This is a genomic window from Rossellomorea sp. GCM10028870 (assembly GCF_042666755.1).
Taxonomy (GTDB): domain Bacteria; phylum Bacillota; class Bacilli; order Bacillales; family Bacillaceae_B; genus Rossellomorea.
Map to the genome: position 1 here is coordinate 1 of NZ_JBHTGN010000009.1, position 56,935 is coordinate 56,935.

56 protein-coding genes, 2 tRNA genes and 2 rRNA genes are annotated in these 56,935 nt (G+C 41.3%); 57 read left to right on the top strand and 3 right to left on the bottom strand.

Annotated features, from left to right (window positions below; genetic code table 11):
* The 11 genes from rrf to rsmI form a co-directional block, all read left to right on the top strand.
* A 5S ribosomal RNA gene (gene rrf, locus ACFQWC_RS22565) occupies positions 1 to 115 on the top strand; the annotation flags it as partial.
* A 717-nt stretch (positions 116 to 832) separates the two neighbouring features.
* A complete protein-coding gene (locus ACFQWC_RS22570; RefSeq protein WP_262481870.1) occupies positions 833 to 1,033 on the top strand; it encodes a sigma factor G inhibitor Gin in 201 nt (66 codons plus the stop codon).
* A 152-nt stretch (positions 1,034 to 1,185) separates the two neighbouring features.
* Entirely contained in the window at positions 1,186 to 2,604 is a 1,419-nt protein-coding gene (locus ACFQWC_RS22575) for an aminotransferase class I/II-fold pyridoxal phosphate-dependent enzyme (RefSeq protein ID WP_377109128.1), read from the top strand.
* An 18-nt stretch (positions 2,605 to 2,622) separates the two neighbouring features.
* Positions 2,623 to 3,255, top strand: coding sequence for a dTMP kinase (gene tmk / locus ACFQWC_RS22580; RefSeq protein ID WP_377109130.1), 633 nt, complete (start codon positions 2,623 to 2,625; stop codon positions 3,253 to 3,255).
* Between the two features lie 144 nt (positions 3,256 to 3,399).
* Complete coding sequence (locus tag ACFQWC_RS22585; protein WP_044340646.1) at positions 3,400 to 3,729, top strand: cyclic-di-AMP receptor; 330 nt, start codon at positions 3,400 to 3,402, stop codon at positions 3,727 to 3,729.
* Positions 3,730 to 3,744: 15 nt separating this feature from the next.
* Positions 3,745 to 4,185, top strand: coding sequence for a YaaR family protein (locus ACFQWC_RS22590; RefSeq protein WP_299746427.1), 441 nt, complete (start codon positions 3,745 to 3,747; stop codon positions 4,183 to 4,185).
* Between the two features lie 17 nt (positions 4,186 to 4,202).
* Positions 4,203 to 5,186, top strand: coding sequence for a DNA polymerase III subunit delta' (holB, locus tag ACFQWC_RS22595; protein ID WP_044340644.1), 984 nt, complete (start codon positions 4,203 to 4,205; stop codon positions 5,184 to 5,186).
* Positions 5,187 to 5,193: 7 nt separating this feature from the next.
* Entirely contained in the window at positions 5,194 to 6,021 is an 828-nt protein-coding gene (locus ACFQWC_RS22600) for a PSP1 domain-containing protein (RefSeq protein ID WP_299746423.1), read from the top strand.
* Between the two features lie 14 nt (positions 6,022 to 6,035).
* Positions 6,036 to 6,410 carry a DNA replication initiation control protein YabA gene (yabA, locus tag ACFQWC_RS22605; protein WP_299746420.1) on the top strand — a complete coding sequence of 125 codons (375 nt, stop codon included), beginning with the start codon at positions 6,036 to 6,038 and terminating at the stop codon, positions 6,408 to 6,410.
* A gap of 164 nt (positions 6,411 to 6,574) precedes the next feature.
* Positions 6,575 to 7,330 (top strand): tRNA1(Val) (adenine(37)-N6)-methyltransferase, encoded by a 756-nt coding sequence (locus ACFQWC_RS22610; protein ID WP_299746417.1) that lies wholly within the window; start codon positions 6,575 to 6,577, stop codon positions 7,328 to 7,330.
* Between the two features lie 24 nt (positions 7,331 to 7,354).
* A complete protein-coding gene (gene rsmI / locus ACFQWC_RS22615) occupies positions 7,355 to 8,227 on the top strand; it encodes a 16S rRNA (cytidine(1402)-2'-O)-methyltransferase (protein ID WP_299746414.1) in 873 nt (290 codons plus the stop codon).
* Positions 8,228 to 8,844: 617 nt separating this feature from the next.
* Here rsmI and ACFQWC_RS22620 read toward each other — a convergent pair.
* Entirely contained in the window at positions 8,845 to 9,126 is a 282-nt protein-coding gene (locus tag ACFQWC_RS22620; protein ID WP_044340639.1) for a transition state genes transcriptional regulator AbrB, read from the bottom strand.
* 489 nt (positions 9,127 to 9,615) lie between these two features.
* On the opposite strand from ACFQWC_RS22620, the gene metG reads away from it, so the two are divergent.
* From metG to ACFQWC_RS22755, 27 genes are all read left to right on the top strand, one after another.
* A complete protein-coding gene (metG, locus tag ACFQWC_RS22625) occupies positions 9,616 to 11,574 on the top strand; it encodes a methionine--tRNA ligase (RefSeq protein WP_377109134.1) in 1,959 nt (652 codons plus the stop codon).
* 327 nt (positions 11,575 to 11,901) lie between these two features.
* Positions 11,902 to 12,669, top strand: coding sequence for a TatD family hydrolase (locus tag ACFQWC_RS22630; protein WP_377109136.1), 768 nt, complete (start codon positions 11,902 to 11,904; stop codon positions 12,667 to 12,669).
* Between the two features lie 250 nt (positions 12,670 to 12,919).
* Entirely contained in the window at positions 12,920 to 14,152 is a 1,233-nt protein-coding gene (locus ACFQWC_RS22635) for a G5 and 3D domain-containing protein (RefSeq protein WP_299746400.1), read from the top strand.
* Between the two features lie 119 nt (positions 14,153 to 14,271).
* Entirely contained in the window at positions 14,272 to 14,832 is a 561-nt protein-coding gene (rnmV, locus tag ACFQWC_RS22640; protein WP_299746395.1) for a ribonuclease M5, read from the top strand.
* On the top strand, positions 14,825 to 15,703 hold the full coding sequence (gene rsmA, locus ACFQWC_RS22645; RefSeq protein WP_299746391.1) for a 16S rRNA (adenine(1518)-N(6)/adenine(1519)-N(6))-dimethyltransferase RsmA: 879 nt from the start codon (positions 14,825 to 14,827) through the stop codon (positions 15,701 to 15,703). The genes rnmV and rsmA overlap by 8 nt, the downstream gene beginning before the upstream one ends.
* A gap of 230 nt (positions 15,704 to 15,933) precedes the next feature.
* Positions 15,934 to 16,827: a sporulation peptidase YabG gene (gene yabG / locus ACFQWC_RS22650; protein WP_377109139.1), complete on the top strand. Its 894-nt coding sequence runs from the start codon at positions 15,934 to 15,936 to the stop codon at positions 16,825 to 16,827.
* A gap of 315 nt (positions 16,828 to 17,142) precedes the next feature.
* Positions 17,143 to 17,412 carry a biofilm formation stimulator Veg gene (gene veg, locus ACFQWC_RS22655; protein ID WP_032085220.1) on the top strand — a complete coding sequence of 90 codons (270 nt, stop codon included), beginning with the start codon at positions 17,143 to 17,145 and terminating at the stop codon, positions 17,410 to 17,412.
* A gap of 129 nt (positions 17,413 to 17,541) precedes the next feature.
* A complete protein-coding gene (locus tag ACFQWC_RS22660; RefSeq protein WP_299746376.1) occupies positions 17,542 to 17,724 on the top strand; it encodes a small, acid-soluble spore protein, alpha/beta type in 183 nt (60 codons plus the stop codon).
* A gap of 233 nt (positions 17,725 to 17,957) precedes the next feature.
* Positions 17,958 to 18,812, top strand: coding sequence for a 4-(cytidine 5'-diphospho)-2-C-methyl-D-erythritol kinase (ispE, locus tag ACFQWC_RS22665; protein ID WP_299746370.1), 855 nt, complete (start codon positions 17,958 to 17,960; stop codon positions 18,810 to 18,812).
* A gap of 71 nt (positions 18,813 to 18,883) precedes the next feature.
* Entirely contained in the window at positions 18,884 to 19,720 is an 837-nt protein-coding gene (purR, locus tag ACFQWC_RS22670) for a pur operon repressor (protein ID WP_299746364.1), read from the top strand.
* A gap of 15 nt (positions 19,721 to 19,735) precedes the next feature.
* Positions 19,736 to 20,110, top strand: coding sequence for a RidA family protein (locus ACFQWC_RS22675; protein ID WP_341357224.1), 375 nt, complete (start codon positions 19,736 to 19,738; stop codon positions 20,108 to 20,110).
* A 171-nt stretch (positions 20,111 to 20,281) separates the two neighbouring features.
* Positions 20,282 to 20,575, top strand: a complete 294-nt coding sequence (gene spoVG / locus ACFQWC_RS22680) for a septation regulator SpoVG (protein WP_032085215.1) — start codon at positions 20,282 to 20,284, stop codon at positions 20,573 to 20,575.
* 718 nt (positions 20,576 to 21,293) lie between these two features.
* Positions 21,294 to 22,667 (top strand): bifunctional UDP-N-acetylglucosamine diphosphorylase/glucosamine-1-phosphate N-acetyltransferase GlmU, encoded by a 1,374-nt coding sequence (glmU, locus tag ACFQWC_RS22685; RefSeq protein ID WP_299746353.1) that lies wholly within the window; start codon positions 21,294 to 21,296, stop codon positions 22,665 to 22,667.
* Positions 22,668 to 22,680: 13 nt separating this feature from the next.
* Positions 22,681 to 23,640: a ribose-phosphate diphosphokinase gene (locus tag ACFQWC_RS22690; RefSeq protein WP_044340628.1), complete on the top strand. Its 960-nt coding sequence runs from the start codon at positions 22,681 to 22,683 to the stop codon at positions 23,638 to 23,640.
* Positions 23,641 to 23,863: 223 nt separating this feature from the next.
* Positions 23,864 to 24,517 carry a 50S ribosomal protein L25/general stress protein Ctc gene (locus ACFQWC_RS22695; RefSeq protein WP_299746348.1) on the top strand — a complete coding sequence of 218 codons (654 nt, stop codon included), beginning with the start codon at positions 23,864 to 23,866 and terminating at the stop codon, positions 24,515 to 24,517.
* Between the two features lie 84 nt (positions 24,518 to 24,601).
* Positions 24,602 to 25,159 carry an aminoacyl-tRNA hydrolase gene (gene pth / locus ACFQWC_RS22700; RefSeq protein WP_299746345.1) on the top strand — a complete coding sequence of 186 codons (558 nt, stop codon included), beginning with the start codon at positions 24,602 to 24,604 and terminating at the stop codon, positions 25,157 to 25,159.
* 133 nt (positions 25,160 to 25,292) lie between these two features.
* Complete coding sequence (gene fin / locus ACFQWC_RS22705) at positions 25,293 to 25,523, top strand: anti-sigma-F factor Fin (protein WP_299746342.1); 231 nt, start codon at positions 25,293 to 25,295, stop codon at positions 25,521 to 25,523.
* Between the two features lie 82 nt (positions 25,524 to 25,605).
* Complete coding sequence (mfd, locus tag ACFQWC_RS22710; protein ID WP_299746339.1) at positions 25,606 to 29,136, top strand: transcription-repair coupling factor; 3,531 nt, start codon at positions 25,606 to 25,608, stop codon at positions 29,134 to 29,136.
* Between the two features lie 306 nt (positions 29,137 to 29,442).
* On the top strand, positions 29,443 to 29,979 hold the full coding sequence (gene spoVT, locus ACFQWC_RS22715) for a stage V sporulation protein T (protein ID WP_149158188.1): 537 nt from the start codon (positions 29,443 to 29,445) through the stop codon (positions 29,977 to 29,979).
* A 176-nt stretch (positions 29,980 to 30,155) separates the two neighbouring features.
* On the top strand, positions 30,156 to 31,775 hold the full coding sequence (locus ACFQWC_RS22720; protein WP_377109143.1) for a putative polysaccharide biosynthesis protein: 1,620 nt from the start codon (positions 30,156 to 30,158) through the stop codon (positions 31,773 to 31,775).
* A gap of 13 nt (positions 31,776 to 31,788) precedes the next feature.
* Positions 31,789 to 33,249 (top strand): bifunctional methyltransferase/pyrophosphohydrolase YabN, encoded by a 1,461-nt coding sequence (gene yabN / locus ACFQWC_RS22725; protein WP_377109144.1) that lies wholly within the window; start codon positions 31,789 to 31,791, stop codon positions 33,247 to 33,249.
* Positions 33,250 to 33,271: 22 nt separating this feature from the next.
* Positions 33,272 to 33,541, top strand: coding sequence for an RNA-binding S4 domain-containing protein (locus tag ACFQWC_RS22730; protein ID WP_044340650.1), 270 nt, complete (start codon positions 33,272 to 33,274; stop codon positions 33,539 to 33,541).
* An 86-nt stretch (positions 33,542 to 33,627) separates the two neighbouring features.
* Complete coding sequence (gene yabP / locus ACFQWC_RS22735; protein ID WP_044340620.1) at positions 33,628 to 33,930, top strand: sporulation protein YabP; 303 nt, start codon at positions 33,628 to 33,630, stop codon at positions 33,928 to 33,930.
* Complete coding sequence (gene yabQ, locus ACFQWC_RS22740; protein ID WP_299746325.1) at positions 33,927 to 34,580, top strand: spore cortex biosynthesis protein YabQ; 654 nt, start codon at positions 33,927 to 33,929, stop codon at positions 34,578 to 34,580. The genes yabP and yabQ overlap by 4 nt, the downstream gene beginning before the upstream one ends.
* Positions 34,581 to 34,621: 41 nt before the next feature.
* Positions 34,622 to 35,011, top strand: a complete 390-nt coding sequence (locus tag ACFQWC_RS22745) for an FtsB family cell division protein (RefSeq protein ID WP_299746322.1) — start codon at positions 34,622 to 34,624, stop codon at positions 35,009 to 35,011.
* A 74-nt stretch (positions 35,012 to 35,085) separates the two neighbouring features.
* A complete protein-coding gene (locus tag ACFQWC_RS22750; RefSeq protein ID WP_044340617.1) occupies positions 35,086 to 35,514 on the top strand; it encodes a S1 domain-containing RNA-binding protein in 429 nt (142 codons plus the stop codon).
* Between the two features lie 156 nt (positions 35,515 to 35,670).
* The gene (locus tag ACFQWC_RS22755) at positions 35,671 to 36,141 is read left to right on the top strand and encodes a DinB family protein (RefSeq protein ID WP_299746316.1); all 471 of its coding nucleotides are present in this window, start codon (positions 35,671 to 35,673) and stop codon (positions 36,139 to 36,141) included.
* Positions 36,142 to 36,212: 71 nt separating this feature from the next.
* Here ACFQWC_RS22755 and ACFQWC_RS22760 read toward each other — a convergent pair.
* A tRNA-Glu gene (locus ACFQWC_RS22760) sits at positions 36,213 to 36,284 on the bottom strand.
* Between the two features lie 8 nt (positions 36,285 to 36,292).
* Positions 36,293 to 36,369: transfer RNA gene (locus ACFQWC_RS22765), tRNA-Met, on the bottom strand.
* A 288-nt stretch (positions 36,370 to 36,657) separates the two neighbouring features.
* Here ACFQWC_RS22765 and spoIIE point away from each other — a divergent pair.
* The 19 genes from spoIIE to ACFQWC_RS22860 all read left to right on the top strand — a co-directional run.
* Entirely contained in the window at positions 36,658 to 39,150 is a 2,493-nt protein-coding gene (gene spoIIE, locus ACFQWC_RS22770; protein WP_299746313.1) for a stage II sporulation protein E, read from the top strand.
* 95 nt (positions 39,151 to 39,245) lie between these two features.
* Positions 39,246 to 39,986, top strand: a complete 741-nt coding sequence (locus tag ACFQWC_RS22775) for a VWA domain-containing protein (RefSeq protein WP_044340612.1) — start codon at positions 39,246 to 39,248, stop codon at positions 39,984 to 39,986.
* Positions 39,955 to 40,962 carry a protein kinase domain-containing protein gene (locus ACFQWC_RS22780; protein ID WP_377109156.1) on the top strand — a complete coding sequence of 336 codons (1,008 nt, stop codon included), beginning with the start codon at positions 39,955 to 39,957 and terminating at the stop codon, positions 40,960 to 40,962. Before ACFQWC_RS22775 ends, ACFQWC_RS22780 begins: the two co-directional genes overlap by 32 nt.
* Positions 40,963 to 41,030: 68 nt before the next feature.
* Complete coding sequence (gene tilS, locus ACFQWC_RS22785) at positions 41,031 to 42,437, top strand: tRNA lysidine(34) synthetase TilS (RefSeq protein WP_377109148.1); 1,407 nt, start codon at positions 41,031 to 41,033, stop codon at positions 42,435 to 42,437.
* Positions 42,438 to 42,440: 3 nt separating this feature from the next.
* A complete protein-coding gene (hpt, locus tag ACFQWC_RS22790; RefSeq protein WP_224945544.1) occupies positions 42,441 to 42,989 on the top strand; it encodes a hypoxanthine phosphoribosyltransferase in 549 nt (182 codons plus the stop codon).
* Positions 42,990 to 43,092: 103 nt separating this feature from the next.
* Complete coding sequence (ftsH, locus tag ACFQWC_RS22795) at positions 43,093 to 45,054, top strand: ATP-dependent zinc metalloprotease FtsH (protein WP_299746301.1); 1,962 nt, start codon at positions 43,093 to 43,095, stop codon at positions 45,052 to 45,054.
* An 851-nt stretch (positions 45,055 to 45,905) separates the two neighbouring features.
* Positions 45,906 to 46,673, top strand: a complete 768-nt coding sequence (locus tag ACFQWC_RS22800; RefSeq protein ID WP_172655809.1) for a type III pantothenate kinase — start codon at positions 45,906 to 45,908, stop codon at positions 46,671 to 46,673.
* A 20-nt stretch (positions 46,674 to 46,693) separates the two neighbouring features.
* Positions 46,694 to 47,575 carry an Hsp33 family molecular chaperone HslO gene (gene hslO, locus ACFQWC_RS22805; RefSeq protein ID WP_299746296.1) on the top strand — a complete coding sequence of 294 codons (882 nt, stop codon included), beginning with the start codon at positions 46,694 to 46,696 and terminating at the stop codon, positions 47,573 to 47,575.
* A 25-nt stretch (positions 47,576 to 47,600) separates the two neighbouring features.
* A complete protein-coding gene (locus ACFQWC_RS22810; RefSeq protein ID WP_377109151.1) occupies positions 47,601 to 48,482 on the top strand; it encodes a peptidyl-prolyl cis-trans isomerase in 882 nt (293 codons plus the stop codon).
* 323 nt (positions 48,483 to 48,805) lie between these two features.
* Positions 48,806 to 49,735 carry a cysteine synthase A gene (gene cysK, locus ACFQWC_RS22815; RefSeq protein ID WP_299746290.1) on the top strand — a complete coding sequence of 310 codons (930 nt, stop codon included), beginning with the start codon at positions 48,806 to 48,808 and terminating at the stop codon, positions 49,733 to 49,735.
* 186 nt (positions 49,736 to 49,921) lie between these two features.
* The gene (gene pabB, locus ACFQWC_RS22820) at positions 49,922 to 51,325 is read left to right on the top strand and encodes an aminodeoxychorismate synthase, component I (protein ID WP_299746287.1); all 1,404 of its coding nucleotides are present in this window, start codon (positions 49,922 to 49,924) and stop codon (positions 51,323 to 51,325) included.
* Positions 51,322 to 51,909 carry an aminodeoxychorismate/anthranilate synthase component II gene (pabA, locus tag ACFQWC_RS22825; protein ID WP_299746284.1) on the top strand — a complete coding sequence of 196 codons (588 nt, stop codon included), beginning with the start codon at positions 51,322 to 51,324 and terminating at the stop codon, positions 51,907 to 51,909. The genes pabB and pabA overlap by 4 nt, the downstream gene beginning before the upstream one ends.
* On the top strand, positions 51,910 to 52,767 hold the full coding sequence (gene pabC / locus ACFQWC_RS22830) for an aminodeoxychorismate lyase (protein WP_299746281.1): 858 nt from the start codon (positions 51,910 to 51,912) through the stop codon (positions 52,765 to 52,767).
* A 16-nt stretch (positions 52,768 to 52,783) separates the two neighbouring features.
* Positions 52,784 to 53,605, top strand: coding sequence for a dihydropteroate synthase (gene folP / locus ACFQWC_RS22835; RefSeq protein WP_377109154.1), 822 nt, complete (start codon positions 52,784 to 52,786; stop codon positions 53,603 to 53,605).
* Positions 53,598 to 53,957, top strand: a complete 360-nt coding sequence (folB, locus tag ACFQWC_RS22840; protein WP_299746275.1) for a dihydroneopterin aldolase — start codon at positions 53,598 to 53,600, stop codon at positions 53,955 to 53,957. The genes folP and folB overlap by 8 nt, the downstream gene beginning before the upstream one ends.
* Before the next feature lies 1 nt (position 53,958).
* Positions 53,959 to 54,483 carry a 2-amino-4-hydroxy-6-hydroxymethyldihydropteridine diphosphokinase gene (gene folK / locus ACFQWC_RS22845; RefSeq protein ID WP_341357228.1) on the top strand — a complete coding sequence of 175 codons (525 nt, stop codon included), beginning with the start codon at positions 53,959 to 53,961 and terminating at the stop codon, positions 54,481 to 54,483.
* Positions 54,435 to 54,659: a helix-turn-helix domain-containing protein gene (locus ACFQWC_RS22850; RefSeq protein WP_299746269.1), complete on the top strand. Its 225-nt coding sequence runs from the start codon at positions 54,435 to 54,437 to the stop codon at positions 54,657 to 54,659. Before folK ends, ACFQWC_RS22850 begins: the two co-directional genes overlap by 49 nt.
* A 238-nt stretch (positions 54,660 to 54,897) precedes the next feature.
* A complete protein-coding gene (lysS, locus tag ACFQWC_RS22855) occupies positions 54,898 to 56,394 on the top strand; it encodes a lysine--tRNA ligase (protein WP_299746442.1) in 1,497 nt (498 codons plus the stop codon).
* A gap of 433 nt (positions 56,395 to 56,827) precedes the next feature.
* A 16S ribosomal RNA gene (locus ACFQWC_RS22860) occupies positions 56,828 to 56,935 on the top strand; the annotation flags it as partial.

Consider the following 56,935-nt stretch of genomic DNA (forward strand, 5'->3'; position numbering starts at 1 on the left):
TGGTGACAATGGCGAAGAGGTCACACCCGTTCCCATGCCGAACACGGAAGTTAAGCTCTTCAGCGCCGATGGTAGTTGGGGGATCTCCCCCTGTGAGAGTAGGACGTCGCCAGGCAAATATGAAAAAAGGGTAGCTCTTAGGAGTTACTCTTTTTTTGTCGTTTGAATTTTTGAGATTGTGGATTGAACATCCATTCTCTATACAGCTGAGCGGATAATCTAATTCAGCGGGTAATTACTCCGAGGATTTAGGTAACAATTGGTAAAAGATGCATAAAACGAAAAAGTGACGCAATAATGTCCGAAAACGACGCATAAAATAAAATAATGACGCAAAAAAGTATGATAATGACGCAATAATGGTTAAAACGACGCAATTACCACAAATCAAGACACAGCCATACCTAAACAAACCGTACTAGTACCGATAAAAAGAGGCAATCTTCCAAGTTTGGTTACGTTTTCACACGAAAACAACTTATTTTATACCATTTTACAAGTTTTACAGCTTTCTATCCGCACATTCCCGGCACATCCACATGAATGATTCACTTTCCAAATCCCAAAATGAATAATCAATATCCCACCATTATCTACTCTTCTTTTAAACTAACTTTGCCCCACAGCACCCCCTTTCTCCATAAAAGATCTATACCAACCTAAACCTTCCCAGTATTTTTTCCACAATCTTTTTTATAGAGACATACACAGACAGGGCGATTGTAACATAAGATAAATTACACTTGATTATTCTGTCAGTTTAAAAGTTTGAAATAATGTATACAATTTGAGGTTTTGAGGCAGAATAGGTTGTATGGAGGTGGAGAGCCCTATGTTAAATCCGGAGCGTAAGGCGGCTTTAGAAGAGTGTATCGTTTGTCACGTTGAAAAGAAGGTTGGAATCCATCTATACACATCGTTTATCTGCACAGAATGTGAGAAAGAAATGGTTCAGACAGAAACCAACGATCCTTTGTATAAAACGTTTGTTCAAAGATTAAAAAAAGTGAATACTCCTCAAATCTATTCATAACCAGGAAGTATCCTTGGTTATGATTTTTTTTGATATTAATAGCTTACGTGCAAAGCGTTGTACTTTAAAAAGTTTTCCTTGTTCCTTGACGCAACGAACAGCATGGTTGTGATACGATATGAGTGGATATTTGTTTTGAGGAGATTTAGAGAATGAAACGAGATCATACGAGAACCCCGCTTATTGAGGCGATAGAGAAGCACCGGTCTGCAAAGCCTATCTCTTTTCATGTGCCGGGTCATAAAAATGGTTTATTGTTGAATGATGATCCATTTTATCAATCTGATGTTACTGAATTAAGCGGATTGGATGATTTACATGATCCACATGAGGCAATACGTGAAGCTGAGGACTTGTTGTCGGATGTATATGGAACGTTGAAGAGTTATTTTTTAGTGAATGGGAGTACAGTAGGGAATATCGCTGCAATTCTTGCTTCATGTTCACCTGGAGATCCCATTTTTGTTCAAAGGAATTGTCATAAGTCAGTACTAAACGGAATCAAGCTTGCGAAGGCGGTTCCTATATTAATAGAAACAGAGTGGAACGACGAGGGGATTGCTCTTGGTATTAATCTAGACGCTTTGAAGGAAGCATTGAAGGCATTTCCTCATGTGAAGGCGTGTGTCCTTACCTATCCGACTTATTATGGGTTCACCTATAATATCGATCAGATAATTGAGGAATTACATAAACATGATGTGACGTGTATCATTGATGAGGCACATGGAGCTCATTTTTCATTGGGCACACCCTTTCCAAAGTCTGCAATTGAACTTGGAGCAGATATTGTCGTCCATTCGGCCCATAAAATGCTCCCTGCCATGACGATGGGTTCTTATTTACATATTGCAAGTGACAGAGTGATTGAACGTAAGGTAAGAGAGTATTTAACTATGCTACAATCAAGTAGTCCATCTTATCCGATTATGGCATCCCTGGATTATGCCAGATCCTATGTCGGAACCTTTACTAAAGAGGATATGGATCAAAATATTAAAAGGGTCAATGAGTTTGTACAAGCGTTAGATGGGATTCACCCTCAGCTCATTGTAAACCGGGCTCATGACCCACTAAAGCTTGTCATTCAGCTAGAGGGAAGGTCGGGGTATTCTCTTCAACAGTTATTAGAGTCAGAAGGGATTTACTCGGAGCTTGCAGACCCTGCTTATGTACTATTGGTTCTTCCGTTACTGAAGAAAGATCGTTCTTTTCCTTATAAAGAAGCAATCAGTCGAATGAGTAAGGCATTAGGGAATGCACCGATAATAGAAAAGATAACGAATCATGGAATAAATCGTTCAAATAGCGATGAGAATTATTTTACTACCTTGGCATTAAGCTTTGAAGAGATGGAGGATAAAGCTGAAATTCTCGTTGCCCTTGAGGAGGCAGAAGGAGAAATTTCTGCAGGAATGGTCACTCCTTATCCACCAGGAATTCCTATGTTGATCCAAGGGGAACGAATTACCTCTCATGCCATTGCGCGTTTAACAGAGTATGTAAAGAATAAGGCGAATATACAAGGTCATCACCGCTTAGATGAAAACCGTGTGTTTGTGTACCGCTAAGCAAGTGGAGGGAAAGACATGTCAAAAGGATTGTTTATTACAGTTGAAGGTCCTGAGGGAGCCGGGAAATCAACTATATTAACTGAGTTATATAATCAATTAGTACAAGAAGGATTCGATGTCATTCAGACGAGGGAGCCTGGAGGCATTTCGATTGCTGAACAGATTAGAGAAGTGATATTAAATACAAAGAACACGGAAATGGATAAACGGACGGAAGCTCTTTTGTATGCTGCAGCGAGACGACAGCATTTGGTGGAAAAAGTGATTCCCGCACTCGATGAAGGGAAGATTGTGATTTGTGATCGTTTTATTGATAGTTCTCTTGCGTATCAAGGGAATGCGCGTGGAATCGGTATGGAAGAGGTCATGAACATCAATCAATTTGCGATTGAGGATAAGATGCCTGATCTTACCTTGTATTTTGATATCGAGCCCGAAGAAGGGTTAAAGAGAATTGCGAAACACAATGGAAGAGAAGTGAACCGGTTAGATCTGGAATCGGTCGATTTCCATACCCGCGTCCGGGAAGGGTATCAGAAGTTAATAAAACAATATCCTGATCGTATACAAGTCATCGATGCCAGCCAAAGCAAAGAAGCTGTATTTGGTGATGCATATGGTATCGTGACCGATTACTTAAACAAGTAAGTTTAGTGAAAAGGGAAAGGCGGAATTCTAAGCAAAAATTGGTGCTAAGAAGTCCGTCTCTTTTTTAGATGAAACATGTATGTAGATCTTGTTCAATGATATAATAGAAGGAAGTAAATGGCTTTATAACGGAGGAATTGATTTATGAAGGTAATTATGGCAGTTGTTCAAGATAAAGATAGCAATCGTTTGTCTAATGCCCTGATGGAACATAATTTTCGTTCGACGAAATTAGCAAGTACAGGCGGGTTTTTGAAGTCTGGAAATACCACGTTCATTATTGGTACTGAAGATATTCGTGTAGATAAAGCGTTACAGGTTATTAAAGAAAACTGTCAGTCACGTGATCAGATGGTGGCTCCTGTATCCCCTATGGGTGGAAATGCAGATTCTTACGTGCCTTACCCTGTTGAAGTAGCCGTTGGTGGAGCGACCGTGTTCGTTCTTCCTGTAGAGCAATTCCATCAGTTTTAAAGTGGGGTTTAACCTATGAAAATTACCCAAGACCATCGAGTGTCCTTAGATAAAGTAGCAAAAGACCAGAAGTCTAACAGCACAGGTCATGTTAAATTCGGGCAGCTTATTCACAAGCACGATCAGAAAATGCAGATGGATCAGCTCAATAAGCTGCTTGTCACAATAGAAAATGCCGGCAGTCGTTTAGCCAAATCAAGATCCTTTAAAGATCTTGCTAAATATAAAACATTGGTCAAGAAATTTGTGCGTGAGGCCGTAGATTTCGGAATGGATCTGAAGCAATCTCATACATGGAATCAGTATGGCGAGGGCAGAAAGCTCAATATAGTAGAAACCATCGATCAACAACTTGTTGAACTGACGGAAGATGTATTAGATAAAGAAAAGAAGTCCATTGATATATTAGGGAAAATAGGTGAAATAAAAGGATTGCTTATTAATCTTTATATGTAAGAGAGTGATGTTAAGACATGTTGTTTGAAGAGATACAACCATTTCAGCCCGTCGTTCTTCAGATGCTTCAAAACAGTATTGTGAAGGATCGTGTCGCTCATGCTTATTTATTTGAGGGTGAAAAAGGGACACGGAAGAAAGAAATGAGCATCCTGTTTGCAAAAGCATTGCTATGCGTAAACCGCGTGGATGGAAAGGCTTGTGAAAGCTGCTCTAACTGTAAAAGGATTAATCATGGGAACCACCCGGATCTGCATGTCGTTGAGCCGGACGGTCTTTCAATCAAGAAGGATCAGATTAAAAGTTTACAAGAAGAATTTTCGAAAACCGGTGTAGAATCCAAGAAGAAAATCTACATTATCGTTCATGGAGATAAGATGACGGCCAATGCAGCTAATAGCCTGCTTAAGTTTCTTGAAGAGCCATTAGCAGATACAACGGCGATTCTTATCACAGAAAATATTCATCGGATTTTGCCTACTATTCTTTCCAGGTGCCAGACGATTTCCTTTAAACCGTTGCCGAAAGAACAGCTGACAAAACAATTATTGGAAGAGGGGGTTCAGCCTCATTTAGCAACCCTTGCATCCAACTTGACGAACCATTATGAGGAAGCTGTAGAAATATGTCAAAATGAGTGGTTTGCACAAGCAAGAATAATAGTGTTAAAATTATATGAAGTCCTCCAGAAAAGTCCCTTCCAAGCAATGGTCAAAATACAAGAGGATTTTGTACAGCACTTCAAAGAAAAAGATCAAGTCGATCGAGCATTAGATCTTTTACTTCTAATATATAAAGACTTACTTCATATCCAGTTAGGAAAAGAAGAACAGCTCGTGTACCCGGACCAAAAGGAAAACTGGAAATCAAACGCACTTCAAGTATCTACCAATCGTCTTTCTACTAATATGACGGCGATACTTGAAGCAAAACGCAAGTTAAACGCCAATATGAATTCGCAGCTGCTAGTAGAACAGCTTATGCTAAAACTGCAGGGGTGATGGTCCTTTGTACGATGTTGTAGGAGTACGCTTTAAAAAAGCGGGTAAAATCTATTATTTCGATCCGGGTGAATTGGATATTCAGAAAGATTGCTATGTGATAGTTGAAACGGTTCGCGGGGTCGAATTTGGAAAAGTAGTCGTAGAGAGAAAGCAAGTAGGAGAAAATGATGTAGTGCTTCCATTGAAAAAAGTGATTCGTATCGCTGATCAAAAAGATCGTTTAATCGTAGATGAGAATAAATCATCTGCAACGGAAGCCTACAATGTATGTTGTGATAAAATTAATCAGCATCAATTAGATATGAAATTGGTAGATGTAGAATATACATTTGATCGAAATAAAGTCATATTCTATTTTACGGCTGATGGACGAGTTGATTTCCGAGAGCTAGTAAAAGATCTAGCTTCCATTTTCCGTACCCGCATAGAACTTCGTCAGATTGGCGTTCGAGACGAGGCGAAAATGCTGGGTGGTATTGGTCCTTGTGGCCGCATGCTATGTTGTTCAACCTTTTTAGGAGATTTTGAACCGGTATCCATTAAGATGGCGAAGGATCAGAATCTATCCCTTAATCCAACGAAGATTTCAGGTTTATGCGGACGTTTAATGTGCTGTCTGAAATACGAGAACGATGAGTATGAAGCAGCAAAAGAAGAATTACCTGATATCGGAGAAGTGATTAAGACACCTCATGGAAAAGGAAAAGTGGTAGGTCTTAATATTCTGGAACGTATTCTTCAAGTGGAAATTAAAGAAGAAGAGCGGGTTCTGGAATTCACATTAGATGAAATTATGAACGCGGGTGCCGTATCATTCCAAGCCACAGAGTAACGGGGTGTAGTGTCGTGGATAAAAAAGAGTTCTTTGATTCAGTCAGTAACATGGAACAACAAATTGGTCATTTATATCATCAATTAGGTGAGCTCAAACAATGCCTAGCTGAAATGTTAGAAGAGAATAACTCTCTGAAGCTTGAAAATGAGCATTTGCGCCGTAGACTGGAACAAACAGAGAACTCACCAAAAAAGGTACAAACAAACAGCGATGCGGGTACAACGAGTGAGTCAGACTTAGAAGATAAAACACTGGATATTGGAGAAGGGTATGACAACCTTGCTCGATTATACCAGGAAGGATTTCATATTTGTAATATACACTTCGGAAGTCCACGGAAGGATGAAGACTGCTTGTTCTGCCTTTCTTTCTTAAATAAGAAATAAAGGTGCACTTCATTCTTTTGAACTGAATACAGAGTAAAAAGGGCTGATCCATGTGTAGTGGGATTGGTCCTTTTTATTGGAATAGTTTAGAGGGACTAGCTGCCGGAGCCGGACAAATCGTAAAGCGAAACAACATATAATAGAAGAAAAGAAGGAGGTAAGGCATGGTTGAGTTAAAAGAAGATGAACGTTTAGATTATTTATTGGCCGAAAACATGAGGATCATTCAAAGTCCATCTGTTTTTTCCTTTTCAACAGATGCGGTCCTATTGGCCCATTTCAGCTATTTACCGATTCACAAAGGGAAAGTGGTTGATCTATGTTCGGGTAACGGCATCATCCCCTTATTACTAAGTGCAAGAACCAACGTTGAAATTACGGGGGTGGAGATTCAGGAAAGACTATTTGATATGGCACAAAGAAGTATCGAGTATAATGGCCGTCAAAATCAAATATCCATGAAGCTGGGGGATGTGAAGGAAATTGATCAGCTTCTTCATCATTCCCATTATGATGTCGTAACCTGTAATCCTCCATACTTTAATACTCCACCCGGGGATAAAAGAAACGTAAACGAGCACTATGCGATTGCCCGTCATGAAATCTTATGTTCTCTTGAGGATACCATCAAAGCTTCAAGCTATCTCCTGAAGCAAGGGGGAAAGGCTTCCTTCGTCCATCGTCCGGGTCGATTGATGGACATCCTATCGTTGATGAGGAAGCATCGTCTCGAGCCGAAACGATTGCGCTTTGTATATCCGAAGCCGGGAAGAGAAGCCAACACCATCTTAATAGAAGGAATAAAAGATGGGAAACCGGACCTGAAAATTCTTCCTCCCCTTTATGTGTATGACGAACAAAACAAATACTCAAGGGAAGTATATGATATGCTGTTTGGAAAGAATGAAGATAAGGACTAAGGAAATGAGAAGGTGAGCGATTCAATGAACCAGCAAAAAAGCTTTCAAGATAGTGACAAAGGAAGCTTGTATCTTGTCCCTACACCAATCGGGAATTTAGAGGATATGACGTTTCGAGCAATCCGCATGATGAAGGAAGCGGCAGTGATTGCTGCTGAAGATACAAGAAATACGAAAAAACTATGTAATTACTTTGAAATTGACACGCCTATCATTAGTTATCATGAGCATAATAAAGAAACGAGCGGACCGAAGCTGATTGAACGAATGAAAAGAGGCGAGCTCATTGCCCTTGTAAGTGATGCAGGTATGCCATCCATCTCAGATCCGGGATACGAACTGGTGAAAGAAGCAATCCATCACGAAATTGCTGTTATTCCACTACCGGGAGCTAATGCAGCTCTTACGGCTTTGATCGCTTCAGGATTGGCTCCGCAGCCATTTTATTTCTATGGGTTTTTACATAGAGGGAAGAAAGACAAAAGAGCGGAACTGGCTACACTTAAAACGCTGGAAGATACATTTATCCTTTATGAATCACCACACAGATTAAAAGAAACATTAAAAGAGCTATATGGAGCTTTGGGAAATAGACAAATCGTTGTTTGTCGTGAGCTCACGAAGAAATTCGAGGAATTCATCCGTGGATCCCTGGAAGAAGTAATGGAATGGGCAAACGATGGAGAAGTACGAGGCGAATTCTGCTTATTGATTGAGGGAGCAGGTCCGTTGGAGAAAGAAGAGGAAGACGTCTGGTGGAGCAGCTACTCCCTCCAGGAACATGTTCAACACTATGTAAATGAAAAAAGCATGTCCTCCAAAGAAGCCATCAAACAAGTCTCTAAAGAACGATCCCTTCCAAAACGGGAAGTATATCAAGCTTATCATGTTGAATAGAAAAGTGCAGAGAGGCAGAATCAATAAATAAAAAAGGCTCTTTTCGCAAAGATTGTTGTTTTCTAGCATAGAATCTGCCAGGGCTCTATCAACCAGGTTTATGCTGGATGGTGAGGGAAACTGCTCTGCTTGCAGCTAGCGTTCGGCCGAACCTCCTCAGCTTAGCCGAACGGGGTCTCGGCACGTCCAAAATCCGCCGGAGTCTGCGCAGTTCCCCTCACCATCTTAAACAGTATTTTCATGACAGAGCTTCAAGGTGTGCAAGAAAACAATGTTACGAGAAAAAATAATCCTTCTTCCTTAAAATGAAATTCAATCTCTTTTACCTTAAATGAGATTGCTTGCTAAAATTCTTGTTATGATTGATTTCTATTAAGGATTCATGCTTAGAAAGTTGATTGGAGCGGAAGGATGCTCGACTCCTGCGGGAATAGCTGGACAGGTGAGTCCCCGGAGGCTTGCCGAGGAGGCTCACCGCCAGCCCCGCGGAAAGCGAGCATCCCGGAGCGGAAATCAACAATTACTTTCTCCTCTACAATAGCAACAAACTTTACGAATAGATCCATAAAAAAAGGCCTGAGTCTAGTCACTCAGGCCTTTGGTATATTAACAACAAATTATTTTGTTTGTAGTGAATCCTGGATTTCTTTAAGTAATTGATCTGCACCTTCACGGCTAAGAACCAATTTACCGTTAGCAAGCTTGATGTTGTCATCAGAAACTTCACCAGTGATTTGGCAAGTCATGCTTGGCTTATATTTCTTTAAAATGATTCTTTCGTCATCTACATAGATTTCCAAAGCATCTTTCTCAGCAATACCTAATGTACGACGTAATTCGATTGGAATAACGACACGACCTAATTCATCAACTTTTCTTACAATACCTGTAGACTTCATTTAAAAATCTCCTCCAAATATAAGATATTTATATCTCTCTCTAGTTCGTCAATATTCGACAAATTTCTTTTGTTGCTTCTATCATACCAACGTTTAGGAATATCGTCAATAATTATATCTGTAAATTTTTAAGAAAAAATGGATAAAAAAAAGCTGTTATAATAAGCTTTACGCTTTGTTGTAAAAAATTGTATTACCAATTGAATATTATTGTAACGAAAGTAATGCAAGTGAGAAATGTCGAATTATCTTTATGGTATGTATACATTCGACAAATTTAGACAAAAACCCGCATGTGTTTCGACAAAATCAATATTCAACATTGTTTAGTTGCAGAAACCCTATATTTTAGGTATATTTTGATGAGATAAGAGGTTAAGATGATAGGTGAGACGCAGATAATGGATGTACGTAACAATTATGCCACTATAAACCATACGGATGCCCATATGGCTTTATGGGGGTAGATAAAAAAGGGAGGAACAGAAAGTGGAAGAAAAGTTGAACACCTTCTATATAACAACACCGATTTATTATCCAAGTGGAAATTTACATATTGGACATGCTTACACCACGGTAGCTGGTGATGCGATGGCCCGTTATAAGAGAATGCGTGGATTCGATGTCATGTACCTGACAGGAACGGACGAGCATGGACAGAAAATTCAACGTAAAGCCCAGGATGAGGGGATTACTCCACAAGAATATGTAGACGGGATCGTTCGTGGAATTAAAGATCTATGGGGGAAATTGGATATTTCATATGATGACTTTATCCGTACGACTGAGAAGCGTCATAAGGATATTGTGGAAAAGATCTTCCATCAGCTTGTCGAACAAGGTGATATTTACTTGGACCAGTATGAAGGCTGGTATTGTACACCATGTGAATCCTTCTTTACTGAGCGTCAATTGGAAAACGGAAACTGTCCTGATTGCGGTAGACCTGTTGAAAAAGTGAAGGAAGAATCGTACTTTTTCAAAATGAGCAAGTACGCTGACCGCCTCCTTGCTTACTATGAAGAAAACCCTGAGTTCATTCAGCCTGAGTCCCGTAAGAATGAGATGGTGAATAACTTCATCAAACCTGGTTTAGAAGACTTGGCTGTTTCAAGAACAACCTTCGACTGGGGAGTGAAAGTACCGGGAGATCCCAAGCATGTCATTTACGTGTGGATCGATGCCCTTTCCAACTATATTACAGCCCTTGGCTACGGCAGTGAAAAAGATAAAAATTACTTAAAGTACTGGCCAGCGGATGTTCACTTGGTCGGGAAGGAAATTGTTCGTTTCCATACGATTTATTGGCCGATCATGTTAATGGCATTAAATCTTCCGCTTCCTAAGAAGGTTTTCGCTCATGGGTGGCTTCTGATGAAAGACGGGAAAATGTCTAAATCTAAAGGGAATGTAGTTGATCCTGTTACCCTTATTGATCGCTACGGCCTTGATTCTCTTCGTTACTACCTATTAAGAGAAGTGCCATTCGGTTCTGATGGAGTCTTTACGCCAGAAGGATTTGTTGAACGCATCAACTTCGACTTAGCAAATGACTTAGGAAACCTGTTAAATCGTACAGTGGCCATGATCAATAAATATTTTGATGGAGTCATTCCAGCCTATGTTGATTCTAACGGTGAATTCGATCAAGCCCTCCTGGATATGAACAAAGAAACAGTGAATAAATATGAAGAAGCAATGGAAAACATGGAGTTTTCTGTAGCTTTGTCCAGTCTATGGCAGTTAATCAGCCGTACGAATAAATATATTGATGAAACTCAGCCTTGGGCACTTGCTAAAGACGAAAGCAGAAAAGAAGAGCTCGGCAGTGTGATGAGTCATTTAGCTGAATCATTACGAAGAGTCGCTGTTCTTTTACAACCATTCTTAACGAGAACTCCTAAAAAGATTTTTGAACAATTGAACCTTCATGATGAAAAAATGCACACATGGGAAAGCTTGGAGAGTTTTGGAGCTATTCCAGTAGGAACTGAAGTAGTGAAAAAAGGGGAACCGATCTTCCCGCGACTTGAACTTCAGGAAGAGGTAAACTTCATCAAAGAGAAAATGCAAGGATCTGCTCCAGCTGTTGAAGAAAAGAAGGAGCCTGCTAAAGAAGAGTCAGAGGAAATCGGAATCGATGATTTCATGAAAGTTGATCTTCGCGTAGCGGAGGTCATAGGAGCTGAGCCGGTTAAAAAAGCGGATAAACTGCTTAAGCTGCAATTGGATCTTGGCTTTGAAAAACGACAAGTTGTGTCAGGAATTGCTAAATTCTATCAACCGGACGAACTGGTTGGGAAAAAAGTGATCTGTGTGACAAACTTGAAGCCAGTAAAACTGCGTGGAGAACTTTCACAAGGAATGATTCTTGCCGGTGAAGAAAATGGAACACTGTCTCTTGCTTCCATCGACCAGTCTTTACCAAATGGAACAAAAGTAAAATAAGTAAGGTTTTTATGCTTTTGTCGATAAAGGGATGTTCCACGTGGAACATCCCTTTATTATATTAAAATAATGAATATATGGAATGAAATTTGTCATATTAGGTATTTATTAAACTCATTACTATATTTAGAAAACAATAATATAGAAAGAAACAGATTGTTTTGGTTCTGTGACGAAAGTAGATAGAATGAAGAGTACCTGCGAATGAAACAGAAGTCATAAAAAATATCCATAGAAACCATAATATGTAATATGAATGTTACATGAATGTGATGCTTGTCATGCTTTTTTATATTAAACTTATCTTTATTACAAGGAGTGTCTTACATGCTATTTGATACACATGTTCATTTGAATGCTGAACAATTTGACGAAGATCTGGAGGAGGTAATTTCAAGAGCAAGAGAAGCTGGAGTTGAAAAGATGGTGGTCGTCGGCTTTGATCGGCCAACGATTAACCGGGCGATGGAGCTCATTGAGCAATATGAATTTTTATATGCCAGCATCGGTTGGCACCCAGTGGATGCAATTGATATGAAGGATGAAGATTTAGCTTGGATAGAAGAGCTCTCCAACCACCCTAAAGTAGTTGCCATAGGGGAAATGGGACTCGATTATCACTGGGATAAATCACCGAAAGATGTTCAAAAAGAAGTGTTTCGAAAACAGATCCATTTAGCTAAAAAGGTAAAACTCCCAATAATTATACACAACCGTGATGCTACACAAGATATAGTGGATATCCTCAGGGAAGAAGGAGCAGAGGAAGTTGGAGGGATCATGCATTGCTTCAGCGGAAGTCCTGAAATTGCTCAAGAATGTGTGGATATGAATTTCTACATTTCTCTGGGAGGTCCCGTAACCTTTAAAAATGCGAAAAAGCCAAAAGAAGTAGCAAAAGAAATTCCATTGGAAAAGCTTCTGATCGAAACAGACTGTCCTTATTTAGCACCTCACCCGAACAGAGGGAAGCGAAATGAACCTGCATACGTAAAGATGGTAGCAGAACAGATCGCGGAGCTTAAGGAAGTATCATTAGAAGAAGTAGAGAACAAAACAACCGAAAATGCAAAAAAGTTATTCAACATAATCTGACATCAGATATTGTCGAGAATTGAGAGAGCTTGTCCAAATAGTTAATAAAAACAAAAAGTTCTACATAGGATTCTTGTTTCATAGGATAATCATGTCGATAACTCTCTCTTTTCTTTTTCTCTTCTTTTATGCATAATATGTTTTATGTTCCCTGGGTTTCAATATTTTGCTAGATTAAGTTAAAAGAAGTAAGGGTTGACAGTCACTGGATTACTCTATATAATCACTCCGAGAAAAGGAGGCGTTTTTCATGAAGTTTAAAACCATGAAAAGCCTGTTTTCCAAGTCTTTGAGTCGAAGGAAATGGATTGTTACAATCGGAACATTGGTAACATCTGCAGCTGTATTCGGAATTCTTTTTTATGAAGGATCTAAAAACACTGTGGCATTGACCCTAGACGGCGAGCAAAAAGAGATTAGGACGCATGCAAATACTATTCAAGATATATTAAAAGAATTAGAGATTTCAACCCGCTCAGAAGACTATTTGTACCCCTCGGGGAATACGAAGGTCTCAAATAACATGAACATTGTTTGGGAACCGGCAAAACAGGTAGAAGTAGTAGTAGGGGATCAGACGAAAAAGGTCTGGACGACTGCTGATACAGTAAAAGAGTTACTCTCTGAAAATGAAATTAAAGTAGGAGAGCATGATAAGGTCCAACCCGGCTTATCAGAAAAAGTAACAGGGAATATGAATGTCAAGATTGATACCGCATTTTCACTTAAGCTAGTGAACGGTGGAAAAGAACAAAAGGTATGGTCTACTTCGACTACGGTCGCTGACTTTTTAAAGCAACAAGGAATTACACTAAAGAAATCAGACCGTGTTGAACCAAGTTTAGACAAAGTTGTTAAAGCAAATGATGTCGTAAATGTCGTTCGAGTTGAAAAAGTCACCGATGTAGTGGAAGAGACAAAGGATTTCACCGTTATTTCCAAAAAGGATTCCGATCTTTCAAAAGGAAAAGAGAAGGTCGTTCAAGAAGGTAAAAACGGCTTGATTGAAAAGAAATTTGAAGTTGTGAAAGAGAACGGCAAAGAGGTTTCCAGGAAGTTAGTTAGTGAAAAGGTAGTGAAAGAAAGCCAGGATAAAATCGTTAATGTCGGAACGAAGGTTTTAGTGGCTCAAGTTTCCCGTGGAAGTTCATCTTCTAATTCATCTGCCTCAGCCTCAGCTGCTCCAAGTGGAGGAAGAGAGTTTTATGTGAGCTCTACAGCTTACACTGCATCATGTAACGGATGCTCAGGCTATACAGCTACAGGAATCAATCTGAAATCAAATCCGAATGTTAAGGTGATTGCAGTAGACCCTTCTGTTATTCCTTTAGGAACAAAGGTATATGTAGAAGGCTATGGCTATGCCGTAGCTGCAGATACGGGTGGAGCAATCAAAGGGAACAAAATTGATGTATTCTTCCCGTCTAAATCAGATGCCTATCGTTGGGGAAGAAAAACAATTAAAGTAAAAATATTAAACTAAGAGCAGGGGTGTTCTCCTGCTTTTTTTTATTTATCGGTGAAAACCGTTATAATAGCTTTAGGTCTTCAATGATTAGACGAAAATGAAAGCAGAAAAGTTTCAATTCTTTTGGAGGAATTATGAAAATTAAAGAAATCATCGTAGTGGAAGGAAAGGACGATACGGTAGCCATTCAACGTGCTGTCAATGCAGATACGATTGAAACGAATGGTTCTGCTGTGTCTCCGGCTACTATAGAGAAAATAAAACACGCCCAGGAAAAAAGAGGCGTAATCATCTTTACCGATCCGGACTACCCGGGTGAACGTATCCGGAAGATTGTGAGTGAAGCGGTACCGGGTTGTAAACATGCCTTTGTACATAAGAAGGATGCGCTGCCAAAGTCAGGCAGAGGAATAGGAGTAGAGCATGCTTCGCCAGATATCATAAGAGAGTCTTTAAGAGAGGCTCATGTGCTGGATGTTGAGCAGGAAGAGGTTATCTCAAAAGAGGATTTAATTGATGCCGGCTTAATCGGGAGTGCTCAGTCGAAGGACCGAAGAATTGCTCTTGGTGAGAAGCTTAGAATCGGATACACTAATGGAAAACAGCTTCATAAACGATTAAGGATGTTCAATATTCAAAAAGAAGAGTTTAAAAAAGCTTTAATGGAAATTATTCAGGAGGAAGAACATGCATAAAGATATAGCCACCCCGATACGTACGAAAGAGATATTAGGTAAGTATGGTTTCTCGTTTAAAAAGAGCCTGGGTCAGAATTTTTTGATCGATCCTAATATCCTCAGGAACATAACGGAATACGCAGGTTTATCTGAGAAAACCGCAGCCATTGAGATTGGGCCTGGAATCGGTGCGTTAACAGAACATCTTGCGCGCACCTCGGGAAAGGTCGTTGCCTTTGAAATCGACCAGCGACTGATTCCTATTCTGGCCGATACACTATCCCCTTACGAAAACGTTAAAATAATCAATGAAGATATATTAGAGGCGGATGTTGAAGCCATTATTAATAAAGAGTTTGAAGGGTTCGAAGACATTATGGTAGTGGCCAATCTCCCTTATTACGTCACTACACCTATCATTCTTAAGCTGTTGATGGAGCGACTTCCAATCAGAGGGATCTGTGTCATGCTTCAAAAGGAAGTAGGAGACCGCATTTCAGCCCAACCCGGAACAAAAGCGTACGGATCTCTTTCGATTGCCATACAGTACTATACAGAGGCCGAGATGGTCATGACTGTCCCGAAAACGGTCTTTATGCCGCAGCCGAATGTTGATTCAGCCGTCATCCGTTTAACGAAGCGGGAGAAGCCTCCTGTCGAGGTTATCAGTGAAGACTTCTTCTTTACCGTAACACGCTCTTCTTTTGCTCAGAGAAGAAAGACGATCTTGAACAATTTAAGCAGTCAGCTTCCTCAAGGAAAAGAAAAGAAAGACTTAATCCTCGAAGCTTTATCTGCTGCGGGGGTTGAACCTACCCGCCGTGGAGAGACACTGACGATACAGGAATTCGGCCGGTTGAGTGATGCGTTATACCCGAACTTTAATTAAAGCTTGGATAGATGGCTAAACGTGTAAGTGCGTTTAGCCATTTTCTTGTTCCTGTGTACTCCGCAAGGGACACCCATTTTATTGACACCGAACAGTAGAAGGTTGCATAGGTTATCACAGGGAATATTTACTTAATTGATGATAAGGAACGTGTTGAGAAGGATAAGATAAACGTTGATTCTCCTCGGCTTATTATTTCCTTTTTTAATTTATCAACGAATGTTTAGCCCATGGGAGTGACTGATGTGAATATCGAAATCAATGATGTCGTAGGTCGCCTTTCATATCAATGTGATATTTTATTCCGAGTGATAGATATCCGCATGATAGATGGTCAAAAAACGGCGGTGCTGTATGGTGAAGATTTTCGATTAATAGCGGATGCTCCTTTTCATGATTTGAAGAAGATGGACCCTAGAGAGCAGGATCGTATTACGCAGGAGTTTCGTTCAAAGGAGGAACAATCTCTTGACCTGTTCCGACAGGATATAGAGCTTCTCAAGTATAAGCAGGAGTATAGAGTAACGAATGCTTATCGAGACGATTATAACTATTTCCAAGTTCCAGGGAAAGTGCTTCATCTTGATGGAGATCCCAGCTATTTAAGAAAGTGTCTAGATCTTTATGAAAAAATTGGTGTTCCAGTAAAAGGTGTTCACTGTAGTGAGACAGAAATGCCTGAACAAATTGGGTCCCTTATCGATAAATATAGACCGAATATTATTGTATTGACTGGTCACGATGCCTATTCTAAGGCAAAAGGGACCAAAGCTGATATTAACGCATATCGACATTCGAAGTATTTTGTTCAGGCAGTGAGAGAGGCACGGAGCAAATCTCCTCACTTGGACCAGCTGGTGATCTTTGCGGGTGCTTGTCAATCCCACTTTGAATCACTCATTCATGCTGGAGCCAATTTCGCCAGTTCTCCATCCAGAGTTAATATCCATGCATTGGATCCAGTGTATATCGTGGCTAAGATTTGTTTTACGGGGTTTAAGGACTCGGTTAATGTTTGGGACGTCATCCGTAATACGTTAACAGGGGACAAAGGGCTTGGCGGAATCGAGACGAAGGGTGTTCTTCGGACTGGGATGCCATATAAAATTACTGAAGAAGATTAGGGGATGTTCGACAAAAATCAAATAGACCTTACAATTTACCGCGTGAATTGTAAGGTCTATTTGGTGTTTAGATGTATAGATTAGTAAGGTGGGTTTTTTAGTGGTTTTATGCTTGTCGCCTCTGGGCAAAGCCCCTCCGCTTTTATTGTTTACATAATTTCTCAATGTATGGGGAATGTTAGGTGTGTAGAAAAAACGTACTTTTTGTTGAATAAAATATATTGACAGGTGTTCGTGATTCTTGTTAAAATAATAAATTTATTTGACTAAAATTACATAATGTGTTATATTTGATTATAGTGAGGTGGAAGCGAAATGCCAAAAACATTAGCCGACATTAAAAGATCCCTTGATTCTAATCTGGGGAAACGTTTAATGCTTAAAGCAAACGGTGGACGTCGAAAAACAATTGAGCGTTCAGGTGTTCTAGCCGAAACGTATCCTTCTGTATTCGTTGTTCAACTGGATCAAGAAGAGAATGCGTTCGAACGAGTTTCTTACAGCTATGCAGATGTTCTCACTGAGACAGTTCAATTAACATTTTATGATGAAGCAACAGGAAATATCATCTTTAGCCAGCAGTAGACAATTGTTTGCTGCTTTTTTATTTGTCTGATTTTCATGATTTACATAGATAGCGCTCCCTTCCTTTTGTTATGTTTTGTCCTTTTGTACACATACTAAACGTGTGGTACATCTAAAGGAGGTAGACTTATGAGCAGAAGAAGAGGAATCATGTCTGATCAATTAAAAGAAGAAATCGCTCAGGAATTGGGATTCTATGATGTTGTTCAGAAAGATGGTTGGGGTGGAATCACGTCACGGGATGCAGGTAATATGGTGAAGCGCGCAGTTGAGCTCGCAAGTCAGCGATTATCTGAAAATCGTCCTCACTAACTCTTTTCACGCGTACAGGATTACATCTTTTATCAGTACCATATACAGGGGGTCGCCTTAAAAGTGTAGTGCTTTTCAGGCGGCCCCTGTTTTAATAAGGACAAGACAATCTTTCCTATCAGTACTTTACGTGATAAAATAACATACTTGTATGAGTATGTTTAGAAGTTAACACTCTCAATAATAAGTGTATGATACAATATAACAAAGAGTATTGGTAAGAAGGTGATGATATGAGGTTATTAGTGAAGGCGCCGGCAAAAATTAACCTATCACTTGATGTTTTACATAAACGTTCAGATGGTTACCATGAAGTTGAGATGGTTATGACAACAATTGATTTAGCAGATAGAATTGAGCTTACGAATCTTTCTGATGATACGATTAAGATTCTCTCGCATAATCGATTTGTACCGGACGATGGAAGAAACCTTGCCTATCAGGCTGCACAGCTTTTAAAGACGAGGTTGAATATCAAAAAAGGGGTAGCAATTTCCATTGATAAAGTGATACCTGTAGCAGCAGGATTAGCAGGCGGGAGCAGTGACGCAGCAGCAACTTTAAAAGGGTTAAATCGATTATGGGATTTAGGTCTCAGTATGGATGAGCTGGCAGAACTTGGTTCCGAAATTGGTTCAGATGTATCTTTCTGTGTTTACGGGGGTACAGCTTTAGCATCAGGCAGAGGTGAGAAGATCCAACACCTTCCTGCTCCACCAAATTGCTGGGTTATTTTGGCGAAACCAACAATAGGAGTTTCAACAGCAGATGTTTATAAAAATTTGAATCTGCAAAACATTACACATCCGAATACAAACGCCATGGTTTCAGCTTTGGAACATGGAAATTATCATGATATATGCTCCAATCTTGGGAATGTACTTGAATCAGTCACATTGGATATGCACCCTGAAGTGGCCCAAATAAAAGACCAAATGGAGCGCTTTGGTGCCGATGCTGTTCTAATGAGCGGAAGCGGCCCGACAGTATATGGATTAGTGCAATATGAATCAAGACTTCATCGAATCTATAATGGTTTAAGGGGTTTTTGTGATCAAGTGTTCGCGGTGCGCATGCTGGGAGATTAAGACCTCTTGCCGAAATCCGTATATTAATGATATATTTACATTATAATATTCGGATTTAGGAGGTTTCTTTGGTGAAGTTTAAGCGTAGTGAACGATTAATTGATATGACGCATTATTTATTAGAACGTCCCCACCAACTTGTTCCTTTAACTTTTTTCTCTGAGCGGTACGGTTCTGCAAAGTCTTCCATCAGTGAGGACTTGACGATAGTAAAGGAAACATTTGAAGGACGGGGTGTGGGGACTGTTCAAACAGTTCCCGGGGCAGCCGGTGGAGTGAAATATGTTCCAAAGGTAAACAGTCAGGAAGCGAAAGAAATGATAGATGAGCTTTGTGTTCATCTGGAAAGCTCAGATCGTTTATTGCCAGGCGGATATTTATACATGACTGACCTGCTGGGCAATCCTCAGCTTATGAAAAGTGTCGGGAAGTTACTGGCGTCAGCTTTTGCTGAGAAAGATATTGATGTCATCATGACAGTAGCGACAAAAGGGATACCGATTGCTAATGCTATTGCCTCATACTTAAATGTTCCAGTGGTCATCGTTAGGCGGGATAGTCGTGTAACAGAGGGATCGACTGTGAGCATCAATTATGTTTCCGGCTCATCGAAGCGAATCCAATCTATGGTACTTTCCAAGAGAAGTTTGAAGGAAGGGTCTAAAGTATTGGTTGTCGATGATTTTATGAAGGCCGGTGGAACCATCAACGGTATGAAGAACTTACTGGAAGAGTTCTCGGCTACTTTATCTGGCATCGGTGTTTTAGTTGAATCCAATAGTATCGATGATCGACTAGTGGATGACTATGTTTCATTATTAAAATTGTCTGATGTGAATGAAAAAGATAAACAAATTTCATTAACGGAAGGAAATTACTTTCAATCAAATTTAACATTTCTACCATAAGGGGAGGCATTTAAAATGCGTGTAGTTTCTACTAAGCAAGCACCAGCAGCAATTGGTCCATATTCTCAGGGGATTGTCGTAAATAATTTATTTTATAGTTCAGGACAAATTCCTCTGACAGCAGAAGGTACTATGGTGGAAGGTGATGTAGCGGAACAAACGCATCAGGTGTTCCGTAATCTTCAAGCCGTACTATCAGAAGCTGGGGCGTCATTGGAAACAGTGGTAAAAGCCACTGTCTTCATTAAGGATATGAATGAATTTGGTACGATCAATGAAGTATATGGGGAGTATTTTAGTAACCACAAGCCTGCTCGTTCTTGTGTAGAGGTAGCCCGCTTACCTAAAGATGCCTTGGTTGAGATCGAAGTAATCGCACTCGTGAAGTAATATTCACGGGTGTTTTTTTGTGTCAAAAAAGAAGTGTAGTTCAAATGAAATAGATGAAAGGGTATAAAAAATAAAACTTTTCAAAAAATTTTACAATTTAAGAAGGAATATCTAAATAATTCGTTGAATACATAGAGTAGATTTCATCTAGGGAAAAAGGTGGTGAACAGAATGGAAGTAACAGACGTAAGATTACGCCGAGTAAACACCGATGGTCGCATGAGAGCTATCGCATCTATTACGCTGGATAATGAATTTGTTGTTCATGACATTCGTGTAATTGATGGGAACAATGGCTTATTTGTAGCGATGCCAAGCAAGCGAACTCCAGATGGGGAATTTCGTGATATTGCTCACCCAATTAATTCGGGTACTCGCGGCAAGATCCAAGATGCCGTTTTAGCTGAGTATCACCGTCTAGGTGAGTTAGAAGAAGTTGAGTTAGAAGAAGCTGGGGCTTCCTAATAGAATCTATTGCATCAAGAGCCTACTTTTGTAAGGCTCTTTTTTTTGTCTTTAAGAGCCGAGCATTTAAAAGTGGCAGTTCTTACGCTTTTTGTATACCCCGATGTTTGGAGAGTTGAAACCTCTAATTTATTTTTTTTTGTATTTTAAGGAAAAGAAAATTCGACATAGATGTTGATAATAGGATAGCTTGTCTGAAAAAGCGAGATCCGGGCTAAAACATGGATAAAATGGAACTAGGAATGGCATGTGTTTAATGAAAACGGCTCAATTAAATGACGGTGTCGCTGCCCTTAAGGGAAAATGGCTGATTTAGGTCGTTTGAAAGTACTTTTTAAGCTGGAAATGCGGAAGTGTTGCGGCACTTTTAATGTTTGTAGAGGCAGTTTTCGGGAAAATTTGTGCCATTACTGGGGTTTGTTGTGCCACTTTCGGTCAAACTTGTGCCAAATTGTGAACACGGACTTTTCTGGCTAGCGAGCCGCCTCTGCTTTTCGTCTTGTCCAGCTCCAGGGCTTAAAGGCTCGAGGTCATAAGCTAAATTGACCAAAAAGGCAAAGGGCGCCTTTCCGGTCAATTCATCATATGCTTGTCGGGCCTGACCAAGCCGCCTCCGCTTTTCGTTTGACAAATATATGTACTTTTATTTGAATCCTTGAAATGATAGAGTTTTTAGGATATATTCGTTATGGATAAAAAGGTTATTGGAGGACCAAAAATGACAAATAGATATGCCGTTATATTAGCTGCTGGGCAAGGTACGAGAATGAAGTCGAAGCTTTACAAAGTTCTTCATCCTGTGTGTGGCAAGCCAATGGTGGAACATGTGGTCGACCAAATTTCAACATTACATATAGAAAAGACTGTCACAATCGTTGGTCACGGTGCTGAGCTTGTGAAGTCGCATTTAGAGGGAAAGAGTGATTTTGCTCTTCAGGCTGAGCAGTTAGGTACCGCTCACGCTGTCATGCAGTCTGAAGATGTGCTAGGTGATTTAGAAGGCACTACTTTAGTGGTATGTGGTGATACACCGCTCATTAAAGGAGAAACGATGGAAGCTTTAGTGAAGCATCACGAAGGACAGGGTGCGAAAGCGACTATCTTGACTGGTCACACTGAATCTCCTGATGGATACGGACGTATCATCCGCAATCAAGAAGGTTTAGTGGAGCGCATTGTTGAACATAAGGATGCAACTGATAAAGAGAGAAACGTGAAAGAAATCAATACTGGAACCTATTGTTTTGATAATAAAGCGTTATTCGATGCCCTGAAAAAGGTTTCGAATGATAACGTACAAGGCGAGTACTATTTACCGGATGTGATTGAGATTCTCCAATCTGAAGGTGAAATCGTAAGTGCGTACCAAACAAGTGACTTTGATGAGACATTGGGTGTGAACGACCGTGTAGCACTTTCTCAAGCAGAAATCACGATGAAAAAGCGCATCAATGAATACCATATGCGCAATGGTGTAACGATAAAGGATCCGAACAATACGTATATCGATGCCGATGTTATGATTGGCAGAGATACGGTTATCCTTCCGGGTACAGTTCTTACGGGCAGCACCACAATCGGTGAAGACACTATGATCGGACCGAACTCCGAGGTGAAGGATTGTCAGATCGGCGACCGAACAGTCGTGAAGCAATCTGTTGCCCATGACAGCTCGATCGGATCGGATGTTCATATTGGGCCATTTGCTCACATTCGTCCGGCTTCGACCATTGAGGATGAAGTGAAAATTGGTAACTTCGTTGAAATTAAGAAGGCTTCGTTTGGTAAAGCGAGTAAAGCATCTCACTTAAGCTATATTGGAGATGCAGAGGTTGGAAGTGACGTCAACATTGGATGTGGGTCGATCACAGTGAACTATGATGGGAAAAACAAACACCTGACGAAGATTGAAGATGGTGTATTTGTAGGCTGTAATTCAAATCTGGTAGCGCCTGTCAAAGTTGGAAAAGGTGCTTACATTGCTGCCGGTTCTACTATTACTGAGGATGTTCCAGGAGAGTCTCTTTCAATTGCAAGAGCTCGCCAAGTAAATAAAGAAAACTATGTTCAAAATCTAAACCATAAGAAATAATTGGAGGTCCACAATGCCAAACTCTTATATTAATTCCAAATTAAAAATTTTCTCCCTTAATTCAAACTATCATCTTGCAAAGGAAATTGCGGATGAAGTAGGAGTAGAATTAGGGAAATCTTCTGTTAAGCGTTTTAGTGACGGTGAAATCCAGATTAACATTGAAGAAAGTATCCGTGGTTGTGATGTATTCGTCATTCAGTCTACTTGTCAGCCTGTAAACGAAAACCTGATGGAGCTTCTTATTATGGTCGATGCTTTGAAACGGGCATCTGCTAAAACGATTAACATTGTTATGCCTTATTATGGTTATGCCCGTCAAGATCGTAAAGCAAGAGCGCGTGAGCCGATCACGGCTAAATTGGTTGCGAACCTGTTAGAAACTGCCGGTGCTACCCGCGTTATTACGCTGGACCTGCATGCCCCTCAAATTCAAGGTTTCTTTGATATCCTAATTGATCACCTAATGGGTGTTCCGATCCTTGCGGATTACTTTGAAGAAAGAGGATTCAATAATGAAGACCTTGTGATCGTATCCCCGGACCACGGAGGAGTGACAAGAGCCCGTAAGCTTGCGGAACGATTGAAAGCACCGATTGCCATCATTGATAAACGTCGTCCAAAACCGAACGTTGCAGAGGTTATGAACATCGTTGGTAATATTGATGGGAAAATCGCCATCTTGATCGATGATATCATTGATACAGCAGGTACGATCACGCTGGCTGCCAATGCGTTAGTAGAAAACGGAGCGAAAGAAGTCTTTGCTTGCTGTACGCACCCTGTTCTTTCAGGTCCGGCCATCGAGCGCATCGAGAATTCAAATATTAAAGAGTTGGTTGTGACGAACTCCATCCCACTAGGGGAAGAGAAAATGATCGGTAAAGTGAAGTCGTTGTCAGTGGCTCCACTAATCAGTGAAGCCATCATCCGTGTCTATGAACAACAATCTGTCAGCACGCTTTTTGATTAAGAATTAATATTTGTAGTTTGTGCATATGAAGAAGAGCCTGCCCTTTTTGAGGGTCGGGCTCTTCTTTTTGTCATTCTGCCTTATTCCCTCTCTGACAACATTCCCAGAGCACTCTTCCTGTAATGAATTGATTTTTCTATGTTTATTTCAAATCATATTAGGGTAATTACTATATATAGAACTTTAACTAACATAAAAGATTAGGGAAGGTGTTGGATTAGACATGGCAACCGAATTAAAAGCAAATACTAGAAAAGATTTTAAACGATCTTCATTAACCAAGTTGAGACACGAGGGTAACATTCCTGGAGTCGTGTACGGCTACAAAGCAGATAATACACCTATTATGGTAGATGCCATTACGTTTATCAAAACGATTCGCGAAGTAGGAAGAAACGGGATTATTTCTTTAAACGTAGATGGTAATAAACAAAACGTCATTTTAAGTGACTATCAACAGGACCACTTGAAGGATGCTGTTACGCACGTTGATTTCCTTGCTGTGAATATGTCAGAGGAAATTGATGCCGATGTTCGTATCAATCTTGTAGGAGAAGCGCCTGGAGTGAAAGACGGAGGGGTGTTGCAGCAGCCATTACATGAGGTTTCTGTTACTGCTAAACCTAAGGATATCCCAGAATCAATTGAAGTCGATATTGCCGACCTACAAGTCGGAGAAACGGTCACAATCAGTGATATCCGGGACAAATACAGCGTCACTCTTAACGAAGAGGATGATCGTACGATCGCTTCCATTCTTGCTCCTCGACAAGAAGAAGAGATCGACAGTGGCGAAGAGCAGGAAGCTGGTACTCCTGAGAATGAAGAAGGAAGAGAATCAGAGGCCAATGAAGAAAGTGAGTCAACGGAAGAATAAAAATCAATATTTTTTGGCGTAACCTTTTGCAGGTTGCGCTTTTTACGTTATTCTAGAAGTATAAGGTCAGAAGAGGTGTTAGAAATGAAGTTAATCGTTGGACTGGGAAACCCGGGATCACAATATGAGAAAACACGACACAATATCGGGTTTGTTATTATAGATGCTTTAGCAGATCGACTGGGAGTTTCGTTGAATCAGTCAAAGTTTAAAGGCGTATACGGGACGTACCATTATAAAGGTGAAAAAATCATATTATTAAAGCCCCTTACCTATATGAACTTGTCTGGGGAAAGCATCGTCCCCCTGATGGATTATTTTGATATTAAAGAGGAAGATTTGCTTGTCATCTATGATGATTTGGACTTACCAGTAGGGAAATTAAGGCTAAGACAAAAAGGAAGTGCAGGCGGTCATAATGGCATTAAATCGACAATCGCTCACTTAGGATCTCAACACTTTAATCGTCTTCGAGTTGGAATCGACCGTCCTGTCAACGGGATGAGCGTTCCGGATTACGTACTTGGTAAGTTTAATAAGGAAGATCAGGCGGAGCTTGATAAGGCGATCTCTGCCAGTGTCGAAGCATGTGAAACATGGTTTGATAAACCTTTCCTCGAAGTGATGAATAAATTCAATTAAGGGTTTCATATACTGAACTTCCAAGACAAATGAATCATCCTGGTGAAACCATCCATCATTCCTTTTAAGAGTTGAATAACTCCCTTCTATCAGGTTCATACTAACTGTATAAATGTGTATGGAGGGAAATGGTATGGCGATCCATTATCAGTGTCGACATTGTGGTACGAATGTTGGAACACTTTCAAACGTATCTGTTCATTCAGAGCAGCTCGGGATTCATACGCTGTCAGAGGAAGAACGGTTACACATGGTTCAGTATCGAGACAACGGAGATATCCAAGTAAAGACCATCTGTGAAGATTGTCAGGAGAGTCTGGAAAGAAATCCGGACTATCATCAATTAGATCATATCATTCAGTAAGAACGCTTTGGTTGCGAACCAAAGCATTTTTCTGTTTACAACCTGAGATATATAGAAAGATCCGTAGGGGAGGAGCGTACACTTGAAAGGTATTCTAAAACAGGTTCATCAAAGTGAAGAAATCCAGTCCATCATCACTGGAGTGGAAGAACAATTATCAGAACAACTTGTAGCAGGATTGTCGGGCTCATCTCGAACAGCCTATATAGCGGATGTGTATTTACAAACAAAGAAATCCACCATAGTGGTTACCCATAATTTGTTTCAAGCGCAGAAAATCTATGACGATCTCATTCAATTTTTATCCGATGATGAAGTATATTTATATTCTGCCAATGAATTAATCGCAGCGGAATTAAGCGTAGCTAGTCCGGAACTGAGAGCTCAACGAATCGAAGTATTAAACAAGCTATCCCAGAATCATCAAGGTGTCTACATTGTTCCTGTCGCAGGGTTAAGAAAAATCCTTCCTCCGAAATCAATGTGGGAAACGAATCAAATTCGTTTTACAACGGGGGAAGATATCGACTTGGATGAAATGTTAAATCAATTGGTCCAAATGGGTTATCAGCGGACGGGAATGGTCAGTACACCTGGGGAATTCAGCCTTCGGGGAGGAATCGTCGATGTGTTCCCTTTAACGTCCCAAAATCCTGTCCGGATCGAGTTATTTGACACAGAAATTGATTCTATACGCTTATTTTCTGTAGAGGATCAGCGATCGATTGATAAACTGGATTCCATGGAAATAGGTCCTGCAACAGAGGTCTTATTGAAATATGAGAATATCGAAAGACTGATTCGTGAAATTGAAGCTGGACTTTCTTCTAGTTTAAAGAAAGTCAAAGCAGCTGCTGTAAAGGAGAAGTTAACAGAGTACATAGGACATGAGATGGATCAGCTTGAAAATGGCCAGGTCCCCGAGCAGATTTTCAAGTACTTATCGCTGGCATATGAAAATCCTAGTAGTTTGCTAGATTATTTACCTCAGGACGGGGTCATTTTCTTTGACGAATTCAGTCGGGTACAAGAAATGAGTGAGTCTCTTGAGAAAGAGGAAGCCGAGTGGTATACCTCTTTATTACAAGAGGGACAGATCATCCATGACGTACCAGTATCCCATGCCTTTTCCAAGTTGATTAGTACGACGAAGCTTCCAAAGGTGTATTTTTCGTTGTTCCTGCGTCATATTCCCAACACAAGCCCACAGAATATCTTTAATGTTTCCACAAAGCCCATGCAAAATTTCCATGGGCAAATGAATGTGTTGAAGGCTGAATTGGACCGCTGGAAAAAAGGAAAATATACCGTTGTTTTACTAGGCCCCGATGAAGAACGGGTGAAGAAGCTTCAACGGGTGCTGGACGATTATAAAATTGAAATCGCCTTCGTGGAAGATGGAGATAAGCTATTACCCGGAACGATTCAAATGATTAACGGAAGCCTGACGAGCGGATTTGAGCTTCCACTTCAGAAGCTTGCTGTCATTACGGAAGAAGAGCTGTTTAATAAAAGGACCCAAAAGAAGCCAAGAAGACAAAAGCTTTCAAATGCTGAGCGCATCAAAAGTTATTCTGAGCTGAAGGTTGGCGACCATGTTGTTCATGTGAATCACGGGATCGGTAAATTCCTGGGGATTGAAACATTAGAAATCAACGGGGTTCATAAAGATTACCTGCATGTGAAGTATCAGGGGAATGACAAACTCTATGTTCCCGTCGATCAAATTGAGCTCGTTCAAAAATATGTAGCTTCAGAAAATAAGGATCCCAAGCTATACAAATTAGGCGGCAGCGAATGGAAAAAGGTTAAATCGAAGGTACAGTCTTCTGTTCAAGATATAGCCGATGATCTGATCAAACTCTATGCGGAACGTGAAGCGGCAAAAGGCTATGCTTTTTCTCCTGATGGGGATATGCAACGAGAGTTCGAAATAGCCTTCCCTTACGAGGAAACAGACGATCAACTGCGTTCTATTAGTGAGATCAAGCACGACATGGAAAGAGAACGTCCGATGGACCGCTTACTATGTGGAGACGTAGGCTATGGGAAAACAGAGGTGGCCATCCGTGCGGCCTTCAAAGCCATTGCCGATGGAAAGCAGGTCGCCATTCTTGTACCGACCACAATCCTTGCTCAGCAGCATTATGAGACGATTAAAGAGCGTTTTCAGGACTTTCCGGTTGAGATCGGGTTGTTAAGCCGTTTCAGGACACGAAAACAGCAGCAGGAAACGACGAAGGGGCTTAAGAATGGTACGGTTGATATTGTAGTGGGGACTCACCGTCTACTGTCTAAGGATATTCAATATCGTGACATAGGTTTGTTGATCATCGATGAAGAACAGCGATTCGGAGTTACGCATAAAGAAAAAATTAAGCAATTAAAAACAAACATTGATGTATTGACCTTAACGGCTACCCCAATCCCGCGGACGCTCCATATGTCGATGCTTGGAGTAAGGGATCTATCTGTTATTGAAACACCGCCAGAGAATCGCTTCCCTGTTCAGACATATGTGATGGAATACAACGGTGCCTTAATCAAAGAAGCCATTGAAAGAGAAATGGCCCGTAACGGTCAGGTGTATTTCCTCTACAACCGAGTGGAAGATATTGAAAGGAAAGCTGACGAAATCTCCATGCTCGTACCAGATGCGAGAATTGCCTACGCACACGGTCAAATGAGTGAAAACGAGCTGGAAGCGGTTATCTTAAGCTTCCTTGCTGGAGAATACGATGTGTTGGTCACAACGACAATCATTGAAACGGGAGTTGATATCCCGAATGTGAACACATTAATTGTCTTTGATGCCGATCGAATGGGCTTATCTCAGCTCTATCAATTAAGGGGACGGGTAGGACGATCGAACAGGGTGGCCTATGCCTACTTCACCTATCGTAAGGATAAGGTGCTGACGGAAGTCGCCGAAAAACGATTGCAGGCAATAAAAGAATTTACTGAGCTCGGTTCAGGGTTTAAAATTGCCATGCGCGACCTGACGATCCGTGGAGCAGGGAATCTCCTGGGAGCCCAACAGCACGGCTTTATTGATTCTGTCGGATTTGATTTGTACTCTCAAATGCTGAAAGAAGCGATCGAGGAACGAAAGGGAGATCTGCCGAAGCAGCCGGAGTCGACCTTTGAAGTGGATATCGAAATTGACGCCTATATTCCGGATGATTATATTAAAGATGGTCATCAGAAGATTGAAATGTATAAACGATTCCGTTCTCTTTCTTCTCTTCCGGAAATCGAAGAGCTGGAAGAAGAGATCCTTGACCGATTCGGGGAGTACCCAAAGGAAGTCGGCTATCTATTCTTAATCTCTGAAATGAAAATATACGCTAAAAATACAAAGCTTGAATCCATTAAGCAGGATAAGAAATCAGTGAACATCTTCATGTCGCCAGAAGGAACGGCACAGATCGATGGTTCCAAGGTCTTTAACTTATGCAATAAACACGGCCGGGCTGTTGGACTAGGAATGGAAGGCTCTAAGCTTAAAATATCCATCAATACCACACGCTTAGAAGCATCCAAGTGGTTTAATATGGCTTATGACATCATTAAGCACTTAGATGAAGCATTGAAAGTAGAAGAAAACGCATAAAATTGATAGCAGCCTCATTCATCAGATGAAAAACGGAAATTCTTACCTTCGTTATAATACTGTAACCAAAATGTAAACGCGCTGATTGTTTTACTTTACTATGATAAGGGTATTAGTATTTATGCAGCTGCCAACAATGGAAAAAGATACCTGCATTAGAATTTTAGTGAAATTACAGAAAAAATAACTGAATGTGTATAGAACTTCTAAGTTGTAAGATACTAAACTCAACAATGGTAAAGTATTCAATAACAAGTTGGTACATTGCCAAATAAAAATCATCTGATGAAAGTGAGGCAACTATAGATGAAAGCAACTGGTATTGTTCGTCGTATTGATGATTTAGGGCGTGTCGTCATTCCGAAAGAAATTCGTAGAACATTAAGGATTCGCGAGGGAGATCCCCTGGAAATCTTCGTTGATCGTGACGGAGAAGTCATCTTAAAGAAATACTCCCCGATCAGTGAACTTGGTGACTTTGCTAAGGAATACGGCGAAGCATTATACGACAGCCTTGGAAGTGCTGTTTTAATTTGCGATCGAGATGCTGTAATCGCAATCTCCGGCGCTTCAAAGAAAGAATATTTAAATAAGAACATCAGTGAACTGGTTGAGAAAGTAATGGATGACCGTACGTCTCTATTACACACTCAACAAGGACAAGCTGAACTTGTCGATGGACACGGTGAGGATCTTGCTTCCTATACGATTGCCCCGATTGTCGCAAATGGTGACCCGATTGGTGCCGTTGCGATCTTCTCGAAGGAACGTACAGTAGGCGAAGTGGAACAAAAGGCAGTAGAAACGGCAGCTGGCTTTTTAGCAAGACAAATGGAGCAATAACCTTAAGGAGTGGCACATAGCCGCTCTTCTTTTTTGTTTTGGGCTGTTAAACGATGCTAGTGGAGAAAACAGACAGCTCTTTATGGTAAAATGACCAGTACATAAATGATTTTTTCTCTGTCTGATCAGACACTTCAGAGCATTGAAAAAGTGGTACAGAAAGGCAGGAAAACTGGTTGAGTAAGAAATACTCCTCCAATCAATTTTTGAAGGGGGCAATGGTATTAACGGTTGCCGCACTAGTGACGAAGATATTAAGTGCTGTATATCGAGTGCCGTTTCAAAATATTGTTAGTGATATTGGTTTTTATATCTATCAGCAGGTGTATCCCTTTTACGGAATTGCCATTGCATTATCCACCTATGGATTCCCTGTGATCATCTCGAAGTTAGTAGCCGAGAAATTAGAATATGAAGATGAAGAAGGGGCGAAGAATATAGTTGTCACCTCCTTCCTGTTTCTATGTCTTGTTGGAATAAGCTGGTTTCTTCTCGTTTACTTTGGTGCGGGGGTCATTGCCGATTGGATGGGAGATCCACTCCTTAAACCGTTGATTCAAGTCATTTCTTTATCCTTTCTATTGTTAGCTCCCCTTTCTGTTATGAGGGGATACTATCAAGGAAGAGAAGATATGGTGCCAACCGCCGTTTCGCAGGTGACGGAGCAGACGATAAGAGTGACGACAATTCTTGTTTTTTCCACGATATTGATATCTCAAGGATATTCCCTGTATATCACAGGGAACGGAGCGCTATTCGGTTCGATAACCGGTGGTCTTGGAGGCTTGCTGGTTTTACTTTTCTTTGTGTCTGCACGGAAGGAGAAGCTGTTTTCACGTAAATCCCTTAGATTGCCAGAAGATTACTTATATATTTGGTCACGATTGTTAAAGAATGGAACCGCCATTTGTGTAAGTGCCATGCTGCTGGTCCTTCTTCAGTTTGTTGATTCCTTGAATGTATATTCCCTCTTAACCTCATCAGGTATGGAAGCGGAAACGGCGAAAACCTGGAAAGGGATTTATGACCGGGGACAACCCTTTGTCCAGCTGGGTACGGTAGTGGCGACCTCCATTTCCCTGACCATTGTCCCATTGGTGACAAGTGCCTATCTGAAACAGAAAGATGATTTAGTGAGGGAGTACAGTCAGCTATCCCTTAAAATTAGCATTACCATCGGATTTGCTGCAACCTTGGGAATCATTAATATCATGGTTCCCACCAATACGATGTTATTTGAAAATGCCCTCGGCTCAAAGGTCATAGCCGTTTTTTGTGTATCGATTTTCTTTAGCTGTCTTATTCTTACGTTTGCAGGTATTTTCCAAGGAATCGGAAAAATCTATTTTCCTGCGTTCTGTATTATGATGGGCATTCTTTTAAAATATATCGGCAACGCCTATCTCGTTCCTGTCATGGGGATCATGGGGGCGTCCATCGCGACTGTTGCTTCTTTAACTGTTATTGCCGGAATGATGATCGGGAAGCTAAGAAGGTTATTCCCTATTCGGTTTTTCCCCTTTTCTTTCTACAAAACATTACTTCTTAGCGGTGGATCCATGACCATCGGGTTACAGGTGTTATTGCGGATTTATGATACACTTTTAGACAAAGGAATGCCTGAACGGGAGCTTTCCGTCCTCTTTTCTTTAGGAGGGGTTTGTATCGGTGGCATGATCTTTCTGATCGTATTTTTAAGAGGGAATGTCCTCACAAGAGAAGAAATCAGTTTCTTGCCATTTGGGAGTAAATGGGTTTGGTTGATGAATAAAGCACAACCAATGAATAAAAAGTAGCGAGGAGATCAATATGCATACAATAACAATTGTGGGTTTAGGTGCAGGAGATATCGAACAACTCCCTTTAGGAGTATACCGATTAATAAAGAGTAGCTCTCATCTATATTTACGTACGAAGGAGCATCCAGTCGTAAAGGATTTAACAGCTGAAGGAGTCGAGTTTCAATCCTTCGATGCTGTATATGAAAAGCATGAACAATTCGACCACGTGTATGAAGAAATTGTACGTGAGTTGGTTAGGGAATCTGAACAGCATCCACTCGTCTATGCCGTTCCGGGTCATCCCTTAGTGGCTGAAAAAGCTGTTCAAATGCTTCTTGACCTACAGAAAGAAGGGAAGATCCAGGTGTCGATCGGCGGGGGGCAGAGCTTCATTGATGCTTTGTTCGCTTCAGTCGGAGCGGATCCCATAGATGGCTTTCAGCTATTGGACGGTACCAGCTTAAAGCTTCACGATATACATATGAATCAACAGCTGATTATCGGACAGGTGTATGATGCTTTCGTTGCTTCTGAGGTGAAGATTACCTTGATGGAACTCTATCCGTATGATTATGAAGTGATGCTCGTGACAGCGGCTGGCAGCAAGGAAGAGAAGGTGGAAAGAATCCCGCTGGTGGAACTTGATCGTGTGGCCCACCTCAGTAATGTAACAAGCTTATATGTCCCGGCAGTGAAAGAAATGGAATCTACTTATAAGCAATATACTACATTAAGAGAAATCATTTCGACACTAAGGGGACCTGATGGGTGTCCGTGGGATAAAGAGCAAACTCATCATTCCCTCAAGAAATACTTACTCGAAGAAACGTACGAATTACTGGAAGCCATTGAAGAAGAGGATATTGAGCATATGATTGAAGAACTGGGGGATGTCCTGCTCCAGGTCATGCTTCATGCCCAAATAGGTGAGGATGAAGGAATGTTCACGATGGAGGAAGTGATTGAAAGTCTTGCTTCCAAAATGGTCCGAAGACACCCTCATGTATTCGGTTCGGTTCAAGTAGAAAATACGGAACAAGTGAAAGCGAACTGGGATGAAATCAAGAAGCAAGAAAAGTCGGATGAACATGAACCGATGCTTAAGAACGTTGCCAAAGGAATGCCGGCTCTCATGAAGGCATACGAATACCAGAAAAAAGCCGCAAAAGTAGGATTTGATTGGCCAGACCCACAAGGTGCCTGGGAAAAAGTATGGGAAGAATTAAAGGAATTTGAAAACGAGGTCGAGAATAATAGTGAAAACCATATCAAAAAAGAATTTGGAGATATTTTATTCGCGCTGATCAATGTGGCCAGATTCTATAAGATATTTCCAGAGGAAGCCCTGGCTATGACCAATACTAAATTTTATCGCCGCTTCTCTTATGTGGAAGAGCAGGTTTTGAAAACGGGGAAGAGCTTCGATGAATTTACACTAGAAGAATTAGACCAATTTTGGAACGAAGCCAAAAAGATGAATATCGAATAAGGGGAAATGTATAATGGTATCCATGAGATTAGATAAATTTTTAAAAGTATCAAGACTGATAAAAAGAAGAACGATGGCGAAAGAAATTGCCGATCAGGGCCGTATAACAGTGAATGGACTGCAAGCAAAAGCGAGCTCTAACGTGAAAGTCGGAGACGAATTAAGCGTGAGGTTTGGTCAAAAGATTATGAGGGTAAAGATAGAAAGGCTACTTGAAACGACCAAAAAAGAAGAAGCGAGTGGACTTTATTCCGTTCTTTCAGAAGAAAGAGTTCAAGAAGAAACGGAGTAAGGATTACATAGTCAGAGGTTCTATTTTCCTCCCGAAAACATAAACATAGTTACAAAGCTTGTACTATGGGAATGTGAGGGATGGATATGAATCAATATTATGATGGGAACAAAGATAAAACCACTTTTCAAGAGCATGACGTTATGATGAGAGGCCGCAAGCTTCTTGATATCACGGGTGTTAAACAAGTGGAAAGCTTCGATAATGAAGAGTTTCTCCTCGAAACCGTGATGGGCTTTTTGTCTGTCAGAGGCCAAAATCTTCAAATGAAAAATTTAGACGTGGACAAAGGCATTGTCTCCATTAAAGGAAAGGTGTTTGATCTCGTTTACCTGGATGAACAAAATGGGGAGAAGGCTAAAGGCTTCTTTAGCAAGCTGTTTCGATGACACTCTCAATCCAGTTCTATACCATGCTTTCCATGATCGGTATGGGAGCTTTATTTGGTGCGACATTGGATACTTACAATCGTTTCTTAAACCGGTCAGAAAGAAAACGGTGGCTTGTATTCCTAAACGACATTATGTTTTGGATATTGCAAGCCCTGTCTATCTTTTACATTTTATTTGTCGTCAATTTTGGTGAGATTCGATTTTATATTTTCATTGCTTTGCTGTGTGGCTTTGCTGGTTATCAAGCTCTCATCAAGCAGTTTTATCTTGCCTTTTTGGAACGACTGATCTTATTTTTTATCTCCCTTTATAATTTTGCTGTGCAAATGGTGAAAAAATTAATCTATTCACCGATAAAATGGATAATCGTGCTTCTCATTACAATGGTTTTATCTGTAGGAAAAGGGCTCTTATCCGTCATAATCTTCCTTTTAAAGGTAATCTGGAGGGTATTGCATTGGGCGATTAAGCTCGTAACTGCTCCAATATGGTGGATATTAAAGGGTATTTGGAATTTATTGCCGAAAAATCTTACAAAAAGAGTCGAGAAGTTATATAATAAACTGGCAGGGATTTTTAAAGCGTATATCAAAAAAGTATATAGAGTGGTAGAAAAGTTTAACAAGAAACCTAAAGATAAAGAATAGGGCACGGCTTTGCCACTCCATATTGTAAAGGAGGTTTGGGAATGAGAAAAAACGTGACACCAATGGAAAATGAATATGTCCGTCATCAGGAGCATATGCATAAATCGTCTTCTAAGAGAAAAAAGCGTTTGGTCCGTCGATTAGCAGTTTTTTTTGTTTTAGTTTTGGCAATTAGTGGATTTTTAGTTTCGACTCTCATTTCCAGAGCCCAAGTTTTAGAAGATAAACGTACTGAAAAAGCACAATTAGAAAAAAAGTTAGAACATCTTAAAGATAAGCAAACCGCGTTGGAAGAAGAGATTGTGAAGCTTAACGACGATGAATATATAGCCAAACTGGCGCGCCGGGATTACTTTTTATCAGATGATGGTGAGATTATTTTCAACATACCTGAACCAGATAAAGAGAAAGAAGAAGAGGTGTCTTATTGACACTCTTTTTTTTAATTGGCTATAATATATAATAAGGTTTATCTTTTATCATTTTAAGGAGGAGCATTTCTTTTATGTCAATCGAAGTAGGCAGCAAGTTACAGGGTAAGGTAACAGGTATTACAAATTTTGGAGCGTTCGTGGAATTATCGGAAGGTTCAACAGGTTTAGTTCACATTAGTGAAGTTGCAGACAACTATGTTAAGGATATTAACGAGCACCTTAAAGTTGGCGACGAAGTAACGGTTAAGGTTATTAATGTTGAGAAAGATGGAAAGATCGGTTTGTCCATCCGAAAAGCGAAAGAGCAACCACAACGCCCGCAGCGCCCTCAGCGTCCTCAACGCCCGCGTAGTAATAATAACAAACAGAACGACACACGCACTAAAGAGAGTTTCGAACAAAAGATGGCACGTTTCTTGAAAGACAGTGAGGATCGTTTATCATCTTTAAAGAAGAATACTGAGTCTCGTCGTGGTGGAAGAGGGGCGAAAAAAGGTTAACTTGCTGTCTATTAACTCATATAGCAGGTTGTGAACGGAAAACAGGCATACTCATTATGATGAGTGTGCCTGTTTTTTTTATATTGTGGAGACAGGAAAATGACATGCCCCCATCGAATTAATATAGTCTTAACTAACTTTATGGAGGCAGCCATTATGAAAAAAGAACAGATAATCGATCATCATGAATCGTTTAAGCTGTGGCTTAATGAATTGAAAAAGATAAATGATAACGAGTGGTTTCAGCCAATGGAGGAAAGCAAATGGTCGATTGCTGCAAATGTTTCTCACATGATCAAATGGGACCAATATTCCTTAGAAGAGCTTCTTCCAAATATTTCAGAAGGAGCGCAGCTGTCTCCCTTTCCGGATTTTCAACGTTTTAATGGAGAAGCTGAAAAATATGCTCATGACGTGGTCAATAAGGAAGCTTTGATTGAAGAGGGTATCAAAACACGCGATTCAATTATAGCTTATGTAAATAGCTTATCAGATGATGATTTACAACTTTCGTTCTCGGTAGGAGATCAAAGCTTTACACTTGAAGAGTTTTTTGAAGATTTTATCGGTCATGATAAACATCACCAGGAGCAAGTTGAAGAAGTGGTGTCTGCCGAAAAAGCCTGATTTGCACATTCATACGAAAAGAACTTGAATATAAAAAAAAGACTATCATAACTGATAGTCTTTTTTTACTATGACCCGTACGGGATTCGAACCCGTGTTACCGCCGTGAAAGGGCGGTGTCTTAACCGCTTGACCAACGGGCCTCAAAATATGGTAGCGGCGGAGGGGATCGAACCCCCGACCTCACGGGTATGAACCGTACGCTCTAGCCAGCTGAGCTACACCGCCATATTGTATGCACCTTTTAGGCACAAAATCTATGATACATAGAAAGAATTATCTTGTCAATATACTCTCGTAAAGAATTTGTCAAAATTCCCTTAAGTCTAGTTGCATAAGCGTTTAAGACGAAAAAAGCAGTAAGGGATAGTGAATGAGACGAGAATATTCTGAATATTTTACCGGAATCCATAGAAAGTCGTCGAAACTTTCTTGGTGTGTATTCCCTCATTTTGACAAAGTTTTAAGCTTGTACCATTTATACTGAACAAAAAAGAAATGGGGAGTGTTTCATACATGGGGAAAGCCGATCAGTCGATCATCGAACCAGTTCAGAACGTGGACATTGAACACACTAGGGTGGAGCTATCCAAGGGAATTAAGTCTATTTATTCGAAGCTTTCGTGGCTATTCGTAGAAAAGGGGATCGCCTTATTCGTTATCGGATTTTTATTGGGGAGAGCGTTAATCCTTTCCCACTTAACGCCGTTTGCATTACCGTTCTTTGCCGCTGTTTACATTATCCGAAGAGAAAAATCTCCCATTGCACTAATCGGATTGCTTGCAGGAGCTCTTACCTTATCTCTTCCTAGTATCAGTTATACGTTTGTCAGTGCGATAATATTCCTATTAGCGTTTCGATTATCACAGAAATATCACAAGAACAATTTGAGAGTCGTCGCTTTTTATGTCTTCTTCACTGTCATGGCAGCGAAGCTTTCATTCGATTATATCCAGCAAGGACAAGCCCTGACGGTTTACAACGGAGTAATGGCTTTGATAGAAGCGAGCCTTGCTTTTCTGTTAACGTATATTTTCATTCAAAGTGTGCCCCTTGTAACCGTTCAGCGTAGAAGGAAGTCGCTGAAAACAGAAGAAGTGGTCAGTCTGATCATTCTATTAGCATCTATTATGACAGGTACGATCGGATGGTCTGTATATAATCTGTCTGTGGAACATGTGTTATCAAGATACTTAGTGCTGCTGTTTTCCTTTATAGCAGGGGCTACAGTGGGCTCCACAGTAGGGGTTGTCACTGGGCTTGTTTTCAGTTTAGCGAACGTTTCCAGCTTTTATCAAATGAGCTTGCTTGCTTTCTCGGGGCTTCTGGGCGGACTTATGAAAGAAGGAAAGAAATTCGGAGCAGCAATCGGTTTGTTAATCGCTACTTTACTAATGGGGATGTACGGAGAAACAGATACGGTCATAACGAAAACCTTATATGAATCGGGGGTAGCGATTTTACTCTTATTTTTAACCCCTCAAAGTTTAACGTCTAAAATTGCCAAGCATATTCCTGGGACTGCCGAATACCAGCAGGAACAACAGGGATACATGCGAAGGGTGAGAGATGTGACCGCTAACAGGGTCACGCAGTTTTCCTCGGTGTTTCAAGCTTTGTCCAATAGTTTTCAACAAATAGAAGACCGATTTGAAGAGGAGGAAGATAAAGAGTTCGATTATTTCTTAAGCAATGTGACAGAGAAAACGTGTCAAACCTGTTTTAAGAAAGATCAATGCTGGGCTCGGAATTTTGATAAAACCTACAATCTGATGAAAGATGTGATGACCGAGTATGATCAGGGACGTGTCCCCTTGTCACAAAAACTTGCTAGAGAAGTAGAGAAGCATTGTACGAGAGAGAAAAAGCTGAAAGAGACGATTTATCAGGAGTTGACCTTCTATCAAGCCAATTTAAAATTAAAGAAGCAGGTCCAGGAAAGCAGGAAGCTGGTCGCTGATCAATTACTGGGAGTATCCGAGGTAATGGGGAACTTCGCAAAAGAAATTCAAAGAGAGAGGGAGAATCATCATATTCAGGAAGAACAAATCTTATCGAGTATCGGAGAGTTTGGAATCGAGATTGAAAGCATTGAAATCTATAACCTGGAACAGGGGAATGTTGATATAGATATGACCATGCCTTATTGCGGGGGACATGGAGAGGGTGAAAAGCTGATTGCCCCGATGTTATCGGATATTTTAGGTGAAAATATCATTGTTCAAAAGGAGGAGTGTGCTCAATTTCCGAACGGTCAATGTCATGTGACCTTCCAATCTGCCAAGAAATTTGTAGTGGATACCGGAGCTTCTCATGCAGCGAAAGGGGGAGGGCTGGTATCAGGAGACAGCTACTCGATGATTGAATTAGGAAGGGGGAAATATGCTGTTGCGATTAGTGACGGAATGGGAAATGGAGAACGGGCTCACTATGAAAGTAATGAAACCCTGAGACTTTTGAAAAAAATACTGGAATCCGGGATTGAAGAACAGGTGGCGATCAAATCCATCAACTCGATTCTATCTCTAAGAACGAATGATGAAATTTTCTCTACATTGGATTTAGCCATGATCGATCTGCAGAATGCGTCATCGAGGTTCTTGAAAATCGGTTCAACCCCGAGTTTCATTAAGCGGGGAGATAAAATCATAAAGGTAGAGGCAAGCAATTTACCAATGGGGATGCTTCAGCAGGATTTCGATGTGGATGTCGTGTCTGAGCAGTTAAAAGCAGGAGACCTTCTCATTATGATGAGTGATGGCGCCTTTGAAGGCCCGAAACATGTAGAAAATTATGACCTCTGGATGAAGAGGAAAATAAAGGAACTTGAAACCGAGGAACCACAAGAAGTGGCCGATATTCTAATGGAGGAAGTGATCAGGTCGAGCTCCGGATTAATAGAAGACGATATGACCATTGTGGTTTCGAAAATCAAACATAATATACCGAAATGGTCCTCTATCCCTGTGCAAAAACCGAAAACGAAAGATAAAAAAAGGATTTCGTAGGACGAATATTTCCCTTGAAAAATAGTTAACTAGAGTATAATTTCCTCCTCACTCGGCGAAGATGATAACAACTTTAGAATGAGGAGGGGAGTCTGATGAAGCCAGGTACACTTCGTCAAATTCTATTAATTACGGATGGTTGTTCGAATCAAGGGGAAGATCCAATTGCGATGGCGGCCCTTGCGAAGGAGCAAGGAATTTCAGTTAACGTAATTGGTGTCATGGATAATGATGTGATAGATGATAACGGAATGCAGGAAATTGAAGGAATTGCTCTATCAGGGGGTGGAGTAAGTCAGATTGTATATGCTCAACAACTTTCTCAAACCGTGCAAATGGTTACACGTAAAGCGATGACACAAACCTTGCAGGGGGTTGTGAATAAAGAGCTGAAACAAATCCTCGGTAAATCCGCATCCATGGAGGAGCTTCCTCCAGAACAACGTGGAGAGGTCATGGAGGTTGTCGATGAATTAGGGGAGTCAGTTGATATGGAAGTGTTGATTCTTGTCGATACGTCTGCAAGTATGAAACATAAGCTTCCCACAGTTAAGGAAGCTCTATTAGACCTTTCATTAAGCCTGAATGCTAGAATGGGTGATAATAAATTTTCCGTCTTTGTATTTCCCGGGAAACGACAAGATGTCGAAAAATTGCTAGATTGGACACCGAAACTTGAAACATTAACGAGTATATTCTCTAAATTGTCTCCAGGTGGAATTACTCCAACAGGTCCAGCGATCTCAGAAGCTATCACACACTTTAAGAAAAAACGTTCATTAAGGGGATTGCTCTCTCGTGGCGATGATGAACAATACTTCGAAGAAACCATTTGATTTTCCCCCTGGAACAGTTATAAGAGGAAAGTGGTATAAGCACATCTACACCATTGTAAAAGAATTAGGGTATGGTGCGAACGGTATTGTGTACCTTGTACAAGGATCGTCAGGATACCAGGCATTAAAGATGAGTGACAGTAATGTATCTATTACCTCTGAAGTCAATGTTTTAAAGTCTTTCTCAAAGGTCCAAGGTGCTCCCCTTGGGCCAAAGCTTCTTGATGTGGACGATTGGGAGTATCGGGGACAGAAAATACATTATTACGTGATGGAATATATTCAAGGTACTGACTTGCTGTCATTTGTTCAATCGAAAGGATTTTCGTGGGCAGGTGTACTCATTGCTCAAATCCTGACAGACCTAGAGCGAATTCATAAGGAAGGGTGGGTCTTTGGGGATTTAAAACCTGAAAACTTGATCGTCACAGGCCCTCCTTACCGAATTCGCTGTATTGATGTTGGGGGAACGACTATCAATGGACGGGCAATCAAAGAGTTTACGGAGTTTTTTGATAGAGGATATTGGGTAGGAGGTTCACGGAGAGCGGAACCTTCATATGATCTTTTCTCTGTAGGTATGATCCTCATTAATTTAGCCTACCCTGGGCGTTTCACCAAGTCAGGAAACGGGAATATGCAACAATTAAGGGAAGCGATAGGTTCCAAAGATCAATTGAAGAAGTTTGAAGGGTCGATTCTGGATGCGTTGGAAGGAAAATTTCAATCTGCAAGTGATATGAGAGTCAGCCTCCTGAATGGACTTTCTCACTCTCAACCAGTACAGCAGCCCAAACCGAAACCTAAAGTCAAAAGACCTGTTCCAACGAATTCTCATGTAAGTTCATCACCTTCGCATACAAGCAGATATCAAAATCACCGAAATAAAAAGTCAAGTCACTTTCTTGAGACTGTGCTCGTGGTGATGATTGTTTCGTTATTATATGTTTTGTATATTTATGGAGAATTGATGTAGCTTAAGAGTGTGAGATTTCAGCAGATATTGATACAATGGGGAAAATGGTTTTAGGAAGAGGAAGCGTTATGTTAGAACATACTACAAAAGAGTTTATTCACGATCATGGGCTTATTGAAGAGGGAGATCGAATTGTTGTGGCTGTGTCTGGAGGCCCTGATTCCTTAGCGCTTCTCCATTTTCTCGATGCGAACCGTAATGAGTGGGGAGTAGAAGTGATCGCTGCTCATCTTGATCATATGTTTCGAGGAGAAGAGTCCTATCAAGAGCTTTTGTTCGTAGAAGAATTCTGCAGAAGTCGACATATCCCTTTTTACGGTGAACGAATGGATGTGTCAACTGAAATGGAGAAGATGAATGGAAGCCTACAGGAAAAGGCCCGACACATTCGTTATGAATTCCTGGGGAATGTAATGGAAGATGTATCAGCTACCAAATTGGCCCTCGGTCACCATGGGGATGATCAGGTAGAAACCATCTTAATGAAGATGACAAGGGGAGCGTCGGGAGCCGGCAGAGCGGGAATTCCAATCAAGCGCCCTTTTTCTACAGGAGAGATAATCCGGCCCTTCCTCTCGATCACCAAGAAGGAAATCGAAGGCTATTGTGAGAGATACGACCTTTCTCCGAGGAGGGATCCCAGCAATCAGAAGGAAGATTATACGAGGAACCGATTCCGAAAAAAGGTTCTGCCGTTCTTAAAGAATGAAAACCCTCATGTTCATCTTCAATTCCAACGATTTAGTGAAGAATTGGAAGAAGATGAGGCATTTTTAGAGGAATTAACAAGGAATAAGTTGAATAAGGTATGGAATAGCACTGGAGATTTCTCATCTTTAAATATCGAAGGTTTTCTTGCAATGGCTCAGCCTTTACAAAGAAGAGGGATTAATCTAATATTAAACTATCTTTACAAACTTAGACCATCTTCCTTATCGTCTATACATATTTACGATGTATTGGGTATATTAAAAGGAAAAACGCCTAATGCCAGCCTGGATTTACCGAAAGGGCTTAAGGTAACAAGGGCGTATCATACATGTTATTTTCACTTTGGAGAATTAGCGTTAACCGAATCTCCTTATTGTTACGGGATACAGGTGAATGAAACGCTTGAACTTAAAGGTGGATATCAGTTCCGTCTCCATTGTTCTTCCTCGTTAGCAGAGGATCTTACCGGCGATAGGATCTACCTGGATCCGGACGAGGTCACTCTACCTTTATATGTGCGTACGAGAAAGAGCGGAGATCGAATGAAAGTGAAGGGTTTGGAAGGCTCAAAGAAGCTTAAGACACTCTTTATTGACGAAAAAGTTCCTGTACACCTCCGTGACGGATGGCCTATTGTAGTGGACGCAGATAATCACATACTTTGGGTACCGGGAATGAAAAAGTCTATTTACGATTTGGGAGAAGAGCAAGAAAATAGTTTAGTACTACAATTTAAGAGCAATCATCTTCTAGGAGGCAGTTGAACATTGTTAAATCAAGATATTGAGAAAGTGTTAATTTCAGAAGAAGAACTTCAAGAAAAGATTAAAGCATTAGGTGCACAATTAACAGAGGAGTATCAAGATCGATTTCCTTTGGCAATTGGAGTTTTAAAAGGCGCGATGCCATTCATGGCGGACCTTTGTAAACGTATGGATACACATATGGAAATGGACTTCATGGATGTATCCAGCTACGGAAACTCTACTGTCTCTTCAGGAGAAGTAAAGATTGTGAAAGATTTAGACACGAAAGTGGAAGGACGGGATATCCTGATCATTGAAGATATTATCGACAGTGGTTTAACACTAAGCTACTTAGTGGAACTATTCCGTTATCGCAAAGCAAAATCCATCAGCATTGTCACGCTTCTTGACAAGCCATCTGGACGCAAAGCAGATATCAAAGCGGACTATGTAGGCTTTATTGTTCCTGACGAATTCGTTGTCGGGTATGGCCTGGATTACGCAGAAAGATACCGTAATCTACCGTATATCGGTGTTTTAAAACCAAGAGTGTATACAACAGGAGAATAAGTATATTCTAAAGAGGAATCTTGTAAGTGCAATTTGTTGTAATGCCATGATTTTCTATGATACTATTTTACTTAGTTTGTTTACCCGTGGGAGGAGGTAAGGGATGAACCGGATCTTTCGAAACACCATATTCTATTTACTAGTCTTTTTAGTGATTATAGGTGTGGTGAGTTATTTCAGTAATAACAACGAGCCAACCAAAAATATCGAGTACAGTACGTTTATTAATAACCTTGAAGAGGGAGACGTTTCTTCTTTTTCAATTCAGCCTGGCAGAGGCGTTTATGAAGTGAAAGGACAGATGGAAGGGGCTAAAGAAGGAGAGTACTTCTTAACCTATGTCCTTACCACAGATGGAAAGTTAATGGAGAAGATCAATACGGCAGCATCAGAGCAAGGAATTGATGTGGAAGTATTACAAGCCAAAGAAACAAGCGGCTGGGTATCTTTCTTTACGACGATCATTCCATTTGTCATTATCTTTATTCTGTTCTTCTTCTTACTTAACCAAGCTCAAGGCGGCGGCAGCCGTGTCATGAACTTTGGGAAAAGTAAAGCAAAGCTATACAGCGAAGAGAAGAAGAAAGTCCGCTTTAAAGATGTAGCGGGAGCAGATGAAGAGAAGCAAGAACTTGTAGAGGTAGTGGAATTCTTAAAGGATCCACGCAAATTCTCTGAAGTGGGTGCCCGTATTCCAAAGGGTGTCCTTCTAGTGGGACCTCCAGGTACAGGTAAAACCTTACTTGCACGAGCAGTGGCTGGAGAAGCAGGAGTTCCTTTCTTCTCAATCAGTGGTTCCGACTTCGTTGAAATGTTTGTCGGTGTCGGTGCATCTCGTGTACGTGATTTATTCGAAAATGCAAAGAAGAATGCACCTTGTATCATTTTCATTGATGAAATTGATGCAGTCGGTCGTCAACGTGGAGCAGGTTTAGGTGGAGGTCACGATGAGCGTGAACAAACCCTTAACCAGTTACTAGTCGAAATGGATGGTTTTGGCGCTAACGAAGGTATCATCATCGTCGCTGCAACAAACCGACCAGACATTCTGGATCCTGCATTGTTACGTCCAGGTCGTTTCGACCGTCAGATTACAGTTGATCGTCCTGACCTTAAAGGACGTGAAGCGGTTCTTAAAGTTCATGCACATAATAAACCGCTTGATGAATCTGTCGATTTAAAAGCAATTGCCATGAGAACACCAGGTTTCTCTGGAGCTGATTTAGAAAACCTTCTAAACGAAGCAGCGCTTGTGGCAGCCCGTGAGGATAAGAAGAAAATCGATATGCGCGATATTGATGAAGCAACAGACCGTGTCATTGCCGGTCCTGCGAAGAAGAGCCGCGTCATATCTGAAAAAGAACGTAAAATCGTGGCATTCCACGAAGCGGGTCATACCGTTATTGGATTAGTCCTTGATGAAGCAGATATGGTACATAAGGTGACCATCGTTCCTCGTGGGCAAGCAGGCGGATATGCCGTTATGCTTCCGAAAGAAGATCGTTACTTTATGACGAAGCCTGAGCTTCTTGATAAGATTACCGGTTTACTTGGTGGTCGTGTAGCAGAGGAAATCATCTTCGGTGATGTCTCAACTGGTGCCCATAATGACTTCCAACGTGCAACTGGAATTGCCCGTAAAATGGTCACTGAATATGGTATGAGTGATAAGCTTGGACCGCTTCAGTTTGGTCAATCTCAAGGCGGTCAAGTGTTCTTGGGACGCGACATCAATAGTGAGCAAAATTATTCAGATGCCATCGCTTACGAAATCGACTTAGAAATGCAGCGTCTAATTAAAGAAAGCTATGAGAGAGCGAAGCGAATTCTTACTGAAAATCGCGACAAGCTTGAACTCATTGCGAAAACATTATTAGACATTGAAACATTGGATGCAGCGCAAATCAAGCATTTAATGGATCATGGTAAATTACCGGAACGTACGTATGAATCCGATCAGGATAACAGCGACGTGAAAGTAAATATCCAAAAGAAAAATGAAGAAACGGTGATCGAGGAAGATACAGCTTCAAAAGAAGACGATTCTAACTCTGATCGTACGTAAATAGAGGGGATGCATCCAGTAATGGGTGCATCCTTTTTGTTGTGGTAGACTGGCTTCCACTGCAGGACGATTCATGATTGGTTAATATGTTGCTTTGGAAAGGATTGTAAAACGGCTGGATTATTTCCTGTTTCGGCCGGATTTTCGATTAAAACGGCCGGATTATGGCGTAAAATGGCTGGATTTTCTCAACGAGTATCCCGAAACAGCACCTTATGGCAGAGTTTTTCTTGGATTTCATCACCCAAAATCGGATTATAAGCTCAATATGCGTGTTTGCTACAAGATAATGCTCTAAAATGCAAAATACAGAATATTTAACCGTAACTAGATGGAGCTAGCGAATCCCCTTGCTAAACATATTCGCCTTATGCTTGTCGGGTCTAACCAAGCCGGTTCCGCTTTTGTCTCATCTAGCTCCACCGGCTAGCCCCTCGAGGTCATAAGATAAATAGTCCAAGAAGGCAAAGAACGCCTTCCCGGCCCATTCATCTTATGCTTGTCGGGTCTAACCAAGCCGGTTCCGCTTTTGTCTCATCTAGCTCCACCGGCTAGCCCCTCGAGGTGATAAGATAAATGGTCCAAGAAGGCAAAGAACGCCTTCCCGGCCCATTCATCTTATGCTTGTCGGGTCTAACCAAGCCGGTTCCGCTTTTGTCTCATCTAGCTCCACCGGCTAGCCCCTCGAGGTCATAAGATAAATGGTCCAAGAATGCAAAGAACGCCTTCCCGGCCCATTCATCTTATGCTTGTCGGGTCTGACCAAGCCGGTTCCGCTTTTGTACCTATTCTAAATAAATTATGGTATGATGTTGGCAGTGTGAAAACAATTGGCTTAGTAGGTGAGGATATTGATTTTTGTAATGGATGTAGGGAATACCAATATTGTATTTGGTGTATATGAAAATGACCATTTAAAATATCATTGGAGAGCTGAAACGAATCGACATAAAACGGAAGATGAGTTTGGGATGCTTGTGAAGAATCTGTTCGAGCATGTGAAGCTGACGTTTGACGAGATTGACGGAATCATTATTTCCTCAGTTGTTCCTCCAATTATGTTTAGTTTGGAACGTATGTGTGAGAAATATTTTAATATTACTCCGCTCGTCGTTGGGCCTGGTATTAAAACCGGTTTAAATATCAAGTATGAAAATCCAAGGGAAGTCGGAGCGGATCGAATTGTAAATGCTGTCGCTGGTATTCATGAATACGGTGGTCCTCTCATTATTGTTGATTTCGGTACAGCGACGACGTATTGCTATATCAATGAGGAAAGACAATATATGGGTGGAGCGATTGCACCTGGAATAGGTATTTCAACGGAAGCCCTGTACTCAAAGGCGGCTAAATTGCCAAGGATCGAAATTGCCCGTCCTGAACATATTATTGGAAAGAATACCGTAACGGCTATGCAAGCAGGTATTCTCTATGGATATGTTGGACAAGTAGAAGGTATCGTTCAAAGAATGAAAGCACAAAGTAAGAAGGAACCAACGGTCATAGCAACTGGAGGATTAGCGACATTGATTTCTAAAGAATCCAACAGCATTGACGTAGTAGATCCTTTCCTGACATTAAAAGGATTAAAATTAATCTACAAGAGAAACATGAACTAAAGTGAAAGGAGCTTCAACCCATGAGCGACTATTTAGTAAAAGCGTTAGCCTATAATGGCCAGGTACGTGCTTATGCAGTGAAAAGCACGGATACAGTAGGAGAAGCACAAAGAAGACATGGAACATGGCCAACTGCATCAGCAGCATTAGGCAGAAGCATTAGTGCCGGAGTCATGATGGGGGCTATGCTTAAAGGAGACAATAAATTAACGATCAAAGTGGAAGGTGGAGGCCCGATCGGCGCCATTCTTGTGGACAGTAATGCAAAAGGAGAGGTCAGGGGATATGTGACCAACCCACATGTACACTTTGATTTAAACGAGCACGGGAAGCTTGATGTCCGTCGTGCTGTAGGTACAACAGGAACATTATCGATTGTAAAAGATATAGGCATGAGAGATCATTTCTCTGGTCAGGTTCCGATTGTTTCAGGAGAACTTGGAGAAGACTTCACATATTATTTCGTCACTTCTGAACAGGTACCTTCTTCTGTAGGGGTTGGTGTGTTAGTGAACCCTGATAATTCGATCCTTGCAGCAGGCGGGTTCATTCTGCAGCTTATGCCGGGAACGGATGAAGAAACGATTACGAAGATTGAAGAGCGCTTAGCTAAAATCCCTCCAATCTCGAAGTTAATCGAAAAGGGCCTCACCCCTGAAGAGGTATTAGAAGAAGTACTTGGAAAAGGGGAAGTCAAAGTACTTGAAACGCTTCCTGTGGCATTTAAATGTCAGTGCAATAAAGAACGTTTTTCAAATGCCATCATCAGCTTAGGGGAGCAAGAAATTCAAGAAATGATCGATGAAGATGGAAGTGCAGAAGCAAGCTGTCACTTCTGTAACGAAACCTATGTATTTTCTAAAGAAGAATTAGAAGAACTGAAAGCAAACGCTAAGCAGTAAATCGTATCCAGGGAGAATGGGAGAAATGAGAATTAAACGGTCTGTACTCATGGTTTTGGTTGGGGTACTACTTGTCACAAACATCATTACACTCGTGTGGGATCGCTCTTCCGGGGCGAGTGGAACTCCTGAAGTAGTGGCAACGGTTGGTGGAGAGTCAGTAACCCGGGAGGACTGGTTGTATTCCCTTGAGCAAAAACATGGTAAGGAAGAGCTAAAGGCCCTGATCAATCAGCAAGTGATCGACCATTTAGCGAAGAAATATGATATCTCCGTTTCGGAAAAAGAAGTAGAGCAGGAACACTATCTCATACAGTCTGTTTATAATGCTTACGATGAAGAAAATCTTGAAGATGAAGATTCACTAAAGGCTCAAATCAGATCTGAATTATTATTAGAGGAGCTCCTCACTAAGGATGTCCAAGTACCTGAAAAAGAGTTAAAGAGCTTTTATAATCAAAACGAGCATCTGTATTCTATTTCTAAAATGTATAAGCTGAAGCAGTTGAAGGTGGCTGATCAATCAGAAGCAGCTCAAGCATTGGAAGAACTCGAAGCTGGCTCGGACTTTGAAGCATTAGCCATGGAGCGTTCAATCGATGAGCAAAGTGCTCATTTAGGGGGGGACATCGGGTATGTTCCTCTGGATGGAGATTTCCTATCTTCAGAAGCCTCAGAAGAAATAGAGCCTCTCTCACCAGGTGAATGGACAAAACCGGTTCGAGAGGATTCAGAGTACGTTATTTATTATGTAGACGATGTTTTGAAAGAAAGACATTTTTCATTCAAAGACGTAAAATCTCAAATTCGGAGACAAATTGCTTTAGAGCAAGTAGAGACACCACTGCAGCCCGAGTCCTTTTGGGAAGAGGTTGAAGTGGACTGGTTTTACGGAAAACAGAATTAGAGGGGGCTGGCCTTTTAAAGGTCAGCTTCTTTTTACATAGAGAAAAGCTTTTTAACGTAACATAGGATAAAAGAAATGTGCATACATATAACCTAGGGTGGAGGTAATTTGGCCAGGTCCTACAAGCATTTGGAAAGCTCGAGGGATTGACCGGGAAGTTGAATAATACACCTATCCAATATGCACAACACTTACCCCGATCCGGGCCCTTTAGAGTGAACAGGGCCAACCCCCGCTTATACTTATTAATTGACAAATATATTGAATATTGTTACATTTTTATAAAACCAACAAATTTACTTGGGATTAGGAGTGATAGATGAATGGTAAGAGTAGCCAATTCAATTTCGGAATTAATAGGTCAGACTCCAGTGGTGAAACTGAATCGATTAGTAGATGAAAATAGTGCGGATGTTTACTTGAAATTAGAATATATGAACCCGGGCAGCTCTGTAAAAGATCGTATCGCATTGGCGATGATTGAAGCAGGTGAAGCCGCAGGTACGATTAAACCTGGGGATACGATTGTTGAGCCGACGAGTGGGAACACGGGTATCGGTTTAGCGATGGTGGCTGCGGCAAAAGGGTACCGTGCCCTACTTGTCATGCCTGACACAATGAGTATGGAGCGACGCAACCTGTTACGTGCTTACGGCGCAGAATTAGTATTAACGCCAGGAGCAGAAGGTATGGGAGGGGCCATTCGCAAAGCTGAAGAGTTATCGAAAGAAAAAGGCTATTTCATGCCGCAGCAATTTAAAAATACAGCCAATCCGAAAGTACATCGGGAAACAACCGGACCTGAGATCGTCGAGCAAATGGGCGATCAGCTAGATGCCTTCATTGCCGGGATTGGAACAGGTGGTACGATTACAGGTGTGGGGGAAGTGCTGAAGAAGCATTATCCATCCATTGATCTGTATGCGGTGGAGCCGTCAGATTCGCCTGTATTATCAGGGGGTAAACCTGGTCCTCATAAAATCCAAGGAATCGGTGCTGGATTTATCCCTGAGATCTTAGATACGAGTGTATATAATCATGTTATTCAAGTTGAAAAAGATTCGGCCTTCGACTATGCAAGGAGAGCTGCTAAAGAAGAGGGGATCCTGGGCGGGATTTCTTCTGGAGCAGCCATCTATGCAGCCATTGAAGTGGCGAAAAAGTTAGGAAAGGGTAAGAAAGTACTGGCAATCATCCCTAGTAATGGAGAACGCTATTTAAGTACTCCTCTTTACCAATTTGATGAAGAATAATAAAGATGTGTCGGATCCTGAAGTGAAATCTTCAGGATCCGTTTTTTTTGATCTGTTAGAAGATTAATAGTAAAAGCACCTTCAAAATCCATCATCCCATTACATAATTTCAAGTTTTTAACGATGAAACCTTCCCAAAGTTCATGTATCATGAAAATAGATAAAGATTAGGAGTGTGAGGGGTCAGTGCAGCACCTATATTTTCATAAAAACCATTCAACCAAAGAACAATTTTTTGCAGCATACGAACAACTTAGTCAACATCAGCCACATCATATTTTGTTAGAAAGTGGACGGGGTGGACGATATAGCGTTGCTGGACTACAACCTGATGTAATTTTACAAAGTGTCCCTGATGGGTTGCTCATACAAAGCTCTTCCGGAGTTGAAACGATAAATGGAGATCCGTTGATTTTGTTGGAAAGGTGGATGAATCCCCTTCGGACGAAAAGAAGAGAGGATCTCCCTGATTTCCAAGGGGGCGTGATCGGGTTCCTTAGTTATGATTATGCAAGAAAGATTGAGAGGCTCCCCGCTTTGGGGCGTGATGACCTGGAGATTCCGGACCTTTATTTCTACTACCTGGAGGAATGGGTAGTCTTCGATCATCAGGAAAATATTTTGTGGACGATGATTCTTTCCGATAAAGAACCGGAATCGGCTGAGAAGAATCTTGCCAAATGGACATCCATTTGGACAGAAGCCCTGTCCCCGATTAATGAGGATGCAGAAGATCCTGTACATCATGAGACGGCGAGCATTGAGGTATCCATGGATGAGGAAGAATTCTCAGTGGCCGTAAAACAAATTCAATCCTATATATCTCAAGGTGATGTTTTTCAGGTGAATTTATCTGTCCGACAATCTCAAGAGTTGAAGGCTAAGCCCTACACGGTTTATAAAATGCTTCGGGAATTAAACCCCTCCCCTTACATGAGTTATATTCAAAGCCCGGACTTTCAGATTGTCTCAGGATCACCGGAATTACTAGTAAAGAAAAAAGGAACGGAAGTAAGCACAAGACCAATTGCAGGCACACGCTCGCGTGGAAAAGATGCTGAAGAGGATGAGAAACTTGCTTTTGAGCTGATCAACAACGAAAAAGAAAGAGCAGAGCATGTGATGCTTGTGGACCTGGAACGAAATGACCTGGGCAGGGTGTGCCAATACGGGACAGTTGAAGTGAATGAGTTCATGGTCATCGAAAAATACTCCCACGTCATGCACATCGTTTCGAATGTAAGAGGAACACTAGATGAAACCAAAACGGGAGCGGATTTAATTCGATCTGTTTTTCCTGGTGGAACCATTACGGGAGCTCCTAAAGTGAGAACGATGGAGATCATTGAAGAGCTAGAACCGGTCAGAAGAGGGATTTACACAGGGTCCATTGGCTGGATTGGCGTCAATGGTGATATGGAATTGAATATCGTCATTCGGACGATGCTTGTGAAAGATGGAAAAGCGCATATTCAAGCGGGTGCGGGAGTCGTAATTGATTCTAACCCTAAGTATGAATATAAAGAATCCTTGAAGAAAGCGAAAGCCCTTTGGGTAGCGAAAGCCCGGGCGGAAGGAGAAACCCTATGATTCTCATGGTTGATAACTACGATTCATTCACCTATAATCTTGTGCAATTTTTAGGAGAGTTAGGGGAAGAGCTGGTCGTGAAACGAAATGACGAGATCACATTAGATGAGATTGAGGCATTGTCTCCCGATTACCTGATGATTTCTCCGGGACCGTGCAGTCCAAATGAAGCGGGTGTGAGCCTCGAGGCGATCCGGGCCTTTGCCGGAAAGATTCCGATTTTCGGCGTTTGCCTGGGTCACCAATCGATTGCCCAGGTTTTCGGAGGGGATGTTGTTCGTGCTGAACGGTTAATGCACGGAAAAGTCTCACCGATGATCCATGACGGGAAAACCATTTTCAAAGACATGCCCAATCCTTTCAAGGCAACAAGATACCATTCCCTGATCGTTAAAAGAGAAACCCTTCCTGAATGCTTTGACATTTCAGCCGAAACGGAAGAAGGGGAGATTATGGGGATCCGTCATAAACAGCTGCCGATCGAAGGGGTGCAGTTCCATCCCGAATCCATCATGACGGAACAAGGGAAACAGCTGCTCCTTAACTTTTTAACGACCTATAAAAAAATCGAGATGGTTTTATAAATGTACTTATATCTTAATGGAGAAATCGTTCATGCATCAGAGGCGGTCATTTCCCCATTCGATCACGGGTATTTATATGGATTGGGCGTGTTTGAGACCTTTCGGACGTATGAGGGTCATCCTTTTTTGCTAAAGGATCATTTGAAGAGGCTTTCTCATGGATTAAAGGAATTGAATATTGCAGCAGACCTGGATGAAGAGAAGATCAGGAATGCAATAACAACCCTTTTAGATAAAAATGGCTTGAAGGATGCATATTGCCGGTTCAACATCTCCGGTGGGGCCGGGGAGATAGGTTTACAAACGACCCCCTATGAGGATGCGACGGTGATCCTTTTTCAAAAGGAATTGCCTCCTTCTCTGCCATTAAAAGAAAAAGAAGGTGTGCTGCTTCAGTTAAGAAGAAACACACCGGAGACAGGGGAACGATTGAAATCCCATCATTACCTGAACAATATGGCGGCAAAACGGGAAATTGGACCATCTCCTCACCGGGAAGGGATATTCCTTACAAAGGAAGGCTATCTGTGTGAAGGGATAACCTCCAATCTTTTCTGGGTAAAAAATGCAGAATTGTATACACCAGCTGTAGGGACCGGGCTCTTAAACGGGATAACGCGTCAGTTCATCCTTGCCCTGGCGGATCGAATGCAGATGCCGGTCCGGGAAGGGATGTTCGGGAAAGAGCAATTACTGAATGCCCATGAGGTTTTCTTTACGAATTCTGTGCAAGAGATCATACCGGTAAACAGAATCGACTCTGTGAATTTCCCCGGCCGAAATGGAGAGTATTCAAGGTTGCTTCATGATCAGTACAGCAAGTATACAGGACAGTTGAATTCAATTGAGGAATTATAGCAGGGGGAGTCGTGCAATGAAATGCGGGAAATACGAACTTAATTTTTCAGAGAAAACCCTTATTATGGGGATTTTAAATATCACACCTGATTCATTCTCGGACGGTGGTTCGTTCAATGAATTGGACCGGGCTGTAGAGCGTGCGAAAGAAATGGTAGAGATGGGTGCGGATATTATAGATATAGGGGGAGAGTCCACTCGGCCAGGGCACCAAATCGTAGCGGCTGAAGAAGAAATTTCTAGGGTCGTGCCGATTATAGAGGCGATCTCCAGGGAAGTGAAAGTACCAATATCCATCGACACGTATAAGGCAGCGACGGCACGAAAAGCGCTGGAAGCAGGTGCAAGCATCATTAACGATGTATGGGGCGCGAAAAAGGATCCTGAAATGGCCCAAGTAGCGGCGGAAACGGGAGCCCCGATTATTCTCATGCATAACCGGGATAACCAGGATTACAGCCACTTCGTTCGGGATGCGATACAAGATCTGCAGGAAAGCATCTTCCTAGTGAAAGAAGCAGGGGTGAAAGACGATCAAATCATCCTGGATCCTGGAATCGGGTTTGCAAAAACAGTACAATTTAACATAGAGATGATGAGACACTTGGATGTTCTTGTTTCACTAGGATATCCTGTGCTCCTGGGGACGTCACGGAAGTCTATCATTGGGCATGTTCTTGATCTGCCCGTAGAGGAACGGATGGAAGGCACGGGAGCGACGGTATGCTACGGGATTCAAAAAGGCTGCCACATCGTGAGGGTTCATGATGTAAAAGAAATGGCACGCATGGCGAAGATGATGGATGCCCTCGTTGGAAAGGAGAAAATGTATGGATAAGATTCTATTGAACGAAATGGAGTTCTACGGCTATCATGGTGTGTTTCAAGAAGAGAACAAACTTGGACAACGTTTTCGTGTTAGTGTAGAGTTGCATTTAGATTTAAGGAAGTCCGGTCAAAGTGATCAGCTTGAGGACTCCGTAAACTATGCGGAGATCTATTCTATCACGAAAACTGTAGTTGAGGGAGAACCGAAGAATTTAGTGGAAGCGGTCGCTGAAGACATCTCTTCCCGGATCTTAGAAGCATTCCAAGTCGTAGAGAGCTGTAAAATAACACTAATCAAGCCTGATCCACCTATTCCTGGACATTACCAATCGGTGGCGGTGGAGATTAATAGGAGTCGATAGGATGAATACTGCATACATTTCCCTTGGTTCCAATATGGGAGACAGGGCGGGTTATTTAGAAAAAGCCATAAACATCTTAGGCAGTCATGGTAAGATAGAGGTAACGAAACAATCCTCTATGTATGAAACAGACCCAGTAGGATTTACAGAACAAGGTAAATTTTTGAATATGGTCATCGGAATTCGTACCAGTCTAAGTCCAGAAACTCTATTACATCAGTGCTTGCAGGTGGAAATCGACCTTGGAAGAGAAAGGGAGTTCAAATGGGGTCCTCGAATAATAGACCTTGATATTTTACTCTATGATCAAGAAAATATTGAATCAGAGAATCTCCTCATTCCTCACCCAAGGATGCAAGAAAGAGCATTTGTGTTAATCCCGTTAGTAGAGGTTGCTCCACATATAGAGCATCCGTCTTTTAATGCCCCGTTCGTTGAATTTCTGGACGAAATACCTGACAAAGAAGGAGTTCGGTTATGGAAACAGATAAATGGGGAAGACGCATTCGTGCATTCAGAAAGTTAAAAGGGTATACTCAGGAAGGTTTGGCCAAGGAACTTTCCATCTCTGTTTCGGTCCTTGGAGAAGTGGAAAGAGGCAGTCGGATACCGAAAGAAGATTTCTTAGTGAATGTTGCAGAAGTGTTGAACATACCAATACATGAGCTGATCCCTCATGAAGAATCTGAACGTAGTGAGTGAATGCCGGTTAATTCACCTGTATATCCTTTTATGTTATTCTAGAAAAGGCTGGAACCAATTCGTGACACTGTCACCAGGTTGGATCGGCCTTTTTTAGATTTTTTTCATCTCTTTTTAACCCGCTAAAGTACGTTTCTGAAATAACTCATACTTTAGGGGTGTTACAAACATAGATATTGTGTAAAATAGTATGGTATATAATCGTATTAGTCTAGTAAAGCAAGTAGATAGAATAGGAGTGAAACACATGAGTCACGAAGAAATCAATGACCAGCTTCGAGTAAGACGTGAAAAAATGGAATCAATCCGTGATAAGGGACTTGATCCATTCGGTAAACGCTATGATCGTACACACAGTTCATCCGAGATCAAATCTCAATTCGATGAATTTTCTAAAGAAGAACTAGAAGAGAAAGACATCACTGTAACCATTGCAGGTCGTATCATGACTAAGCGTGGAAAAGGGAAAGCGGGATTTGCCCACCTGCAGGACTTAGCTGGACAAGTCCAAATCTATGTTCGTAAAGATGCGATCGGTGAAGAAGCATACGAACTATTCAATACAGCAGACCTCGGAGATATCGTAGGGATTACGGGTACAATATTTAAAACAAAAGTGGGAGAGCTTTCAGTAAAAGCGAAAGAATTCCACCTTCTAACCAAAGCACTGCGCCCGTTGCCTGAGAAGTTCCACGGATTAAAAGACGTTGAGCAGCGCTATCGTCAACGTTACCTGGATCTAATCACAAGCCAGGAAAGCAAAGAGACGTTCATCGCCCGCAGCCGTATCATCCAATCCATGAGAAGATATCTGGACAATAACGGTTACTTAGAAGTAGAAACACCAATGATGCATGCCATCGCAGGGGGAGCATCTGCCCGTCCTTTCAATACACATCACAACGCACTTGATATGCCTTTATTCATGCGTATCGCGATTGAGCTTCACCTAAAGCGCTTGATCGTCGGTGGACTTGAGAAAGTATACGAAATCGGACGTGTATTCCGTAACGAAGGTGTGTCTACAAGACATAACCCTGAGTTCACGATGATCGAGCTTTACGAAGCATACGCAGATTACCGTGATATCATGGCTCTTACTGAAAATCTTGTAGCTCATATTGCGAAGGAAGTATTCGGTTCTACTACGGTTCAGTATGCAGACTATGAAATAAACCTGGAGCCGGAGTGGACTCGCCTTCACATGGTTGACGCGGTTAAAGAACAGACTGGTGTGGATTTCTGGAAAGAAATGTCCGATGAAGAAGCGCGTGCCCTTGCGAAAGAACACGGCATCGAAATCAAAGACAATATGCAATATGGTCATGTGGTAAATGAATTCTTCGAACAAAAAGTAGAAGATAAACTTATCCAGCCTACGTTCATTTATGGTCACCCGGTGGAAATTTCTCCACTTGCCAAGAAGAACGATGAAGATCCACGATTCACAGATCGTTTTGAGTTATTCATCGTAGGACGTGAACACGCGAATGCCTTCACGGAGCTTAATGATCCAATCGATCAAAGGGAGCGTTTTGAAGCGCAACTGAAAGAAAGAGAAGAAGGAAACGACGAAGCCCACATGATGGATAATGATTTCATCGAGGCTCTTGAATATGGTATGCCGCCAACAGGTGGCCTTGGTATCGGTATCGACAGACTTGTTATGCTGTTAACCAACTCTCCATCTATTCGGGACGTTTTATTGTTCCCATTAATGCGTCATCGTGATTAATCTCGTATTCAGAACAGCAGAGGCTTAGTGCCTCTGCTGTTTTTGTTGAATGATAACTATATGTAAGAAAGATAATAATTTGGTGAAGCAATGATGTTAATTATCTTTTGGGTCTAATGGCACCTTTTATATTACGGTATAAAGAATGAATTGAATGCCTTTTGTCTTATGTGAAATATATAATGAAAAACATTAGAAAAATCTCTTGCGCCCAAATATGGAAGGTGGTATAGTATTATCTGTTGCCGCAAAAAGGCGATAACTTAATAAAAACTTTTTAAAAAAAGTTATTGACTTAAACGAGTCGATAATGTAATATTTAAAGGGTCGCTTCAAACGGAAGCACTTACACATTGAACCTTGAAAACTGAACAAAACAAGACAATACGTCAACGTTAATTCTAGATTTATTTGTAAAGAGCTATTCAAACTTTTATCGGAGAGTTTGATCCTGGCTCAGGACGAACGCTGGCGGCGTGCCTAATACATGCAAGTCGAGCGGATTGATGGGAGCTTGCTCCCATCAGTCAGCGGCGGACGG

Excerpts from the sequence above, each read along its gene's own strand:
- ACFQWC_RS22635 (WP_299746400.1), top strand. The coding sequence starts at position 12,920 with ATGAAGTTTAAAACCATGAAAAGCCTGTTTTCCAAGTCTTTGAGTCGA.
- ACFQWC_RS22730 (WP_044340650.1), top strand. The coding sequence starts at position 33,272 with ATGAGATTAGATAAATTTTTAAAAGTATCAAGACTGATAAAAAGAAGA.
- yabN (WP_377109144.1), top strand. The coding sequence starts at position 31,789 with ATGCATACAATAACAATTGTGGGTTTAGGTGCAGGAGATATCGAACAA.
- holB (WP_044340644.1), top strand. The coding sequence starts at position 4,203 with ATGTTGTTTGAAGAGATACAACCATTTCAGCCCGTCGTTCTTCAGATG.
- yabQ (WP_299746325.1), top strand. The coding sequence starts at position 33,927 with ATGACACTCTCAATCCAGTTCTATACCATGCTTTCCATGATCGGTATG.
- ACFQWC_RS22810 (WP_377109151.1), top strand. The coding sequence starts at position 47,601 with ATGAGAATTAAACGGTCTGTACTCATGGTTTTGGTTGGGGTACTACTT.
- ACFQWC_RS22585 (WP_044340646.1), top strand. The coding sequence starts at position 3,400 with ATGAAGGTAATTATGGCAGTTGTTCAAGATAAAGATAGCAATCGTTTG.
- rsmA (WP_299746391.1), top strand. The coding sequence starts at position 14,825 with ATGCATAAAGATATAGCCACCCCGATACGTACGAAAGAGATATTAGGT.
- ACFQWC_RS22620 (WP_044340639.1), bottom strand. The coding sequence starts at position 9,126 with ATGAAGTCTACAGGTATTGTAAGAAAAGTTGATGAATTAGGTCGTGTC.
- spoVG (WP_032085215.1), top strand. The coding sequence starts at position 20,282 with ATGGAAGTAACAGACGTAAGATTACGCCGAGTAAACACCGATGGTCGC.
- yabG (WP_377109139.1), top strand. The coding sequence starts at position 15,934 with ATGGGAGTGACTGATGTGAATATCGAAATCAATGATGTCGTAGGTCGC.
- rnmV (WP_299746395.1), top strand. The coding sequence starts at position 14,272 with ATGAAAATTAAAGAAATCATCGTAGTGGAAGGAAAGGACGATACGGTA.
- ACFQWC_RS22755 (WP_299746316.1), top strand. The coding sequence starts at position 35,671 with ATGAAAAAAGAACAGATAATCGATCATCATGAATCGTTTAAGCTGTGG.
- pabC (WP_299746281.1), top strand. The coding sequence starts at position 51,910 with ATGTACTTATATCTTAATGGAGAAATCGTTCATGCATCAGAGGCGGTC.
- ACFQWC_RS22575 (WP_377109128.1), top strand. The coding sequence starts at position 1,186 with ATGAAACGAGATCATACGAGAACCCCGCTTATTGAGGCGATAGAGAAG.
- ACFQWC_RS22745 (WP_299746322.1), top strand. The coding sequence starts at position 34,622 with ATGAGAAAAAACGTGACACCAATGGAAAATGAATATGTCCGTCATCAG.
- ACFQWC_RS22610 (WP_299746417.1), top strand. The coding sequence starts at position 6,575 with ATGGTTGAGTTAAAAGAAGATGAACGTTTAGATTATTTATTGGCCGAA.
- pabA (WP_299746284.1), top strand. The coding sequence starts at position 51,322 with ATGATTCTCATGGTTGATAACTACGATTCATTCACCTATAATCTTGTG.
- tmk (WP_377109130.1), top strand. The coding sequence starts at position 2,623 with ATGTCAAAAGGATTGTTTATTACAGTTGAAGGTCCTGAGGGAGCCGGG.
- rsmI (WP_299746414.1), top strand. The coding sequence starts at position 7,355 with ATGAACCAGCAAAAAAGCTTTCAAGATAGTGACAAAGGAAGCTTGTAT.
- fin (WP_299746342.1), top strand. The coding sequence starts at position 25,293 with ATGGCGATCCATTATCAGTGTCGACATTGTGGTACGAATGTTGGAACA.
- ACFQWC_RS22775 (WP_044340612.1), top strand. The coding sequence starts at position 39,246 with ATGAAGCCAGGTACACTTCGTCAAATTCTATTAATTACGGATGGTTGT.
- hslO (WP_299746296.1), top strand. The coding sequence starts at position 46,694 with ATGAGCGACTATTTAGTAAAAGCGTTAGCCTATAATGGCCAGGTACGT.
- ACFQWC_RS22695 (WP_299746348.1), top strand. The coding sequence starts at position 23,864 with ATGGCAACCGAATTAAAAGCAAATACTAGAAAAGATTTTAAACGATCT.
- ispE (WP_299746370.1), top strand. The coding sequence starts at position 17,958 with ATGAGGTTATTAGTGAAGGCGCCGGCAAAAATTAACCTATCACTTGAT.
- cysK (WP_299746290.1), top strand. The coding sequence starts at position 48,806 with ATGGTAAGAGTAGCCAATTCAATTTCGGAATTAATAGGTCAGACTCCA.
- veg (WP_032085220.1), top strand. The coding sequence starts at position 17,143 with ATGCCAAAAACATTAGCCGACATTAAAAGATCCCTTGATTCTAATCTG.
- spoVT (WP_149158188.1), top strand. The coding sequence starts at position 29,443 with ATGAAAGCAACTGGTATTGTTCGTCGTATTGATGATTTAGGGCGTGTC.
- spoIIE (WP_299746313.1), top strand. The coding sequence starts at position 36,658 with ATGGGGAAAGCCGATCAGTCGATCATCGAACCAGTTCAGAACGTGGAC.
- ACFQWC_RS22675 (WP_341357224.1), top strand. The coding sequence starts at position 19,736 with ATGCGTGTAGTTTCTACTAAGCAAGCACCAGCAGCAATTGGTCCATAT.
- ACFQWC_RS22690 (WP_044340628.1), top strand. The coding sequence starts at position 22,681 with ATGCCAAACTCTTATATTAATTCCAAATTAAAAATTTTCTCCCTTAAT.
- ACFQWC_RS22590 (WP_299746427.1), top strand. The coding sequence starts at position 3,745 with ATGAAAATTACCCAAGACCATCGAGTGTCCTTAGATAAAGTAGCAAAA.
- glmU (WP_299746353.1), top strand. The coding sequence starts at position 21,294 with ATGACAAATAGATATGCCGTTATATTAGCTGCTGGGCAAGGTACGAGA.
- ACFQWC_RS22570 (WP_262481870.1), top strand. The coding sequence starts at position 833 with ATGTTAAATCCGGAGCGTAAGGCGGCTTTAGAAGAGTGTATCGTTTGT.
- ACFQWC_RS22750 (WP_044340617.1), top strand. The coding sequence starts at position 35,086 with ATGTCAATCGAAGTAGGCAGCAAGTTACAGGGTAAGGTAACAGGTATT.
- folP (WP_377109154.1), top strand. The coding sequence starts at position 52,784 with ATGAAATGCGGGAAATACGAACTTAATTTTTCAGAGAAAACCCTTATT.
- ACFQWC_RS22630 (WP_377109136.1), top strand. The coding sequence starts at position 11,902 with ATGCTATTTGATACACATGTTCATTTGAATGCTGAACAATTTGACGAA.
- ACFQWC_RS22780 (WP_377109156.1), top strand. The coding sequence starts at position 39,955 with ATGATGAACAATACTTCGAAGAAACCATTTGATTTTCCCCCTGGAACA.
- folK (WP_341357228.1), top strand. The coding sequence starts at position 53,959 with ATGAATACTGCATACATTTCCCTTGGTTCCAATATGGGAGACAGGGCG.
- ACFQWC_RS22850 (WP_299746269.1), top strand. The coding sequence starts at position 54,435 with ATGGAAACAGATAAATGGGGAAGACGCATTCGTGCATTCAGAAAGTTA.
- yabP (WP_044340620.1), top strand. The coding sequence starts at position 33,628 with ATGAATCAATATTATGATGGGAACAAAGATAAAACCACTTTTCAAGAG.
- ACFQWC_RS22660 (WP_299746376.1), top strand. The coding sequence starts at position 17,542 with ATGAGCAGAAGAAGAGGAATCATGTCTGATCAATTAAAAGAAGAAATC.
- tilS (WP_377109148.1), top strand. The coding sequence starts at position 41,031 with ATGTTAGAACATACTACAAAAGAGTTTATTCACGATCATGGGCTTATT.
- pth (WP_299746345.1), top strand. The coding sequence starts at position 24,602 with ATGAAGTTAATCGTTGGACTGGGAAACCCGGGATCACAATATGAGAAA.
- ftsH (WP_299746301.1), top strand. The coding sequence starts at position 43,093 with ATGAACCGGATCTTTCGAAACACCATATTCTATTTACTAGTCTTTTTA.
- folB (WP_299746275.1), top strand. The coding sequence starts at position 53,598 with ATGGATAAGATTCTATTGAACGAAATGGAGTTCTACGGCTATCATGGT.